Genomic DNA, 54,157 nt, shown 5'->3' with positions numbered 1-54,157 from the left:
GAGGGTGCGCGCCTCATGCTGCGCCAGACCAGCCGCCATGACCGGCCCGCGCCCTATGACTTTGTGGATCTCATCTTTGGCGATCCGCCTTTCACGGTGGCGACCGAAACCGCGCTGTTTCGCGAGTTTGGCGTCGACCTGCTGATCTGCCGCAACCTTGGCGGCGCGGCCAGCCGCCCCAAGGTCGACGCCGCACTCGCCCTTGGCTTGCCGGTGATCCTCATCGAAAAGCCGCGCCTGCCAAAGGGGGTGCGCTGCCTGACCGACCTTGACGCGATGATGGACTGGGCGGCGCAGCTGTGAGCCTTGCGCTCCCGATCACCTGCAACGCCGATGTGGCCGAGGGAGCCGCTTGGCTGTCTGAAGCCGAGCCGCGTTTTGCCATGGCGCTTGCACGCACCGGTCCGCTGCCCCTGCGCCTGCGCCCGCCGGGTTTCGCGGGCCTTCTCGACATCATCGTGGGGCAGCAGGTGAGCGTGGCCTCTGCCCGGGCGATCTATGCGCGGCTGGTGGAGGCGGGGTTGGACCGCCCGGAAAACGTCCTGCACGCGGGCGACGACGGTCTGCGCGCCGCGGGTCTGAGCCGTCCCAAAGCACGCTATGTGCTGGCCTTGGCAGAGCGGAAGTTTGACTTTGACGCGCTGCACTGCCTGTCCGATGACGCAGCCATTGCCGCGTTGGTCGCCATGCCGGGTATCGGGCCGTGGACCGCGCAGGTCTATGTGATGTTCTGCATGGGCCGTCGCGACATCTTTCCAAGTGGCGATCTTGCGTTGCAAGAAGCCGCGCGGGGGCTGTTTGATCTGCCCGCGCGCCCGACGCCGAAGGACCTTACCGCCATGGCCGCCGCTTGGTCACCTTGGCGGTCGGTTGCGGCGCGGCTGCTCTTTGCCTACTACCGGGTGTTGAAACAAAAGGAAGGATTGTCATGACACGGGTTTTGAACGCCGAGCGCCGCGAGCCGGTCTCTGGCACCACACGGTCGGTTGTGGTGTTCCTGCATGGCTATGGGGCCAATGGCGCTGACCTGCTGGGCCTCGCCGATCCTCTGAGCGAGCATTTGCCCGACACGCTGTTCATCGCTCCCGATGCGCCCGAAGCCTGCGCGGGTGCACCGATGGGCTTCCAATGGTTCCCGATTCCGTGGATCGACGGGTCGTCCGAAGAGGAATCCATGCGCGGCATGATGAGCGCGGTCGAAGACCTCGACGCCTTCCTCGACGCGCTGATGGTCGACGAAGACGTGCTGCCGGAACAGGTCGTGCTGTTCGGCTTTTCCCAAGGTACGATGATGTCGCTGCATGTGGCCCCGCGCCGCGAGGATGCGGTGGCGGGCATCGTGGCCTTTTCGGGCCGCCTGCTGAACCCCGAAGCGCTGGCCGAAGAGGCGCGCGTCAAGCCGCCGGTGCTGCTGGTGCACGGAGATGCCGACGATGTGGTGGCACCGCAATCCCTGCCGCAGGCCGCCGAAGCCCTGCAAGAGGCCGGGTGGCAGGACGTCTACGCCCATGTGATGAAGGGCACCGGCCATGGCATCGCGCCGGATGGGCTGAGCGTGGCGCTGGCCTTTATGCGCGACAAACTGGGGCTTTAACCCTTCATCTCATCCCAGAGCCACGGCTCTGCGAATTCGACCGAATTGCCTGCCGGGTCGCGCACATAAAGTGAGCGCGCCCCGTTGGGCCAGTCAAAGCTGGTATCGATCTCGACCCCGGCGGCCTGCAGCCGCGTCTCCATCGCGGCGATCTCATCGCGTTTCATCGCAAAGCAGACATGCCCCGGCCCCCGCGCCCCATGGGGCGGCACCGGCATCTTCGGATTACCGGGCGGCTGGCTTGTTGCCGTGGGGTTGAAGACCAGCAAGACCGAGGGGCCAAGCGCAAAGAACATATGCCGCCCCGGCACCTCTTGAAACAGTTTTAGACCTAGAATGTCGCGGTAAAACTCCCGCGCCGCATCCAGATCATCGACGTAAACGGCGGCTTCGAGCAAGGACTGCGGGGCGGGCGCGTCGGGCAGGGGGCTTTTCATCATGCCACAAGGTTAACAAACTCTGCCCATCTGTCACGCCTCTGTCGTAATCTTTGGGCAAAACCGGCGACATCTAGTGGTTCACCTTTGTCTTGCCAGAGAGAAACCGCGAGATATAGTGACTAAAACGGGCAGAGGACGCGACCAGATGGACGGCGATTTCAGGACCGAATTTACCCGCCACCCGGCGGCGCTCAAACACCACCCCGCGCTGGTGCTCAACGCGGATTATCGGCCATTGTCTTATTATCCGCTGTCGCTGTGGCCGTGGCAAGAAGCGGTAAAGGCCAAATGGCTCGACCGGGTCGAGATCGTCGCCGAATATGACGAGGTGGTGCGCAGCCCCTCTACGGTGATCAGGATCCCTTCCGTTGTCGTTCTCAAAGACTATGTCAAACCTCAAAAGCGCGTGGCCTTCACGCGCTTTAATTTATTTCTGAGGGATGAATTCCGCTGCCAATACTGCGGCGCAAAGGGGGATCTGACCTTTGACCATGTGGTGCCCCGCGCTGCGGGTGGGGTGACAAGCTGGCAAAACGTGGTGGCGGCCTGTAGCCCCTGCAATCTGCGCAAAGGCTCGCGGCCCTTGCACCGCACGGGGCTGGCTTTGCGCAAACCGCCGCGCCAACCCGCCGCCGAAGAGTTGCGCAACATGGGGCGCAAATTCCCGCCCGGCCATCTGCATGAAAGCTGGATGGATTTTCTCTATTGGGATGCCGAGCTTCAGGCCTGACGCTTAGATATCCAGTTCGACCCAGATCGGCACATGGTCCGACGGTTTGTCACGCCCGCGCACATCGCGGTCAATCTGGCAATCGCGCAGCCGGTCCGCCACGGTCGGCGACAAGAGAAAATGGTCAATGCGGATGCCGTTGTTGCGGTTCCAGGCACCGGCCTGATAATCCCAGAACGAATAATGCCCCGGCCCTTGGGCCCGCGCCCGAAAAGCATCCGTTAGCCCAAGGTTCACCAGCTGCCGCCACGCCGCGCGGGATTCGGGGCGAAATAGGGCGTCTTCGCGCCAACTGTCGGGTTTGGCCGCATCTTCGGCCTGCGGGATAATGTTGTAATCGCCCGCCATGAGGAAGGGCGTTTCTTCGGCCAGTAGCGTCTCGGCACGGGCTTGTAGCCGGGCCATCCAAGCGAGTTTATAGTCATACTTTGGCCCCGGCACCGGGTTGCCATTGGGCAGGTAAAGCCCGCAAACCCGTAGCGCCATATCGTCACCCACGACCGTGGCCTCGATCCAGCGAGCCTGATCGTCTTCGTCATCGCCGGGCAGGCCGCGGGTCACATCCTCCAGCGGGAGTTTCGACAGGATCGCCACACCGTTGAAAGATTTCTGCCCGTGGGTCTCGACGTTATAACCGCGCTCTTCGAGCATCTCGCGGGGGAAGGCCTCGTCGACCGACTTGATCTCTTGCAGCACAACCACGTCCGGCTGCGCCTCGTCGAGCCACTCGGGCAAGGCCGCGGCGCGGGCTTTGATACCGTTGATGTTAAAACTCGCGATTTTCATATCCGGCCCTCTTTCGACGTGGGTCTGCTATCGCGCAAATGCGGTGGCGGAGCAAGGGGGAGGGCTGCGCGCTTAGGGTGATTCTTGGGCGGCAAGTTCTAGTATAGATAGAGCCGCGGAATTCTCCCGCGCTGCATTGTTCTGCAACAGCCCTGTGGAAGGTTTTTAGTTCGCACCATGCGAAGGACGGAAAGTCGAACAATTGGTCGAAACTGTGGCGCGACGCTAATGTGGATAACTTAACCAGTACAATAACTTAGGCGAAAAATCCTTGGCGAAACAATTTTAAAGTGCATCAGTAATTTGACTACACCTTTAAATTGCAAAGCCCTTTGAAAGGACACCACGATGACCGCTATTTCCGCACGTAACTTCGCCCCCGTAACAGCGCCTGAAACACAGGACAAGCCGATGATGCTCGGCGCGGGGGTTGGCCTTTTCACCACCGGTCTTAACCGCGGAGGCGGTGACATGCTGATGGGCGAGGGGACCGAGATGTTCACCACCGGTCTGCACCACGACAGCGGCAGCATCGCGCAGGGGGCGGGGGTCGGTCTTTTCACAACCGGCCTCGCGCCGACCGAGGCGCAGGTGCTGCGCTTTGATGCCTGAAACTGGTTCAAGCGGGCGGCCCCGTCGCCCGCTGTTTCCCATCTGGAGGCGCTATGATGACCAATGTTGTTCTGCTGAGACCTGCCGAGTGCCGCGACCCGGGCGTCCAGTCCGCCCGCTTGATCCGCAGCTTTGCGAAGGAGCGTCGCGCTCAGGGGGATGTTTTTTGGCTCAAGGAAAACGCCGAACTGCTGGGGGTGCTGGCAAGCACGGGCGCCGCGCTGGACGCCGAGGCGCTAGAGCCGCTCGCCGCATTCCACGCAGGGTGCCGCGGTCTGCTGCGCAATTTCCCACAATACTACCGTTTTATCCTGTCGATCTGCCTCGACCTCGAAGCAATCGGCCTGCCAAAGCAACACGGCGCGGCGCTCTGCGGCAGGGTTGCGCGGGCGGATCTGGAAGGCGCAGAACTGTCAGACCTGCAACGCGCCGAGGCCCGCCGTCTGCTGCGCCGTCGGGGTGTCGGGCCGCAGGTCGGTGACGGGGCGCTTGGCCAGCGGCTGCGCGACTTCGTCTCGCGCAGTGTCACCTTTGCCATGCCCAATCGAAAGGCGGCTTATGAGCTGACACATATCATTTTCTACTTGTCGGATTATGGCCGCCAGATTCCCGAACTGCCAGACGGGACACTAAAGAGCCTGCATTTCACCGGGCTGCTGGCCTTTCTGGATCAAGACATGGATCTGCTGGCCGAGGTCTGCGCCGCGCTGCGTTTCAGCGGCAATTACCCAAGCCCACTGTGGGAAGATGCCATCGCGGCCTACCACCGCGCCCTGCGCGTTCAAGCCGAGCCCGATGCGCCCATGCATGACGATTATCACGAATTTCTTGTCACCGGCTGGGCCATGAAAATCGCAGACCGTTCGTCACTGGCCCAAACCATGCCGCAAGGCGCGCTGCGCTTTCACGCCTCCCGCAGCGGGCAAGGTGCGCTGCGCCCGCTGGCAGCTTGCCTGAATGATATGGGGGCGCAGCGGCGCGCGGATTGGGGGTATATGCGCCCGCATGTTCTGTCTTATCTCGGACCTGACAGCCATGCGATCTTGCTCGCAGCCGAACGCTCTGGCCCGCATTTCGAACAGTTTTTCGAGGGGTTCGCACGGGTGCGCGCCTGAACGCGCCCGGATGTGCTCACATCGAAAAGGACGTGCCGCAGCCGCAGGCCGCCGTGGCATTGGGGTTCTCAATCGTGAACCGCGCGCCGATCAGTTCTTCGGTGAAGTCGATCACCGCATCGGCCAGAAACGGCAGGGACACGCTATCGACCACCACCTTCTGACCGCTGCCTTCCAGAACGAGGTCATCCTCGGCAGGTTCGTCCAGCGCAATGTCATATTGAAACCCTGAGCAGCCGCCGCCTTCGACAGCGACGCGCAGGGCTTTGCCTTCGTCGGCGGCGCCGATCTCGGCAAGGCGTTCAAAGGCGCGGGGGGTGACTTTAGGGGGCAGGTTCATCTGCGGGCTCCGATGCATCGGTTTTCTTTCGCGTTCCCCTAACATATAGAAACCACAAGGACAGGTCACAAGGACCGCGAGAGAGGACCAGCCGCAATGCGCGCAGAATTCGCCTCGGATCCGGACACCGCCAAGGGACGGTTGGTGCCGGAGGAGGAAAGCACGTTTCGCTCCTGCTATCAGCGGGACCGGGACCGGATCATTCACGCCTCCGCCTTTCGGCGGCTCAAACATAAGACGCAGGTCTTTGTGGAGCATGAGGGCGACTATTTCCGGACCCGTTTGACCCATTCCATCGAAGTGGCGCAGGTTGCGCGCACCATCGCAGGGGCGTTGCGCCTGAATGGCGAGCTGACCGAGGCCGTGGCGCTGGCGCATGATCTGGGCCACACGCCCTTTGGCCACACCGGCGAGGATGCGCTGCACAAGCTGATGGCGCCCTACGGTGGGTTTGACCACAACGCGCAGGCGATCAAGATCGTCACAACGCTGGAGCGGCACTATGCCGAATTCGACGGGCTGAACCTGACGTGGGACACGCTCGAAGGGATTGCCAAGCACAATGGGCCGGTCATGGGCGCCGTACCCCATGCGCTGGCTGACTATAACGCGCGCCATGATCTGGAACTGCACACCCATGCGAGTGCAGAGGCGCAGGTGGCAGCACTTTCCGATGACATTGCCTACAACAACCACGACCTGCACGACGGTCTGCGGGCAGGGCTGTTCACCGAAGCCGAGATTGCCGAGCTGCCCATGGTCGGCGCGGCCTATGCGGAAGTGGACCGGCTTTACCCCGACACCGACAGCTATCGCCGCCGTCATGAGGCGCTGCGCCGGGTCTTTGGCGTGATGGTGGGCGATGTGATCGAAACATCGTCCAAGCTGCTGAAAGAGACGGGGGCGACATCGCCCGATGACATCCGCCATCTGGGCCGTGCGGTGATCCGTTTTTCGGATCCTGTCTGGCAGGACCTGCGCGAGATCCGAAAGTTCCTCTTTACCCGCATGTACCGCGCCCCCTCGGTGATGGAGAATCGCGAGAAGGTAACGAAGGTGGTCGAAGACCTCTTTCCGCTGTTTTTATCCCAACCCAATCTGTTGCCGCGCCACTGGGCGGCGGCAATTGAGGCGGCAGAGGATGAAACCACGCTGGCGCGGATGGTCTCGGATTACATTGCGGGCATGACTGACCGATTTGCGTTGCAAGAACACGCCCGTCTCTTTGGCAGTGATTTGCGCAGCTTCCGCTAATCTTTGCGGCATGGTAGCCTGCCTTTTGTGATCCATAGGTGACGTGACATGATACAAACCCCCGTTCTGCCGGAAAGCCTTGCCGGTGACGCGACCTTTGCGATCCTTTCGGCGGGTCAAGCGCCGGGCCCAACGGTCGCCAAGCGCGCGGCGAAGTTGGGGGCGGAAGTCGTGGCGATGGACCGTGATCCCGCCGTGCTGGCACGGCTGATGAGCCAGTCGACCGCAAGGGTCGAAGGGCTGGCGCTTGCCGGGGATCTGGTCAGCCGGTTCGAACCGCTCCACCGCAACTGGGGCGGCACGCCGCTGCATTTGGTGTTGAACCTGATGCCGCTGGACCCCGACGATTGCGCCAAGGGCATGGACGCGCAGATCCGGGGGCTGTCTGCCATGGTGCGGGCCTTGGGCCGGGGCTTGGTGGCTGGGCAGGGGTCTGTCGTGACCGTCCTGCCGCGCCCCAGCCAGCCGCTGGCGCTTGCTGGTCATGGCATGATCGGCGCATTTGAGGCCGCCAATGCCGCGCTCGATAAGGTGTTTGGCGCACGCGGGCTGCATTTTCACCTGATTACGGTACCCGAGGGGCAAGCCGACTTCGCGGCAGACAGCGCGCTGTTCCTGGGGTCCGAGGCTGGCCGACGGCTCCGAAGTGGGCGTTTGGACCTCGGCTGATACCGCCGCTTCAAACGCCATTCCCTGACTTGGGCCCTCGCGGCCTGCCGCTTGATTGACTGCACCCCCGCACATGATAAACGGGCGGGGAACAAGGATACCCGACATGAACCTATTTGCCGAAATTCGCCATCTTATCATTGCGACGCTGGAACAGATGGTCGCGCAGGAGGCCCTGCCTGCGACCCTGAACTTTGACCCGATCACCGCCGAGCCGCCACGCGACGCCGCGCATGGCGATATGGCGACCAACGCCGCGATGGTGCTGGCCAAGCCCGCGGGCATGAAGCCACGCGATATCGCCGAAGCATTGGCCGCCCAATTGCAAAACGATCCGCGCATCACCTCTGCCGAAGTGGCCGGCCCGGGCTTTATCAACCTGCGCCTTGCGCCTTCGGTCTGGCAGAACGTGGCACGGCAAGTCTTGAACCAAGGCACCGACTTTGGCCGCGCGATCCTTGGCGCGGGTCAGCGGGTGAACGTCGAATATGTCTCGGCCAACCCCACCGGGCCGCTGCATGTGGGCCACACCCGTGGCGCGGTCTTTGGCGATGCGCTGGCCAGCTTGCTGGATTTCGCAGGCTACGATGTGACGCGCGAATATTACATTAACGACGGCGGCGCGCAGGTCGATGTGCTGGCGCGCTCGGTCTACCTGCGCTACCTTGAAGCCAATGGCAAAGAGGTGGCCTTTCCCGATGGCACATACCCCGGCGACTACCTGATCCCGCTGGGCGAGGCGCTGGCCAAGATGTATGGCGACAAGCTGGTCGACCAACCTGAGAGCGAATGGCTTGATCATATCCGCGACTTTGCGACCGATGCGATGATGAACTTGATCCGTGAGGATTTGGCGGCCCTCGGCGTTGAGATGGATGTCTTCTACAGCGAGAAATCTCTCTACGGCACTGGCCAGATCGAAGCGGCGATTGCTTCTCTCGAAGCCAAAGGGCTGATCTACGAAGGCGTGCTGGAGCCGCCAAAAGGCAAGAAGCCCGAAGATTGGGAACCGCGCGAACAGACGCTGTTCAAATCCACCGAACACGGCGATGACGTGGACCGCCCGGTCAAGAAATCCGACGGGTCCTGGACCTATTTCGCCCCCGACATCGCCTATCACTACGACAAGGTCAGCCGCGATTTCGACATGCTGATCGACGTTTTTGGCGCGGATCATGGCGGCTACGTTAAGCGGATGAAGGCGGCCGTGTCGGCATTGAGCGATGGTCATGTGCCGCTCGACATCAAGCTGACGCAATTGGTGAAACTCTTTAAAAACGGCGAGCCGTTCAAGATGTCCAAACGGGCAGGGACCTTTGTGACCCTGCGCGATGTGGTCGATCAGGTCGGCCCCGATGTGACGCGCTTTGTCATGCTGACGCGCAAGAACGACGCGATGCTCGACTTTGATTTCGACAAGGTATTGGAGCAAAGCCGCGAGAACCCGGTCTTCTATGTGCAATACGCCCACGCACGGGTGGCTTCGATCCTGCGCAAGGCGCAAGAGGCCGGGGTCGAGGTTGCCGATGCCACGCTGATGGATGCGGATCTGACCAAGCTTGACCATGATGCCGAGCTGGGCCTGCTGCGCAAACTGGCCGAATGGCCGCGTCTGGTCGAAACCGCCGCGCGCAGCAACGAGCCGCACCGGGTGGCCTTCTACCTCTATGAACTCGCGTCCGATTTCCACAGCCTCTACCACTTGGGCCGTTCCGAAGACGGGCTGCGTGCGTTGCAAGAAGGGGACGCTGCCACATCGCAGGCAAAAATCGCCCTGTCGCGTGCCGTTGCGATTGTAATTGCGGCGGGTCTTGGTATTCTTGGGGTCACACCGGCGCAGGAGATGCGATAACCGCACCAGCGCGCCGAAAACAGGCAACCCCATGACCAGACCCGCGTGGCGATGTATCACGCCGGGCAAAGAGGCAGAGATGGCAGATTTCACGTCTTCCCCGACGACGGCGGGCTATGCGCCCGATTCCGCGCATGGCTACGCAGTGGGCAGCGGGCCCAAGACCCTGACAACGCTCACCAATATCGCAGGTGCTGTGGTTTCCTTGGCGCTTGTCGCGGGGATTGGTGTTTGGGGCTACAAGCTGCTGGTGCGTGATGTGACCGGCATTCCGGTGGTCCGCGCCATCGAAGGCGAGATCCGCGTGCGTCCCGATGAGCCGGGCGGCGAATTGGCCCGCCATCAGGGCTTATCGGTCAATGTCGTTGCCGCCGAAGGCAGCGCCGGTCGGCCCGCAGATCAACTGCGCCTCGCGCCGCGTCAGATGGAATTGCAAGACGAAGACCAGCCCGTTCAAGTGGCAATGGTTGCCGCAAAGACACAGGGCAATGCAACCCCCGCCGTCGCCCATGAGAATGACGGCGACCTGATCGATGCCTCCGCCGCGATCCGCTCTGGCAATGTTCAAGACCTCGTGGCGCAGCTGACCAATGGTGTCGCACCGCTCTCCGGGGCGGGCGCCTCTGGTGATCCGGTCGATGCCGCCGTGGCGATGGCGCTTGCCGATACCTCCGTGCAGCCGAAAGTCGTCAAGGCCGTATTGAACGCGCCCGGCGTGCGCAACTCCCTGCGTCCGCGCCGCCGCCCGGCAGGCGGTGCCGTGGTGACACCCGCCGCAGTCCAGAGCAATCCGGTCGCAGCCGCCGCCCAAGAGGTTGATCCCGCGGCCCTTCCCGCTGGCACCCGGATGGCCCAGCTTGGTGCCTTTGACAGCCCCGAGGTTGCCCGCGAACAATGGGACCGTTTGCAGGGCCGTTTCGGTGCCTATCTCGAAGGTAAGAATCGCGTTGTGCAAAAGGCCACCAGCGGCGGGCGGGTGTTCTATCGCCTGCGTGCCATGGGCTTTGACGACATCGCCGATGCGCGGCGCTTCTGTTCGGCACTTGTGGCCGAAAATGCGGATTGCATCCCGGTGGTGATGCGCTGATGCGTCCCTTCGGGGCCACGATCCTCGACGCGACGGGCCTCCAGCTCAGCGTCGAGGAAAAAGCGTTCTTTCGTGACGTGCGGCCCTTCGGCTTCATCCTTTTCGCCCGCAACATCGACAGCCCGGATCAGGTCCGCGCGCTATGTGATGAGATGCGCGAGGCGGCAGGCCATGAGGCAGTAATCACCATCGACCAAGAGGGCGGCCGCGTACAGCGGATGCGCGCCCCGCAGTGGCGCGATTGGATGCCGCCGATGGAACTGGCCGCGCGCGCCGGGGAACGGGCGACGAAGGCCTTTTACTTGATGTACCGGATTATCGCCCATGAGCTGCACAGCGTCGGGATCGACAGCAACTGTGCGCCACTGATCGATGTGGCGGGGCCCAAGACCCATCCGTTTTTGCGCAACCGGTGCTATGGCGAAACGCCGGGGCAGGTGGCCGAGATTGGCCGCGCCGTTGCCGATGCGCTGCTGGCCGGGGGCGTGCTGCCGGTGATGAAACATATGCCGGGCCATGGCCGCGCGACGCTCGACAGCCATCACAATCTGCCCCGCGTGGATGCCCGCCGCATTGATCTGGAGGCCGTGGATTTCGCGCCGTTCCGCAGCCTGCGCGACCTGCCGATGGGCATGACGGCACATCTTGTCTATGACGCGCTGGACGACACGCCCGCGACCCTGTCGTCAGAGGTGATGCGGATCATCCGCGATGATATCGGCTTTGATAACCTTGTGATGACCGACGATATTTCGATGAAAGCCCTGCAGATGACCCCGGCGGGAAGCACCCGTGCGGCCATTGCCGCGGGCTGTGATGTCGCGCTTTTTTGCAATGGACCGCTGGAAGAACGCCGCGCCGTGGCCGAGGCCGCAGGCGAGATGACTACAGCTACCCAGACCCGCGCGCTGCGTGCGTTGGATGCGCGGCAAACCCCCGACGACGTTGACATCGACGCCCTCAGCGCCCAGCTTGAGACGCTTCTGGGCGGGGCATTGCATGGCTGACACGACATTCGAGGAAGACAGGGGCGGGGCCGGTGGCTCCGTGGCCGACCGGCTGGCCGCCGAGGCGTTCATCATTGATGTCGAAGGCTATGAAGGGCCGCTTGATCTGCTGCTGTCGCTGAGCCGGACGCAAAAGGTCGATCTGCGCAAGGTTTCGGTTCTGCAACTGGCGCGGCAGTATCTGGCCTTTGTCGAGCGTGCCAAAGAACTGCGGTTGGAACTGGCGGCGGATTACCTCGTCATGGCCGCATGGCTGGCTTTCCTGAAATCACGCCTTTTGCTGCCGCCGGACCCCACCGAAGAAGGCCCCTCGGGCGAAGAAATGGCCGCCCATCTGGCTTTCCAACTGGAACGCCTGCAGGCGATGCGGGACGCTGCCGCACGCCTGATGGCGCGGGATCAACTGGGCCGGGATTTCTTTGCCCGCGGCCAGACTCAAGAGATCACCACTGTCAAAAAGGTCACCTATACCGCGACGCTGCTGGACCTGATGCAGGGCTATGCGCGCACCCGCACGCGGGAGGATTTCCGCCCCTTTGTGATGGACCGCGACAAGGTCTTTACCATGGAAGAGGCGCTGGAACGGATGCGCGGGCTGATCGGCTATGCGGGCGATTGGGGTGATCTGAACAGCTACCTGCCCGAGGGCTGGGAAAGCGATCCTGAGCGCCGCCGCTCAGCGACCGCTGCGACCTTTGCGGCCTCCCTGCAATTGGTCAAAGAGGGGCATATGGAGATCCGGCAAAAAGAGATTTTCGCCCCCATCCAACTGCGCAAGAAGGATTGATGCGTGTCGGAAGAGATTGAAACGAAAGAAAAGAAACTGTTCGACGCGCCCTCGCTGGCCGAACAGGAGCGTATGATCGAAGCCGTGCTTTTCGCCAGTTCCGAACCAATCACGCTGCGAGAATTGGAACAGCGGCTGCCGCGCGGCTCTGACGTGGGCGAGGCGATGGCCTTTCTGCGCCACCGCTATCAGGGGCGCGGCGTGCAGGTGATGAAAGTCGGCGACGCCTATGCTTTTCGCACCGCGCCTGACCTTGGCTTTTTGATGCATCGGGAAACGGTCGAGACCCGCAAACTCAGCCGCGCCGCGATCGAAACCTTGGCGATCATCGCCTATCACCAACCCGTCACCCGCGCCGAGATCGAAGAGATTCGCGGCGTGGCCGTGTCACGCGGCACGGTGGATCAACTGCTTGAGATGGAGTGGATCCGCTTTGGCCGCCGTAAGATGACGCCGGGCCGTCCGGTGACCTTTGTGGTCACGCAGGAGTTTCTGGATCACTTCGGTCTGGAAAGCGCGCGGGACCTGCCGGGGCTCAAAGAACTGCGCTCTGCCGGGTTGTTGGAAAACCGCCCGCCCGCCGGTCTGCTGCCCACCGTAGGCGATGGCGAGGACGAGCCAGAAACCACCGAAGGCCAGAGCGAGCTGTTCGAAGATTGATTGGGGCCAGGGCTGACTTACGCCCCGCTGCCACTACATCAGGGAGGCTGATCCAAGGGAGAGGGCTGATGAAACCGATCGTCAATATGGTTCTGCGCCACGTCATGCGCCGCTTGGTGTCGCGGGGTACTGGCGCGGGAAAACGGCCTGCCGACAAGGGCCGCTCGCGCGGGGGCACCGCTTTCAATGCGCGCAATGCGCAGCGAGGGGTCCGCTTGCTGCGCCGGTTTCTTCGCTCGCGGTAGGCGGTCAGACGGAGCGGAAATGCTTCGACAGTTTCAGACCCTGACCTTGGTAATTCGACGCGATGTCAGCGCCGTAAAGCTGGCTGGGGATCTGCGCCATATGCTCATAGACCAAGCGCCCCACGACCTGCCCATGCTCCAGCACAAAGGGCGCCTCGTGACAGCGCACCTCAAGCACCCCGCGTGAGCCTGCGCCACCTGCTTCGGCATGGCCAAAGCCCGGATCGAAGAAGCCCGCGTAATGTACGCGGAACTCTCCGACCATTGCCAAATAAGGTGCCATTTCAGCGGCATAGGCGGGCGGGATCGTCACCGCTTCGCGGCTGACAAGGATATAAAACGCGCCGGGATCAAGGATGATCTGGCCATTGGTGCTGTGCACCTCTTCCCAATAGGCGGCGGGGTCGTAGTGGCCAATCTTGTCGAGGTCGATCACCCCGGTATGCGGCTTCGCGCGGTAGCCGACAAGGCTGGTGCCGGGCAGCCGCAGGTCGACGGAAAAGCCCAACCCTTCGTCAATCACGGCAGTGCCGTCCACCAGTGGCGTGGTGTCATGCAGCGCGCGCAGGGCGTCATCATCGAGCGTCGCATCCCCGCTGCCAAAGCGGATTTGATTCAACCGCATACCGGGGCGCACGAGCACCGAGAAGGAACGGGGGCAGATCTCGGCATAGAGCGGGCCGGTATAGCCCGGCGCGATCCGGTCGAATTCGGTGCCGCCGTCGGTGATGGTGCGGGTCAGAAGATCAAGCCGCCCGGTGGAGCTTTTGGCATTCGCCACGGCAGAGACACCTTCGGGCAGGGCCAGCCGCTCCATCAGGGGGACCACATAGACGCAGCCTTTTTCAAGCACGGCCCCATCGCTGAGGTCGACGCGGTGCATCTCGAATTCTTCCAAACGATCCGCGACCTTGGCCCCGTGCCCCGCAAGGAAAGACGCGCGCACGCGATAGGCGACATTGCCGAGCCGCAGGTCAAGGCTGGCGGGCTGGATTTGCGCCGAGGTCACCGCCGGATCGGCGCCAATGGCACCGCTGTCGATCATCGCTGCAATCTGCTGGTTGGGGAGCACCCCGTTCATCGCATTGGGCATCAAACGGGGCCTTTCAAATGACAAACGCCCGCGCGTTACCGGCGCGGGCGTTTTGTTGTAGTCGGTTGGTCGGGCTAGCAGGACTCGAACCTGCGACCTTCCGTCCCCCAGACGGACGCGCTACCAGGCTGCGCCATAGCCCGACTACGTGGGCTTCATACCCGATCTCGCAGGGGGCGCAAGAGGGAATTGCCAAACTTTTCATCGCGATTAGTAATTTGTTTCGGTGCCGGGTTCCGCGGCCATACGCGCGCGCAATTCGGCCAGATCCAGCAGCAGACCGGCAACCCGAGGTTGCACGTCACGCGGCAGACGGTGGACACGGGCGCCAACGCTCAGCAGCCCCGGGCTGGCGGGGAAATCGGCTTCGGGGGTGAAATCAGGCAGATCGATGATCGCGGGTTTGGGCGTGTGGTCGACCTCGTCTTCTTGGGGTGCGGCTTCTGCGGGCTCAGGCGCGGGGTCGGGCGCCGCTTCGGTTGCCTGTTCAGGCCCGGGAGCCAGTGGGCGTTTGAGAAAATCGGGGAGGCTGGCGTTTGATGCCGGTTCAGGCTCGGACGGTTCTGGCTTAGATGGGACGGACATAGCCGGGGCGGGCTCAACCGCTGCATCAGCGGCAGGTTCATCCAATTGCGGCGCATCCGGCGTCGCGCTGTCAGACGGGGCCAGCGGATCAGGTGTGGCCCGTGGGTGGTCATCGGCGGGCGGCACGGGCGAGCGGCGCGGCACCGCCACAGGCGCGGCCTCCGGTGCTTTCGGTGCCTCTTCGACAGGCGTCGCCTCCGCTGCGCTTGCGGGTTCTTTGACGGGCAGGGCGTTCTCGTCCAGATCGGCGGCAGGCTCTGCCTCTTCGGCGTCCTCGTCCGAGACATCGGCCTCGGGCACGGCGTCAGACTTTGCGCCGCCAAAGTTCAGAACCACCCCGGTTTCCGGGCGGATGATGTCAGGTTTGGGGGCGGGCCGAGGCTCCGCAAAATCCAACTCATCAAGCGGGGCGGAAAGGGAGGACACATGGGTCATCCCTTCCTCGCGGAGGATCTTCTGGACGCCTTTGATGGTCAGCCCGTCATCGTGCAGCAGTTTCTTGATCCCACCCAGCAACAGCATATCGGCCGGACGGTAATAGCGCCGCCCTCCAGCCCGTTTGATGGGTTTCACTTGGGTGAACTTACTCTCCCAGAACCGCAGAACATGGGCCTGAATACCGAGCCAGTCAGCGACTTCGGAGATGGTGCGAAAAGCGTCCGGCGATTTGACCATGGGTCAGGACTTGTTGCCTTCGGCAACGCGGTCTTTCATCAAATGCGAGGGGCGGAAGGTCAGCACCCGGCGCGGGTTGATCGGAACCTCTTCGCCGGTTTTCGGATTTCGGCCCACACGCGCGGTCTTGTCGCGTACCGAGAAGGTGCCGAAAGAGGAAATCTTGACCTGTTCCCCGTCGACCAGAGCGTCGGACATATGCTCAAGCACTGCTTCGACCAGTTGAGCACTCTCATTACGAGAAAGACCGACTTCACGAAATACAGCTTCGCTTAAATCCATGCGCGTCAATGTCTTGTTCGGCATTATATCCCCCATGCTTTCCAATAGCATATGCTGCTCAGAAATTTAGAGTCAACATCAATGCCCGGATCAAGCACGATTCGGCAGAGATTTTCCGCGTTAGCTCAGGGACTTACCAGCGCAGCACAACAGAGCCCCACGCCAGACCGCCGCCAATGGCTTCGGTGACGATTAGATCGCCCTGTTTGATCTGGCCGCGCTCACGGCCCACAGACAGCGCCAGCGGGATCGAGGCCGCCGAGGTGTTGCCATGGTCCTGTACGGTGACGACCACGCGCTCCATCGGCAGGTTCAATTTCTTTGCGGTGCCTTGTATGATGCGGATGTTGGCCTGATGGGGCACGATCCAATCGACATCTTCGGCGCTGACGCCGGCGCGGTCCATCGCGGTATTGGCGGTGGCGGCAAGTTTCTCGACCGCGTGGCGAAACACCTGATTGCCCTGCATCCGCAGATAGCCAGTGGTGCCGGTCGACACGCCGCCATCAACGTAGAGCAGATCACGGTAGCGCCCGTCAGAATTCAGATCCGTCGCGAGGATGCCCCGGTCGGACGGGCTGTCGCTGCCGTCTTGCGCCTCAAGCAGCAACGCGCCTGCGCCATCGCCAAACAGCACACAGGTCGAGCGGTCGGTCCAATCCATGATCCGGCTAAAGGTCTCGGCCCCGATCACCAGCACATTGCGCGCCTGACCGGATACGATCAACGCATTGGCGTTTGCCAGCGCATAGACGAAGCCCGCGCAGACCGCCTGCACGTCGAAGGCAAAACCACTGGTCATGCCCAATTCGGCCTGCACCATGGTCGCGGCGGAGGGGAAGGTAAGATCAGGCGTGGAGGTGGCCACGACGATCGCATCCACGTCAGAGACATCGCGCCCGGCGTCTTCAAGCGCCTTGCGCGCCGCGGCGCTGGCCATGGTGGAGGTGGTTTCTCCTTCGGCGGCAAAGTGGCGGCGTTCGATGCCCGAGCGCGAGCGGATCCATTCGTCATTGGTGTCGAGGGTCGCTTCAAATTCGGCATTTTCCACGACACGGGCGGGCAGGTAGTGGCCACAACCAGTGACAACGGCGCGCAGGCTCATTTGACGGACTCCTCGGCTGGCAGCGTCGCGGCAACGCGAGCGGCCAGCTTGTCATTGAATTTATTCTGCGACAACTGCGCGGCGAGTTTGATCGCAGCAGAGATGCCGGTCGCATCGGCAGAGCCGTGCGATTTCACCACCGTGCCGTTCAGACCCAGAAAGACGCCACCGTTCACACGGCGTGGGTCGATCTTTTTGCTGAGGCGGCGCAGGGATGTATAGGCCAGCAGCGAGGCCAGCCGCGACAGGGGCGAATATTTGAACGCCTCGCGCAGGCGGTTGCCGATCATGCTGGCGGTGCCTTCGCCGGTCTTGATCGCGACATTGCCGGTGAAGCCGTCTGTCACGATGACATCGGCGCGGTTGCCCGAGATATCGCCGCCCTCGACGAAACCGACGAATTCAAACCCGGTGGCATCGCCTTGGGCCCGAATCAGATCGTAGGCTTCCTTGAGTTCAGTACGGCCCTTATGCTCTTCGGTGCCGACGTTCAGCAGACCGACGCGGGGGCGGTCCAGATCCATGCCGTTGCGGGCATAGGAGGTGCCCATCAGCGCAAAACGCAACAGATCATCGGCGTCGGCACGTACATCGGCGCCTACGTCAAGCATCACGTTAAAGCCCTGAGGATTGGAAGACGGGTAGAGCACGGCAATCGCAGGGCGGTTCACGCCCGGCAATTTACGCAGCCGTATCATCGACATCGCCATCAGCGCGCCGGTATTGCCGCAAGAGACAGCCACGGCCGCCTCTCCGCTGCGCACGGATTCGATGGCCGACCACATGGAGCTGTCTTTGCCGGTACGCACAACTTGGCTCGGCTTGTCGTCCATCGTGACGACATCCGTAGCGTGACGTATTTCGCAACGGCCCGACAACTCGCCACGTTTGGCGATCAAAGGCTCCAACTGATCGCGCGGACCATGCAGGATAAAACCGATATCGGGATTTGCTGTCGCAGAAAGCGCACACCCGGCAACAACTGCTGCCGGGCCTTCGTCACCCCCCATCGCGTCGACCGAGATCAGGGTGTGTCCGGCTTTCGCGTTTGGGTGATCGGGCTGGGCCGTCATCAGTGCGAATGCCTCACTGCCTTAGAGAAAACCTTGGAAACAACCGTAGCTTATGCTGCGTCGTCTTCCAGGTCTACTTCTTCGGTCAGGGCGACAACTTCGGTGTCGTCATAGTGACCGCAAGCAGCGCAGATGTGGTGGGGGCGCTTCAGCTCACCGCAGTTCGAACATTCGTTCGGGTTCGCTGCGGACAGCGAATCGTGGGCGCGGCGGTTGTTGCGGCGGGATTTAGATACTTTATTCTGTTGGACAGCCATGTCTGGTGCCTTTGCCTTCGGGGTTGCTGACGTGCATGTGGCAGGCCGCAACCGTGTTTCAATTCGGACCCCGTTTCGGGCGTGACGACGCTTTAGGGCCGCAGCCGCGCAATGTCCAACCTTAATTCGGGTGAGGGCGGCAAAATAACGCGAATTCGCCGCGATGCAAGCGCGAATACCCGCGGTTTTCCGCCTGTTTCTTTAGGTTTCGTCTTTCTTTAGCGCATCGCGCAGGGCCCCCAAGCCCGCGAAGGGCCGCGCGTCTTCGTCGGTCATCGGCTTTTGCCCGGGTTCGGCATGGACCATCTGGCCCAGTTCGACATCGCCCTTGCGGGGGTATTCCGGCACTTCCAGCGCCAGCGCCTCAATCATCACCTGCGCAGGGTCGATCCATTGACCCAGCGGTTCGGTGGTGTCGTCCTCGGGCATTTCGACCTCCTCCTCATCGGGGAGTTCGAAATCATGGACGAAGCGGCGGGTGATATTCGCGTCGATGCGCGTGGTGACGGGTTCCAGCGTGACCACGCAGGGCTGCACCACGGTCGCGCCCAATTTCCCGTCAAGCTGCCAGTCCTGCTTGCCGAGGGGTTTGATGCTCCCTGAAAAGCTGAGTTTGCGCAGCGCGGAGAGGTTCAACTCCTCGGCGATCTGCGCCAGCGCCTCTGCCTCAGGGCGCAGCGCAAAGCCGTTTGGCTCCGTCTGGGACAGGTCAGCGACCCGTAGAGCGGTGGGCGTAGGTGATTTGCGCGACATGAGATCCGACTTTCGTTTCTTGTACACTTGGGGTGCCTTGGTGTATGCGAAATAAAAGCCATAATCCGTCAGGGCAAGAGGGCAGAGCAAATGCGCAAATCGAAACAGACCGGCAAGACGAGTCTCCGGCTCGCAGGTATGGGCCTTGCACTGCTTCTCACAGCCTGCAGCCCGCAGTATGAAAACCACGGCTATGTGCCGCCGCAGGACCAGCTTGAGCAGGTCGTCGTTGGCAGCGATACCAAAGAAAGCGTCGCCCAGAAGATCGGTGTGCCCACCGTTTCAGGTGTTTTGAGCGATGATAGTTACTATTACGTTAAAATGCGCAAACGGGCTCTGGGCTTTCTGGCCGCCAAAGAGATCGAGCGTGAAGTGGTGACCGTCAGCTTCAATGAGGCGGGTGTGGTGTCGAATGTCGAGCGCTTTGGGCTGGAACGCGGGCAAGTTGTGCCGCTATCGCGTCGCGTGACGACATCGCCGGTGGCCGACAACACGTTCCTGCGTCAGCTTCTGGGCAACATCGGCCGCTTTAGCCCCTCGGCATTCGGCAGCTAAGTTTCCCCCGGCATGTCCCGCCGGACGGTCGGCGGGGCAGCGGACAAGCGAAGGCGACCTCGCAGATGACCCATGCGCCCCCGGGCCGATATCTGACGCGCGAAGCCATCACGCCTGCTGACATCACCCGTGCGCAGACGCTTCGGGCGCAGTGTTTTCAGACCGGAACCACCCCAGACAGAGACCCCTTCGACGCGGCTGCACGGCATTTTCTGGTCGAGGACCGCGCCAGCGGTACGCTGATCTGCTGCTTTCGCCTGACGCGGTATCAGGGCACGAGCCTTGGCCAAAGCTATGCCGCGCAATTCTATGACCTGAGCCGCCTGCACGGTATGGAGGGCGCCATGCTGGAACTTGGGCGCTTTTGCATTCATCCAGATTGGCACGACCCCGATATTCAGCGCCTCGCTTGGGGGCAGTTGGCGCGAGAGGTCGACCGCAGCGGTGCGGCGCTTCTGTTCGGCTGTTCCTCCTTTGCGGGCACCGATCCTGCCGCCTACCGCGATGCCTTTGCCCTGTTGAAACAGCAGCACCTTGCCCCGGCACACTGGCGGCCTGCCGCCAAAGCCGCGGATATCCACGCCTACGCCCGCGACAGCCATACCGCAGATCCCCGGCGCGCGCGCCAGCAGATCCCGCCGCTGCTGCGCAGCTATCTGGCGATGGGGGGATGGGTCAGCGATCACGCCGTGATCGACCGACAGATGAACACGCTGCACGTCTTTACCGGGCTAGAGATCGCCGCGATCCCACCCAACCGCGCGCGGCTCTTGCGCGCATTGGCCTGACCCGGGCGCGCCTTTGGACATTGACCTTGCCTGCGCCGAGAGATAGCTGGCGGGCATGGCACGCGCACCCCTTTTACAACTCACCGACATTTCGCTGACCTTTGGCGGCGATCCTGTTTTCGAAGACCTCTCACTGGTGATTCAGACCGGCGACAGGCTGGCTTTGGTCGGCCGCAACGGCTCGGGCAAATCGACCCTGATGAAGGTCATGGCCGGGCTGGTCGAGCCTGACAGCGGTGCGGTGATTGCCGGGCCCGGCGTGTCGGTCGGCTATATGGAGCAGGAACCCGATCTTACGGGGTTCGAGACGCTTGGCGATTTCGCCGCACACGGTCTTGATCCGGGCGAGATGTACAAGGTCGAACGCGCGGGCGAGGGGCTGAAGTTCGACCCCGCACGCCCCGTCGCCACCGCTTCGGGCGGCGAACGCCGCCGTGCGGCACTGGCGCGGCTGATGGCCGAAGAGCCCGAGCTGATGCTGCTGGACGAACCGACCAACCACCTCGACATCGAAGCCATCGCTTGGCTCGAATCCGAGCTGAAGGGCACCCGCACGGCCTTTGTCATCATCAGCCACGACCGCGCTTTTCTGCGCGAATTGACCCGCGCGACCCTTTGGGTGGACCGCGGGGCCGTGCGCCGACAGGACATCGGTTTTGAAGGCTTTGAGGCTTGGCGCGATCAGGTCTGGGAAGAAGAGGACATGCAGCGTCACAAGCTGAACCGCAAGATCAAGGCCGAGGCCCGTTGGGCGGTCGAAGGCATCTCTGCGCGGCGCAAACGCAATCAGGGCCGGGTGCGGGCGCTTCAGGATCTGCGCGCCGAACGGTCGGCCCAGATCAAACGGCAAGGCACGGCGGCCATGGCCTTGGAGGCCGGGCCGAAGTCTGGCCGCAAGGTGATCGAAGCTGCGGGGATCGCCAAGAAATTCGGTGACAAACAGATCCTGCGGGATTTCTCGATCACTGTGCAACGCGGCGACCGGATCGCGCTGGTGGGGCCGAACGGCGTGGGCAAGACCACGCTGCTGAACATGCTGATCGGGAAAGAACAGCCCGATTCCGGCGAGATCAAGCTCGGCACCAATCTGGAACTGGCGCTTTTCGATCAGGCCCGTGCGCAGCTTGACGGGGACATGACCCTTTGGGACAGCCTCACGGGGGATCCTGACATGCGCGTGTCAGGCAAGGCCGATCAGGTGCTGGTGCGCGGACAGCCCAAACATGTGGTCGGCTACCTAAAAGAATTCCTCTTTGACGAGGGGCAGGCCCGCGCGCCTGTGCGCTCGCTCTCAGGCGGGGAAAAGGCGCGGCTGCTGCTGGCCAAGATCATGGCACGGTCCTCGAACCTTTTGGTGCTCGACGAGCCGACAAACGATCTGGATGTCGAAACGCTTGACCTGATGCAAGAACTCTTGGGCAACTATGACGGCACCGTGCTGCTGGTCAGCCACGACCGTGACTTCCTTGACCGCGTGGCCGCCACCACCATCGCCATGGAAGGCGACGGGCGTGCCACGGTCTATGCCGGCGGCTGGAGCGATTATCTGGCGCAGCGCGGGCAGGATGATTTTTCCGACAGCGTTGTAAAGTCCAAGCCCGGCAAGGCCGAGCCGAAAGCAGAGAAGAAACAATCCGCCTCAGGTCTCAGCTTTACCGAAAAGCACCGACTCGAAGCGCTGCCGGGTGAGATTGAGCGTCTTGAGGCGGAGATCGGCAAACTCGAAGAACTGCTTAGCGACGCGGAGTTGTTCACCCGTGAGCCGGTGAAGTTCCAAAAGGCCACCGATGCGCTGGTGCAGCGGCACGAAAAACTGTCCGACGCCGAGGAAGAGTGGATGACGCTGGAGGAAAAGGCGCAGGGTTAACCCCCCGCGTCTTTCAGGGCGATCTGCGGCCGGTATCCATTGCGGAAGGCGGCGACGCTGCTGGGCGGAGTGAGCAGGGTGACACGGCCCCGAGGGCGTGGTTGCGCCGGGCCGTAGCCTGAGGGCTGATAGCGGTGGAAGGCATCGCCGAACAGCACCCCACTCTGGCCTTCATGATCTAAGACAAAAGACCCGTCAGGCAGGTCGTGCATCGCCACATCCGCATGGCGACGCTGTTGGAAAACGCGCGGCACGGCGCGTTCGCTGTGCAACTGACGGTCAAGGGCCGCAGCAGGCCCCGACACATCGCAGCACGCCCGAAAACGTCGGTAATCCGCGGCGCGGCATTCAGCGCAGGGCCGGTGACCTGCGGCAAAGGCCACAGCCTCATCCAGAAAGAAAAGCTCGGTATAGTGCCGCGGGGCCATCAACTGCCGCCGACGGCCCTTAAAGCTGAGCACACAGCACACCCAATTCTGATGCGCCCAACGGCGTTTGGGGTGCAGACCGTTTTCATCGTGCAGGATACCGCGATTGCCCATGAACCCACCCCGCGCGGGGTGGGCGATGATCTCTCCATCAGGCTGGACGCGGTTCTGCAGCGGCATCAGCGCATCCGCAGCGCCCCATCAAGGCGGATAACCTCGCCGTTGAGATAGCCCATTTCAACGATGAACCCGGCCAACCGCCCGTATTCCGAAGGATCGCCAAGGCGCGGCGGGTTGGGAACATCCTTGGCCAGATCCGCTTGCACTTCTTCCGGCAGACCTGCCAGCATCGGCGTTTTGAAGATGCCGGGCGCGATGGTCATCACGCGGATGCCGTCTTTGGCCAGATCCCGCGCCATGGGCAGGGTCATGCCTACAATCCCGCCTTTGGACGCGGCATAGGCGGCTTGGCCCTTTTGCCCGTCAAATGCGGCGATTGAGGCGGTGTTGATGATCACCCCGCGCGCGCCATCGTCTTCGGGAGTGTTCTTGGCCATGGCTACCGCCGCAAGCCGTGCCACGTTGAAACTGCCGACAAGGTTGATGTCGACCGTGCGTTGAAAGGCGTCCAAGGGGTGCGGCCCGTCGCGGCCTGTGGTCTTGATGCCAAGGGCAATACCTGCGCAGTTCACCGCCGCCGTGATCCAGCCCATCTTTTCCTGAGCATGGCCCACCGCTTTTTGGACCGAAGCCTCATCCGTCACATCGGTCATGACGAAATGCCCGCCGATTTCCTTGGCCACAGATTCGCCCCGTGCGGCGTCACGATCCAGCAGGGTGACCTGTGCCCCCTGCGACGCAAAATAGCGCGCCGTGGCTTCGCCAAGCCCCGATGCGCCCCCGGTGACGATGGCGGCTGTACTGTCTAATTTCATGGTGGATCCCCCCGATATGAACGCTTGTTCAGTTCAACACGAAGTTTCGTCCCATGCAAGCGATGCCGTTGCGGCGGGGGGCGAGGAAGGCCGTTGCCTTCCCCCCTTGGCAATCAGCCGACCTGCACCAGCGCGTGGCGTTTCTTGCCCGCACTCAGCTTGATCGGAGAGGACAACGCGCCCGCATCCAGCATCATGCCCGCATCGGTCAGCGGCTGGTCATCGATCCGCGCGCCGTTCTCGGCAATCAGGCGCTTGGCCTCTTTGCCGGACCCGGCGAGACCCGATTTCACCAGCAGTTGCACGATAGAGACGCCATCGCCCACATCCGCCGCCGAGAGGGTCAGGGTGGGCAGATCGTCGCCCACACCGCCTTTTTCAAAGACTTCACGCGCCGTGGCTTCGGCGTTGCGCGCCGCTTCTTCGCCGTGCAGCAGGCCGGTGACCTCATTGGCCAAACGCACCTTTGCCTCGTTGATCTCGGACCCGGCGAGCGCGCCCAAACGGTCGCATTCATCGACCGGCAGCTCGGTGTAGAGTTTAAGGAAACGGCCCACATCGGCATCGGTGCAATTGCGCCAGAACTGCCAGAACTCATAAGGCGAAAGCATATCGCCGTTCAGCCAGACCGCGCCGCCCGCAGATTTGCCCATCTTCTTGCCGTCGCTGGTGGTCAAGAGGGGCGAGGTCAGGCCGTAAACTTCGCCGTCGATCACGCGGCGCGTCAGGTCGATCCCGTTGACGATGTTGCCCCATTGGTCGCTGCCGCCCATCTGCAGGATACAACCGTAGCGACGGTGAAGCTCCATAAAGTCATAGGCTTGGAGAATCATGTAGTTGAACTCAAGGAACGACAGCGATTGCTCCCGGTCCAACCGCGATTTCACGCTTTCAAAGCTGAGCATCCGGTTGATTGAGAAGTGCCGCCCGATGTCGCGCAGGAAATCGAGGTAGTTCAACTCATCCAGCCACTCGGCGTTGTTGAGCATCAGCGCGTCGCTCGGCCCATCGCCATAATCAAGGTAGCGGGCAAAGACCTGACGAATGCCTTCGATGTTGTCGTCGATCGCCTCGGGCGTGAGCAGGGGGCGCTCATCCGACCGGAAGGATGGATCGCCCACCTTTGTCGTGCCGCCGCCCATCAGGGTGATCGGCTTGCCGCCGCATTTCTGCAACCAACGCAGCATCATGATATTGACCAGATGCCCCACGTGCAGCGATTTGGCCGTGGCGTCATAGCCCACATAGGCGGGGGCTGCGCCTTGTCGCAGGGCGTCGTCCAACCCCTGATAATCGGTGCAATCGGCCAGAAAGCCGCGCTGCATCATCGTGTGGATGAACTCCGATTTGGGATGGTATGTCATGGTGACTTGCCTCAAAACTGTATTGCGGGGCAATCTATATGCGTACGAGCGGCAAAGGAAAAGGCCATGAATAGGGCCATGCACAGGCAACATGTCGGAACCGGTGTGGTGACGGCTCTGGGAATGATGTCGGGCACCTCTCTGGATGGGGTGGACGCCGCGATTTTGCGCACCGATGGGCAGGACATCACCAGCTTTGGGCGCAGCGCCTATCGCAGCTATTCGACTGAGGAACGTCGGGTGATCGCCGCCGGATTCGGGAGATGGCACGGGGCCGAGGTTGAGGCGGCAGCCCAAGCTGTCGAGTCCGCGCATCTGGCGCTGTTGGATGATGTGTTGAAAGATGAACCCGGGGTCGAGCTTGTCGGCTTCCACGGCCAAACCCTTGCCCATGCGCCGCGGATGCAGGGCACGCTGCAGGTGGGCGACGGGGCGCTATTGGCGCGCACCATCAACTTGCCCGTCGTCTGGGATTTCCGCAGCGCCGATATCGAACTGGGCGGAGAGGGCGCGCCTTTGGCACCGTTCTTTCACCATGCCTGCGCGCGATTTGCAGGGCGGGAGGGCCCGGTGGCCTTTTTGAACCTCGGCGGCGTGGGCAACCTGACTTGGGTCGATCCGCGCGTTGCACGCCCAGAGGAAGAAGGCGCGCTGCTGGCTTTCGATACCGGCCCGGCAAATGCGCCGATCAACGATTTGATGCAGGCCCGCCTTGGCCAAGATTTTGACGAAGGTGGCAAGCTGGCCGCGCGCGGCAGGGTGGAGCATGGCGCGTTGGAGCTCTTCCTTGCCGAGCCATACTTTGCACGCATGCCGCCCAAATCGCTCGACCGGAATGATTTCGCGGAAATGGTCGCCTTGGTCGGTGAACTGTCAGACGCCGATGCCTGTGCCACCCTGACCGCCATGTGCGCCGCTGGCGTGGCCGAGGCGATGCAGCACTGCCCGGCCCCGCCCGAGCGGGTCTATGTCACGGGGGGCGGGCGCCATAATCCGGTGCTGATGCGGATGCTGGACGTCAGCCTTGATTGCCCTGTCGCTCCGGTGGAAGAGATCGGGTTGGATGGCGATATGCTGGAGGCACAGGCTTTTGCCTATCTCGCCGTGCGCGTGGCGCGTGGCCTGCCGACCTCATGCCCCGGCACCACTGGCGTGCGCGCCGCAGTGGGTGGCGGCACCGTCAGTCGAATTTGAAGTCCGAGCGTTAAAAATTCAATCATGACGGGAATTTGCCGGAGGGCGCCCAATCGGGCAGCAGGGTGCAGCTCTTACGCGGCCAAGGCGGCAACTTCGGCATCCCTTTAACAAAATTTCAAAAAATACATATTTTTCGCAATTATTTGAAACAAACATCCTTCTGTAAGCGTGAATATAGCATGGGGCCCAATGGCTGGCGGAGGAGCTGAAGCTTACCGGCCCCGATCTAAAGAAGGAGATTCGAAATGACTATCTTTCAAACCAGAAACTTTAAAAACTCCATGGCGATCACGGCCGCGGCGATTTTGCTCACGCCCGCGGCCCAGGCGGAAATTGGTCTGGGGGTCGGCGTGAGCGCCGGCGGCCACGGCGGCGCGGATGTCGGCATGGGGGCCTCAGTTGGCCGAAGCGATGGCGTCGGAGCCGGAGTCGGCGCTTCAGTCGGCGGGGATAGCGGTGTGAACGCGGGCGTCGGCGCGTCGGTCGGCGGCGGTGATGGCGTGAACGCAGACGTCGGCGCCTCAGTCGGCGGCAGTCATGGTGTCGGGGCCGGGGCGGGCGTCTCGGTCGGTGGCAATGGCGGCTCAGGCAGCGGCGGTGCGGGCACGGGCGGGCAGGACCCTGTCCCAGGGACCACCGCAGGCCGGGCGACGGGCGTGGCCGACAGCAGTGCAATCTCTGCCAAAACGATCAACATTGCGACGCTCATCGGCGCACCGGTCTGGAGCAAAGACCGCATCTTGGTCGGTATGATCGAAGAAGTCGCCCCCGGACCCAACGGTAAGGTCGATGCCGTTCTACGCCTCAGCGCGGCGCTGAAAACTGACAAAAATATCATCCGGATGCGGATTGCGCCGCGTCTGTCCGACCGCGGCGTATTGCGGCTGGGGTATTCGAAACAGAAGTTCCTGCAGTTATTCGCCAGCTGATCGGCAGTGGGATGAAGGCCGCGGAATGAAGAATGAGGGGCGGGGGGAACTTCCGCCCCTCATTATGCGCTACCGGGGCAGAGCGGCGGCAGTCGTCAGCGGCAGCTCATAAAAGCAGATCGCCTTACGGGCGAAATCAGGCATTGGCTGATAAGGGCCCCGCTCAATAAACCCAAGCGAGCCATAAAGCGCACGGGCAGGGGCAAAGGCGATGGAGGTGTCGAGATAGACCTTCTCAAACCCATCCTCCCGCGCCTGATCGATCAGCCTTTGGCAGATCGCGCGGCCCGCGCCGGTGCCACGGGCGGCATCCGTCACGAAGACGCGCTTGATCTCGCTCTCGGTATCGCTCAGCGCATGGGACATGCCGCAGCCCAGAGGGATGCCGTCCCGCTCGGCCAACAGAATGATGCCGCGCGGGCGGGCGTGTTCATCGGCCAGACGGGCCATCAGAGCGCTGTATTTGTCTTGCGGATAGAAGGTCTCGACAATCAGCCGCTCGGTCGGGGCGAAGTTGTACAGAAAGTCACGGTAGGCCCAGCAAAGTTCAACCACCGCCGCGAGATCCGCAGCGGTGGTGACAGGGTGAATGTTTATGCCAGACATCAGCCGCGCAGGATCGAGCGGCCCGCGTATTGTGCGGTCTCGCCCAGCATTTCCTCGATACGGATCAACTGGTTGTACTTCGCCAGCCTGTCAGAACGCGCCAGCGAGCCGGTCTTGATCTGGCCGCAGTTGGTCGCCACGGCAAGGTCTGCGATGGTGGCATCCTCAGTCTCGCCCGAGCGGTGCGACATGACGTTGGTGTACCCCGCGCGATGCGCGATATCGACAGCCTTGAGCGTCTTGGTCAGGGTGCCGATCTGGTTGACCTTCACCAGCATGGAGTTGGCGCAGCCGCGTTTGATGCCGTCGGACAGACGCGCGGGATTGGTCACGAAGAGATCGTCGCCCACCAATTGCACCTTGCCGCCCAAGACATCTGTCAGCGCCTTCCAGCCCTCCCAATCGTCTTCGGCCATGCCGTCTTCGATGGAGATGATCGGATAGTCGTTCACGAGGGCTGCCAGATAGTCGGCGTTCTCTTCGCTCGACAGGGTCTTGCCCTCACCGGAGAGGACATATTTGCCGTCTTTGTAGTATTCCGTCGCCGCACAATCGAGGGCGAGGTACATGTCTTCGCCGGGCTTGTAGCCTGCTTTTTCGATCGACTTCAAAATGAAATCAAGCGCATCGCGCGACGAGCTGATGTTCGGGGCAAAACCACCTTCGTCGCCAATCCCGGTCGACAGACCCGCGGCGGAAAGTTCTTTTTTCAGCGTGTGAAAGACTTCGGCGCCCATGCGCACGGCTTCGCGGATGTTCTCCGCGGCGACCGGCATGATCATGAATTCCTGAATGTCGATCGGGTTGTCGGCATGTTCGCCACCATTGATGATGTTCATCATCGGCACGGGCAGAACGCGGGCAGTGGTGCCGCCGATATAGCGGTAGAGCGGCTGCGCGCAGTAGTCTGCGGCGGCCTTGGCGGCGGCCATCGACACACCCAGAATCGCATTTGCACCAAGGCGGGATTTGTTCTCGGTTCCGTCGAGTTCGATCATCATCTCGTCGATCTCAACCTGCTCGGTCGCGTCGATCCCCACCAGCGCTTCGGCGATCTCGCCGTTCACGGCGGCGCAGGCTTCCAACACACCTTTGCCCATGTAGCGGGACTTGTCGCCGTCGCGACGCTCGTTCGCCTCATAGGCGCCAGTGGAGGCACCGGAGGGGACAGCGGCGCGGCCCATGGTGCCGTCTTCGAGGATAACGTCGACTTCGACCGTCGGGTTGCCCCGGCTGTCGAGGATTTCGCGGGCGTGGATGTCGATGATCGTGCTCATGGGCTTTGTCCTCATGTTCGGGTTTGCAGCGGTTTACCCCGGCAGGCCCGGCTTGGAAAGACCGCGGCGGGGCCGGGGGGTGATTTTGCGTTCGCGCAGCAGGGTATAGACCCCCGAGGCGATGATGATCGCGGCCCCCACGAGCGTCAGCGTGTCGGGGAATTCGTCAAAGACCACGATCCCCGCGACCAACGCGAATAGCATCCGCATGTAACGAAAGGGCGTGACGAAGCTGACTTCGCCCACGCGCATGGCGGCCACGATGGCGTAATAGGCCATCACACCGATCACCATCGCGGCGGCAAGATAGACCACCTCGGCCCCGCCGGGCATGGCGGCGGGGGTGCCAGCAGCCAGCATCAGGATCAGCCCTGCCGGAACCAGCACGATAAAGGCAAGAAAGCTAAGCTGCATGGAACTGATGCTTTTGGGGACTTTACGGGTCGCCAGATCGCGCAGCGCAAGGCCGATGACACCTGCCACGGCAAAGAGCGACAGCGCGTTGAACCCCTCCAACCCCGGGCGGACGATCAGCAGCACGCCGAGGAAACCCACGACAATCGCGCTCCAACGGCGCCAGCCGACGGGTTCCCCCAGAAACAGCGCCGCACCAAGGGTCACGGCCAGCGGGGTCGCCTGCAAAATAGCAGAGGCCGAGGAAAGCGGCGTCAGCACGATGGCAGTCACGAAACACAGGGTGCCCAGCACCTCCCCCACGGCGCGCAGCAGGATCGGCCCGGTGAGCATATCCGCAGAGAACAACCGCCGCCCCTGAATGCGCAGGATCACGGCAAAAATCGCCCCGCCGCCCGCGCCCAACAGCGCGATGATCTGCCCCACGGGGAGGGCATCGCTCGTCAGTTTGACGAACATATCCTCAATGGCGAAACCGGCCATGGCCAGCACCATCAGCATCGCGCCGCGCAGATTGTCCATGTTATCGCCCTTTCACACCGGATATTGCCAATCGCCCATGAACCTTTTGCGATGAAAGGGCAAGAGCCCAAAATGCGCGTCATGCGTGTGGCTCTGGCGCCCGCTGCGGCAGGGTGCTAGCCATCATGCATGAGATGGCCCAGCCTTTCCCTTGCCCCGCGTGACACCCTGCTGACCCTTGCCACAGGGGGTCTTGGCGCGCTGCTGTTTTGGTGGCTCAACGCCCCTGTCTATATGCTGCTGGGGCCGGTGATCGCGGTGAGTGGTCTGGGGCTGGCCGGTCTGCGCACGGCGGTCGACCCGCGGCTGCGGGATGCCTGTTTCGTGGTGCTGGGCATCGCTGTCGGCGCGGGATTTAACCAAGATGCTGTCAACGCCATGGTGCGCTGGCCGCTGGCCTTTGTATTTATGACGGGGGTGATCTGGGGGATTATGGCTGTCTGCCGCTGGATGCTGGCGCGGTATTTCGGTTTCGACGCGCGTTCCGCGCTTCTGGCCTCGGCTCCGGGGCATCTGAGTTTCGTCATGGCGATTGCCAGCGACGGAGGCTCTGACGTGCCGCGGATTTCGATCACCCAGTCGGTCCGGCTTTTGGCATTGACCATTGTCGTGCCTTTTGCCGCTTTGCTGATGGGCGTCGATATGACCGGCAATATCGCTCCGGTGGGCGCGGGGATGGAGGTGCTCTCAATCTTCGTGATGATCTTTGCGGCCGTGGTTGTAGGGCTGATCTTTGCCCGGCTTTCGGTGCCCGCACCGCTTTTGATGGGGGCGATGGTGGTCTCTGCCATCGCGCATCTGACCAAGTTGGAGACCGGGGTGCTGCCGGGTTGGCTGACCCTTATCGCCTATCTGGTGCTGGGCTGCCTGATCGGCACGCGATTTTCTGGCATTACGCCCGCACGGTTTGCCAGCGGCCTTGGTGCGGGACTGGCGATTACCGGCGTGGCCGTCGGGCTGGCGGGGCTGGGTGCTGTGCCTGTGGCTTGGGCGCTTGGCATGCCGCTGGGCCATGTGTTGGTAGCCTTTGCGCCCGGTGGGCTTGAGACGATGATCGCGCTTGGCGCGGTGCTGGCCGTGGTGCCGGGGTTTGTCGCTGCCTGCCACATCATGCGGCTGGTGGTGCTGAGCGTGCTGTTGCCCGCCATGCTGTCGCGCGTCTCCCGCCGGGAAAAGCGTCCCGCCGAGTGATACGCAGGCGTTAAGGTTTCAGCCGCACCATCAGCCGATTGCCTGTCTTTCGGGTTTCCAATGCCTTCAGATCAGCCGCCAAGGCGCTCAGTTTGCCATGGCCGTATGTCCGGCTGTCAAAATCCGGATGCGCAGCCTGTATCGTCTGGCCGATCTGGCCGAGATTGTACCAATCGTCCTCAGTGTCGATCTTATCCATCGCGGCTTTGAACAGGGGCAGGGCGTCGGCCACTTTGGCGCTGGCGCGGGACGTTGTATCCGGCTCCGCGCCGTCGAGGTTTTCGATCAAGATGAAGCGGTTGTAGACGTTGCGCAGCGAATCGTGGGTCTTCTTTTCCCCGATGCCGATCACCGTCACCCCATCTTCGCGCAGACGGTTCACCAGCGCGGTGAAGTCACTGTCAGACGAGACGATCACAATAATATCGAAGCGGCGGCTGTGCAGAATGTCCATCGCCTGAATGACCAGACCGATGTCGCTGGCGTTTTTGCCCTTGGTGTTCGCGGTTTCCTGATGGGCCACCAAGCCCAACTCGCGGATCGGCGCCTTCCATCCCTTGAGATGGTCATTCGACCAATCGCCATAGACGCGGCGCAGGGCGGGCTCTCCGATGGTTGTGACCTCCCGCATGATGGCCGCGGCATGTTTGGCCGGGACATTGTCGGCGTCGATCAACACGGCCAGAAGCGGGCGGTCACGGTCGGTCATGGGTCATCCTTCTTGATTGGCACACCGTAAAGTTCCATCCGGTGACCTTGCAGTTTGTAACCCAATTTACGCGCGATACGTTCCTGAAGCTCTTCGATTTCTGCGTCGACGAACTCAATCACCTCGCCGGAATTCACGTCGATCAGATGGTCGTGATGTTCGCGCTGCGCATCTTCATAGCGCGCCCGGCCATCGCCGAATTCTAACTTGTCGAGGATGCCCGCCTCTTCGAACAGTTTCACCGTGCGGTAAACCGTGGCGATTGAAATACCGCTGTCGATCTCAGTGGCGCGGGCCAGCAATTCCTCGGCATCGGGGTGGTCGTCACTGTCGTGAATTACCTGCGCGATGACCCGGCGTTGACCTGTCATGCGCAGGCCCATGGCCTCGCACCGTTTGATGATCGGGTTGCGCATCGTTTCGCCCTTCGTCCGTCGGACCACGTTCCTAACATTCTAGCGCGGTCGGACGCCACCGCAATTGAACCCCGCCGGTTGACTTTTGCCCGCGCACCGCCCATGTGGGGGTCAAGCGAAGCCTTCTGCCGCGTGAGCAGTATCAGCGCCAAGTCCCATAAGGGGCCTCTGGGACGCTGACGACAAGGCCCGCCGATGTTCCCAAAATCACGCGTGGGGCCAAGCGCGACAGACGGGTGTGAGGCATGTGGCCTGCGCCCGCGATCTGGCTTGCGCGACCCCGTGGCGCCTGAATTGGGCGCGGCGACTAAGGATGGTGCGCGCTCTTGCGTGCCGGAAAGTGAACGAATGAGCGATTTTGACATGATGGGCCTGCCAAAGAACTTGGTGGCCCGGTTGAATGAAATGGGTCTGAAAGATCCGACCCCGATCCAACGACAAGCAATCCCCCAAGCCATGAATGGCCGCGACGTGATGGGCCTTGCCCAGACCGGCACCGGCAAGACGGCGGCCTTTGGTGTGCCGCTTATCGCGCAGATGATGGAGCTTGAAGGCCGCCCCGCGCCGCGCTCCGTGCGCGGGCTTGTCTTGGCCCCGACACGCGAGCTGGCCCAACAGATCGCCGTGAACCTGCGCGGCTATGCCGAAGGCACGCCGATCAAAGTGGCGATGGTTGTCGGCGGTCAGTCGATCAACACGCAGATCAAGCGTCTCGAACGCGGTGTCGATCTGTTGATCGCCACACCGGGCCGTCTGCTGGACCTTCTGGATCGCCGCGCGGTCAAGCTCGACACGACGACCTTCCTCGTGCTGGATGAGGCCGACCAGATGCTCGACATGGGGTTCATCCATGACCTGCGAAAAATCTCGAACCTGATCCCGAAAGAGCGTCAGACGATGCTGTTCTCGGCGACCATGCCCAAGCTGATGAACGAGATCGCCAACAGCTATCTCAACAGCCCGATCCGCATCGAAGTCTCGCCTCCGGGCAAGGCGGCGGATAAGGTGACGCAAGAGGTGCATTTCATCGCCAAGGCCGAAAAGACCGAACTGCTGAAAGAGTTACTGGCCAAGCATAGGGGCGAGCGCGCATTGGTCTTTGGCCGTACAAAGCATGGCTCGGAAAAGCTGATGAAGACGTTGGTCAAAGCCGGTTTCGACGCCGCCTCGATCCACGGCAACAAAAGCCAAGGTCAGCGTGACCGCGCGATTGCGGGTTTCAAAAATGGCGACATCACTGTGCTGGTGGCCACCGATGTGGCGGCCCGTGGTCTGGATATCCCGGATGTGAAGCACGTCTATAACTTCGAGCTGCCGAACGTGCCTGACAACTATGTGCACCGGATCGGTCGGACCGCGCGGGCGGGCAAGGACGGCGCTGCCGTGGCCTTCTGCGCACCGGATGAAATGGGCGAGTTGAAAGCGATCCAAAAGACCATGGGCATCTCGATCCCTGTGGCTTCGGGCCGTCCTTGGGAAGTGATTGATGAGCCGTCCAAACCCAAAGGCCGTGGCCGTGGGCGCGGTGGCCGTCCGGGTGGCGGCGGTGGTCGTCCCGGTGGTGGCGGCGGGGGCGAAGGCGCTGGCAAGCCAAGCGGTGGTCGTCGCCGTCGGCGCGGTGGCGGCAGCGGGAAGCCGGGCGGCCAGCAGGCAGCCTAAGCCGACATTTAGAATGTTGAACGACCCAATGGCGTGCTGTGACAACCACAGCGCGCCATTGACTTATCCGACCCGCGTGGCTGCGGTCTTAGCGGTGCTTTTAGGCTGGCTGATCCTGTCGCAAGACATCGGGCTCACCGTTTGGTTCGCCCTGCTGCTGGTGGCGACAGGGATCCACCTGATCAACCGCAAACCCCGAGTGCGCTAGGCTTCAGGTCCCGCAGAAGGTCGCCGGGACGATCTCATCTTCGGTCGGCGGGCGCTGAAGCTCGGGATCGGTCTCTTCAAAGGGCGTTGCCAGCGCTGTCATCAACCGCTCGAACGGGGCCATGTCGCCCGCAACGGCGGCTTCGATCATCTGCTCAATCCGGTGGTTGCGCGGGATCACGGCGGGGTTCGCCGCCTGCATGACCGCCTGCGGGTCCGGCTCATCCTTGATCCGGCTGCGCCAGTTTTCGGCCCATGTGTCAAAGACATCGCGGTTGGTAAAGTGATCACGCGCTTGATCGGTCCCAAGGGCGCGGAACGTGTTGGTGAAATCCGAGCCGTCCGTTTGCATCAGGCTCAGCAGTTCGTTGATCAGATCCACATCCTCGGGTCGAGGATTGGAAATGCCGAGTTTGGCCGCAAAACGCCGCAGCCATGCGGCTTCGACCAACTCGGGCATGTCATGCACGATTTCGGTGGCGTCTTCGACGGCGGTCTCTTTGTCGTCCATCTGCTGTAAAAGCGAGGTCGCCAGTTGCGCCATGTTCCACACAACGATCTGCGGTTGGTTGCCATAGGCATATCGGCCTTGCCGGTCGATCGAACTGAACACACGGCCCTGATGAAAGGCATCCATAAAGGCGCAGGGGCCATAGTCGATCGTCTCGCCCGAGATGCTGCAATTGTCGGTGTTCATAACACCGTGGATAAAGCCGAAGGACATCCATTGCGCTACCAGTTCCGCCTGCGCGGCACAGACCGTGCGCAGAAGGTCAAGCGGACCCTCGGCATCGGGATAATGCCGCGCAATGGCATAGTCGGTGAGGGTTTTGAGCGCCTCCGTCTCTCCGCGATGGGCAAAGACTTGAAAGGTGCCGACGCGCAGATGGCTTGCGGCGACGCGGGTGACGATGGCGCCGGGCAGGGGGCCGCTTTCGCGCAGGATCGGCTCGCCTGTGGCGACAGCAGCCAGAGCGCGGGTGGTCGGCACGCCGAGCGCATGCATCGCCTCGCTGATCAGATATTCGCGCAGCACCGGCCCAACCCAAGCGCGGCCATCGCCCATACGGGAATAGGGCGTCGGGCCGGAGCCTTTGAGCTGAATGTCACGGCGCTTGCCGACGCTGTCGACGACCTCGCCCAGCAGGATCGCACGGCCATCGCCAAGCTGTGGGTTGAAATTGCCGAACTGATGCCCGGCGTAAAGCTGCGCCAAGGGGGCCGCCCCTGCGGGCACCGCATTGCCGCCGAAAACCTGCGCGCGGGTCTTTGCATCGCCGCCTTCGATTCCGAGCGACGCCGCCAGATCGTCGTTCCATGCCAAGAGCTTGGGCTCTTTTACCGGCGTCGGGTCGAGCCGGGTAAAGAACCCGTCGGGCAGGGTGGCATAGCTGTTATCAAAGGGAATACGCATCACAGTTTCCGAGACATAAGGATGTAATCCTCGCGGGGGCGGAAGCCCGCACGGGTATAGACTTTGAGCGCCGCTTTATTGGTGCGGTCCACCTCAAGATGGATGGCGCGCAACCCGCCTGCGGCAAGCGCCCGTGGCAGAGCGATCAGCGCTTCCGAGGCAATGCCGCGCCCCCGCACGCCGGGACGGACGTAGATTTCATCAATGATGGCGTCCAGCCCGCCGAATTCAACCGACCAGCCGAAACAGATCACCACATAGCCAATCGGCGCGCGGGGCGGGCCGATCAGATAGGCGGCCCCATGGGGGATCCCCTCCAGCAGCGGCGCCAATCCGTTGCGGCGCTGCTCGTCGGTCATCTCAATGCCCGCTTCAGCGTGAAAGGCCGTCACCAGCCCGACTAATTTATCAAGATGCTCAGGCGCGCCGAGGGTGAGATGTGCGCTCATAGACGGGCCAGCCTTTCGGTGAGCAGCGCAAAGAACCCATCGGCATCAAGGTCGCCCACGAAAAGCGCGTTGGGCGCGCGGTCTGTCACGCCCCACCAATCGGCTACGGTCATGCCGATGGTCAGTTCAGACACAGTCTCGATCTCGACGTTGATATGGCGACCTTTGAACAGATCGGGGTTGATTAGATAGGCGGTGACGCAAGGGTCATGCAACGGCGCGCCTTCGGAGCCGTATTTCTCTTTGTCGAACCGCTCGAAGAAATCGGTCATTTCGGCCACGGCGACACCCACCGGCGTGCCAATCGCGCGGAAGGCATCGTTGCGCGGTTTGGTGACCAGTGCCTTGTGAGTCACGTCAAGCGGCATCACGACGATGGGAATGCCGGATTTAAACACGATATCAGCAGCATGCGGGTCGACGTAAATGTTGAACTCTGCCGTGGGGGTGATGTTACCCCCTTCGAAATAGCCGCCGCCCATCAGCACGATCTCTTGCACCTTTTCGGCGATATCGGGTGCTTTTTGTAGGGCGGTCGCGATATTGGTGAGCGGGCCCAAGGGGCAGAGGGTCACGCTGCCTGCGGGATGGGCGCGGACCTGTTCGATGATGAAATCGACACCATGCCCCTCGGCCAGCGGCATGGTGGGGTCGGGCAGGTCGGGGCCATCAAGGCCGGTCTTGCCGTGCACATGTTCTGCCGTCACCAAGTCACGGCCCAGCGGGCGGTCGCAACCGGCAAAGACCTTTACATCCCGGTGCCCCGCCAATTCGCAGACGATGCGCGCGTTTTTCGAGGTCAGCTCCAGTGGCACATTGCCCGCGACACAGGTGATGCCCAGCACGTCGATCTCTTCGGGGCTGGCCAGCGCAAGGAGGATCGCGACGGCGTCATCCTGTCCGGGGTCGGTGTCGATGATGATTTTGCGCGGGGTCATGGGCTTACTTTCGTCAAATTGCTTGGGGCAGAGCCTTGCCGGAGGCTCATGTCTTTGTCCAGCCGCAGGCCCGGCGATTAGCCGCGTTCCGCCAGTTTCACGGCATCCCAAAGCGCATCCATCTCGGCCAGATCACTGTCTTGCGGGGTTTTGCCCATGGCCACGAGCCGGGCCTCAATGCCCTCGAAACGCCGGGTGAATTTGGCATTGGCAGCGCGCAGAGCGGCTTCGGGGTCGAGCCCAAGGTGGCGGCCCAGATTGGCCATGACAAAGAGAAGATCGCCGTATTCCTCCTCGACCTCCGCTTGGCTCAGCGTGTCCTTCGCCTCGACCAGTTCCGCGGCCTCTTCGGTGATCTTATCCAGCACCTGCGTCGTCTCGGGCCAATCAAACCCCACCCGCGCTGCACGTTTTTGCAGCTTCATCGCGCGTAAAAGCGCGGGAAGGCCAATCGCCACCCCATCCAACGTGCCCCCCTGCGCCTTGCCAGCGCGCTCGGCGGCTTTGATCTTCTCCCAATCGGCGGTTTGCTGTTCGGCGCTCTTGTCGCGGGATTCGTCGCCAAAGACATGCGGGTGGCGCGCCACCATCTTATCGCTGATGTTGCGCACCACAGATTGAAAGGTGAAATGCCCCGCTTCTTCGCCCATGGCCGTGTGATAGACCGATTGCAGCAGCAGATCGCCCAGTTCGCCCTCAAGTTCCGCCCAATCGCGGCGGGCAATGGCATCGGCAACTTCATAAGCCTCTTCAATGGTATAGGGGGCGATGCTATCGAAATCCTGTTCGATATCCCAGGGGCAGCCGGTGTCGGGATCACGCAGGCGGCGCATGATTTCAAGCAGCCGTTCAATGCCCGCATCGGAATCGTGAATGAGATCGGCTTTTGTGTTGTCCGGCATTGCAGGCCCCGTATGTCTGGTGTCAGATGCACCCTGACCAAACCAACCCCAAGGAGTCCAGCCCATGCCCGTGGTAAACCGGATCAATGCCTTTGCGGAGGATATGACAGCGTGGCGGCGCCATTTGCATAGCATCCCTGAGTTGGATCTGGAATGTCATGAGACGGCGGCCTTTGTCGCCGAACGGCTGCGGGAATTTGGCGTCGATGAACTGCACGAAGGCATCGCGACAACCGGTCTGGTTGCGATCATCAACGGGCAGGGCGCAGGGCCGACGATCGGCCTGCGCGCCGATATGGATGCCCTACCCATACATGAAGCGACGGGCAAGGACTACGCCAGCACCCGCATGGGCAAAATGCACGCCTGCGGGCATGATGGGCATACCACGATGTTGCTGGGCGCCGCGCGTTATTTGGCCGAAACACGCAATTTTTCGGGCCGGGTGGCGCTAATCTTTCAACCTGCTGAAGAGGCCAGCGGCGGCGCTGGTATTATGGTCGAAGAAGGCATCATGGAGCGGTTCGACATCGCGCAGGTCTACGGCATCCACAACATGCCCGGGTTGGACGAAGGTGCGTTTTTCACCACCCCGGGGCCGTTCATGGCAGCGGTGGACGAGTTTCACATTCACATCAAGGGCAAAGGCGGCCATGGCGCGATGCCCCATGACACCCGCGACCCTGTGATGGCGGCCTGCGGCATCGCCACAGCGATCCAGACCATCGTTAGCCGCAATCATGTCGCGGCACAGGATCTGGTGGTTTCTGTCACGCAAATCCACACCGGAAGCGCCGATAACATCATTCCAGAGACCGCCTATATCAACGGAACCGTGCGCACCTTTGACCGCGAGGTGCAGGAGATGGTGATGCGCCGCATGCAGCAGATCGTGGACGGGCAGGCGGCAAGCTATGACGTTTCAGCCGAGCTGGTCTATGAGGTCGGCTATCCCGCCACGGTCAACGATCCCGCCAAGACCGAAACCGCCATCGCGGCGGCAAGCGAAGTGGTGGGCGCGGACCGCGTGCATGGCGACTATGGCCGCGAAATGGGCGCGGAAGATTTCAGCTTTATGCTTGAAAAACGCCCCGGTGCCTATCTGTTCCTCGGGACCGGTAAGGGCGCGGGGCTGCATCATCCGGAATACGACTTCAACGACGAGATCGCGCCGCTCGGCGCATCCTTTTTCGCCCGTATCGTTGAGCGGGCACAGCCAGCAGGAGGCAAGTAATGGCACTGGAAGACGCGGCCAAACAGATGGATATGGCCTTTACCCGCGAGGACCTCAAAGGGCCGAGCTATGAGTTGACCTTTGGCGGGGCGACCTCTTTCCTGCGACGTAAATACACCAAGGATCTGACCGGCGTGGACATCGCCGTAACCGGCGTGCCCTTTGACCAAGCGGTGACCAATCGCCCCGGCACCCGCCTTGGCCCCCGCGCCATCCGCGAGGCGAGCGCGCTGCAAGCGCCCGACGCGCCCTATGGCTGGGACTTTGACGTGCTGAGCGAATTCGCCATCGCTGATTATGGCGATCTGGCTTTCGACTATGGCCATGTCAGCCAGTTTCCGGCGGCACTCACTGCGCATATCAAGACCATTCTGGATGCCGGTGCGGCCTCGGTCGTGCTGGGCGGGGATCACTATATCTCCTTCCCGATCCTCAAGGCCTATGCCGAAAAATACGGGCCGATCAGCCTGTTACAGTTCGACGCTCACACCGATACATGGGCCGACGATGACATGGACCGGATCGATCACGGCACCATGTTCTACAAGGCCGTGAAGTCCGGTATCGTCGATCCCGCGACCAGCGTGCAGGTCGGCATCCGCACCACCAACGAAGACACGATGGGCGTCAACATCATCGACGCACGTGAGGTGCATGAGAAGGGGCCGCAGGCGACCGTGGCCAAGATCAAAGAGATCCTTGGCGATCGAGCTTGCTATCTGACCTTTGATATCGACGCGCTTGATCCGGCCTTTGCCCCCGGCACCGGCACGCCGGTCTGGGGTGGGCTGACCTCGGCGCAGACCTCGATCATGCTGCGCGATCTGGCCGGGATCAACATCATGGGCGGCGACGTGGTTGAGGTCTCTCCGCCCTTCGACACCACAGGCGCGACAGCGATCGCGGGCGCGCATGTCGCGACCGAGATTTTGTCGTTGCTGGGCCACCGCATGAGAACCGCGTGAGCGAAGGCCACAACTTCATCGGGCAGCCCTCAGGCTTGGGGGCCGCCCACCTCACCGCGACCACCTGCGTCGCCCCAAATCGCCGACCTTTGAAAGGTGCTTAAAATGCTGTTCTGGATCATCGTGATCGCCCTCGTCGCCTTGGTGGCCTATGTCCGATTTGCGCCAACCGATATCGCGCGTTGGCATGCGCAGGCCGAAGGGCAAAAGATGGGCAAGACCCAAGGCACCAACAGCTATATCTGGCGCGCACCGGTCGACGGCGACGGGCAAGAGACCTTGGCGCAGCTTGACCGTGCCATCATGCAGACCCCGCGTACCGAGGTTGTCGCCGGATCACTGGCCGAGGGGCAGGTCACCTATATCACCCGCACCAAATTGATGGGCTATCCAGATTTCACCACCATCGGCGTCTACGGCGCTGATCCGCGCTACATGGAAGTCTATGGCCGCTCGCGCTTTGGCCGGTCAGATCTGGGTGTCAACGCCAAACGGGTCAACGGCTGGCTCGCTCAGATTGAGGCGCGATGACAGGCAGCCTTGCTGCACCTCGCGCCACATCGGCACGTTGAGCGACATCTGACATTGTGCCATGAACATGCGCCCACCGACCTGTAGGCAGATAGTTTCACCCAGTTCCACACGGGCGCCGGTGCTGTTGGTGCAATAGCAATCAATCGTCTTGCCGCCCGGCGCTTTGACATCCGCAAGGGCAGGGTGCAGGGCCGTCAGGGCCACAAGGCAGGTGAGCGGCATGATGCGTTTCATAGCCCATGATAGCATAAGCCGCCTCTTGACCAAAGCTTTTGCATAAGCGACAGGAACCCCATGATCCCGATGCACCGCCTCGCGCAAATCTCGCAACGCTTCCAGTTTCTGGAGGCCAGCATGTCTGCTGGCTCCGATGGGGCCGATTTTGCAGCCCTCGCCAAAGAATACAGTGATTTGAAGCCCGTGGTGGATCAAATCGACCTTTACCAGCAGCTTCAGCGCGACCTTGAAGAAGCCCAAGAGATGCTGAAAGACCCCGAGATGGCCGAGCTTGCGCGCGAGGAATTGCCGCGTCTACGCGCCCGACTGCCCGAGGTTGAAGGCGCGCTTCAATTGGCGCTGCTGCCGCGCGACGCGGCCGATGCAAAACCCGCGATGCTAGAGATCCGCCCCGGCACCGGCGGCGACGAAGCGGCCCTATTCGCCGCCGACTTGCTGCGCATGTATCAGCGCTATGCAGAGGCGCGCGGTTGGGGGTTTGACCTGATCGAAAGCCAGATGACCGAATTGGGCGGCGTCAAAGAAGTCGTCGCTCATATCACTGGCCAAAACGTTTTCGCCCGCCTGAAATTTGAAAGCGGCGTGCACCGCGTGCAGCGCGTGCCCTCAACCGAAAGCGGCGGGCGTATCCATACCTCGGCAGCCACCGTGGCGGTGCTTCCCGAAGCCGAGGACGTGGATATCGAGATCAACGGAAATGACCTGCGGATCGATACAATGCGCTCCTCGGGTGCGGGCGGCCAGCACGTTAATACCACCGATTCCGCCGTGCGCATCACCCATATCCCAACCGGGATCGTGGTGACCTCATCCGAGAAATCCCAGCACCGCAACCGCGACAAGGCAATGCAGGTGCTCAAAGCGCGGCTCTATGACATGGAGCGCAGCCGGATCGACAGCGCACGGTCCGCCGACCGCGCGGCGCAAGTGGGCACGGGAGACCGGTCCGAGCGAATCCGAACCTATAATTTCCCCCAAGGGCGGATGACCGATCACCGGATCAACCTAACGCTGTACCGGCTTGAGGCCGTGATGCAGGGCGATCTGGATGAGATCGTCGATGCGCTGACCGCCGACGCCCAAGCGCGGCAACTGTCGGAGATGGAGGGGTGAGCCCCCAGACCGCGGCCCAAGCCATGGCCGCCGCGGCCGGGCGGCTCCGGGCGGCGGGCGTGCCCGACCCGGCGCGGGATGCGCGGCTTTTGTTGGCTCATGCCGCCGCCGTGGATGCCGCCCGCGTGACCCTGATCGCGCCCGAGGAAATCGCCCCCGAGGTCGCCGAACGCTTTGAGCAGCTCATCGCCCTGCGGGCCGTGAGGGTGCCGGTCTCACAACTCATTGGACGGCGGGCATTCTATGGCCGCGACTTTGCGATCAGCCGCGATGTGCTTGACCCGCGGCCAGAGACGGAAACCCTGATTGATCTGGCCCTCGGCAATGATTTCTCCCGCATTCTGGACCTTGGTACCGGGTCGGGCTGTATCCTCGTCACCCTGCTGGCCGAAAGGGCGCGCGCGACGGGGCTGGGCGTTGACCTTTCCGAAGCCGCCTGCCTTCAGGCCAGCGCCAATGCGGTTCAGCATGGGGTGGCCGAGCGGGCCGACATCCGTCAATCCGATTGGTTCAGCGCCGTTGACGGGCGCTTTGATCTGATTTTGTCGAACCCACCTTATCTGGCTGCCGATGAAATGGCAGCGGTCTCTCCAGAATTGCGTCAGCACGAGCCTGAGATGGCGCTGACCGATGGGCAGGACGGGCTGAGCATCTACCGCATCATCGCCGCCGAGGCGCAGGGCTATCTCACGCCCGAAGGCCGGGTCATGGTCGAAATCGGCTGGCAACAGGGTGAAGCGGTGCAGGAAATCTTTGCCGCCGCAGGCTGGGGACGGGTGACGCTGGCGCATGATCTGGATGGGCGGCCAAGGGTCGTTTCAGCCGATAAACCGGCGTGAAATCGCGAAAAAACGGCTCTTTGGCGGGTTCAGCGGCAGTTTCTTCTTGCCCAAGCCTGTCTGGCATGGTTAGTCAGGGGTGTTGCAGCGGTGGATGCCATAGGCGGTCCCGCGCGGCACTATGCCCAACATATCGCTTAGGCCGGGTTCAAAACGTGCTTTGCACCCCCCGGTGAACGACACACAGCACACAAGGCTGACATCATTCCATGAATTCTCCCAGATCACGCTCCCGGTCGAAGAATAACCGCAAACGCTCGTCGCAAGGTGGCGGCGGCAATGTCGTCAACCGTGTTTTTGACAGCTCCGGCCCCGAGGGTAAGGTGCGCGGCACGCCGCAGCAGGTTATCGAGAAATACAACCAACTGGCCCGCGATGCACAGTTGAGCAATGACCGTGTTGCCGCCGAGAACTTTCAACAGCACGCCGAGCATTATCTGCGTCTGCTGAGCGAAGCGCAGCGCGAGGTGGATCAGCGCCGCGAAGAGCAAGAGCGCCAGAACCGTGAGCGCCAAGCCGAGCGGGATCGCGAGCGTGCAGAGCGTCAGGAGCGCGAGGCGCAGCAGGGCGGAAATCAACCTCAGGGCAATCAGTCTCAGGGAAACCAACCGCAAGGCGATCAGCCAAAAGCGGAGAAACAGCCCGAGCAAGAGCCCGCTCAGCAGCAAGCCGAGGCCGAGACGAACAGCGAAGAGAGCACGCTGGTCGACACGCCCGAGAGCAAGCCCAAGCCGAAACGCGCTCCGCGTCGCAAGCCCAAGCCGAAAGCGGCAGAGGCACAGCCGCAGGACAATGGCAGCGATGGCGACGGTAACGACACTGCCAAAGCCGCAGAATAACAAAAGCCCCGCAAATTGCGGGGCTTTTTCGTGTGGGCCATTGGTAGGGCGCGCGGGGTGGGCTTATCCTTCCATCCCCGCCTGCACATATCTGACACGCCCGTTACGCCGCAGCACTTCTTCACGCGGCTCCCAGTCGTAGCGCGGGTCGCTCATCACCGGCGACCAGAACAACTCGCCGCCCTGCCGCCATGGATCAAGGACAAGCCCTGCCTCCATCTGGGCACCCGCCGCCGAGATGATGGCCGTCGAATGATCCAGCAACAATCGCGAGTCGCCATTGGCGATGGCGCGGTGCATGTCGAGCGTGGCGAAATCTTCGGCCAACAGCCGTTTCTCCAGATCCTCTGCCCAATGCCAACACAGGCCCCGTGGCTTGCTGCCGTTGTTGACCTTCACGTTATGGATCAGCGGCGGGTCGGTGATTTGATAGGCAATCGCCAGCTCATGGGTATGAAGGTAGGCGATCCGCGCTGCACGGGCGGCCTCTGCCGGGTCCACACTGGGCGAGAGTTCTGTAATGGCACGGGTCAGCGCCGAAATATCGGCCTCAGTCCCCAGTGGTGGTGGCCCGTTGCGGGGCAAGGCACAGGCGGAAAGCGTCAGCAGCAGCGTGCAGACGAGCAATAGACGGTAGAACATTTTCACCCCTTGGCGATTTCACGGGCAAGGGCGCAGAAGCCCTCTAGCGGCACCTGCTCGGCCCGGTCGGTGGGTTTCAGCCCGGCGGCGTGAAGGCGATCTTCGATATCCGGCGCGGCGCCCTTGAGGGCCGAGCGCAGCATCTTGCGACGTTGATTGAACGCCATCGCGACCACGCGGCTGAGCACGGCGGGATCAGCCGGATAGCGCGGCTCGGGCAGGGCGGTCAGATGCACCACACTCGACGAGACCTTTGGCGGCGGTGTGAAAGCCCCCGGCGGCAATTGCATGACGATACGCGCATCGCTGCGCCATTGCGCCAGCACGGCCAGCCGCCCATAGGCTTTGGAGCCGGGCGTCGCGACGATCCGCTCGGCCACTTCGCGTTGGAACATCAGCGTCAGGCTTTGCCAAAACGGCGGCCACTCAGGCGGGGTGAGCCAGCGCACCAGCAACTCGGTCCCGACGTTATAGGGCAGGTTGGCGGCCACGCGGATCGGCGGGGTCAGATGGCTCAGCGGGTCGATCTCCAGCGCGTCGCCTTCGATCACCGTCAGGCGACCGGGGTAATGTTCCGCCACCTCGGCCAGCGCGGGCAGGCAGCGGCGGTCCTTCTCGATCGCCAGCACGTGCCGCGCGCCCTCGGCCAGCAGCCCACGGGTGAGGCCACCGGGGCCGGGGCCGATTTCCAGCACGTCGCAATCGGCCATATCCCCCGCTTGCCGCGCGATTTTGGCCGTGAGGTTCAGGTCCAGCAGGAAGTTCTGGCCGAGCGATTTCCGCGCGGCCAGTTCGTGGGTGTTGATCACCTCGCGCAGCGGCGGAAGGTTGTCGATTGCACTCATGTTTTCTGGCCCATCTGCCATGCCAGTTTGATCGCTTCGATCATGCTGGTCGGGTTGGCGCGCCCTTGGCCCGCGATGTCAAAGGCGGTGCCGTGATCGGGGGAGGTGCGCACGAAAGGCAACCCCAGCGTCACATTCACCCCCCGGTCAAAGTCCAACGTCTTGATCGGGATCAGCGCTTGGTCGTGATACATCGCCACCGCCGCGTCATAGCCTGCGCGGGCGCGGGCGTGGAACATCGTATCGGCGGGCAGCGGCCCGGCCAGGGCATAGCCTTCGCCTTGCATTTCGATAATCAGCGGCGCGATCCAGTCGATCTCTTGCTGCCCCATGCTGCCGCCTTCGCCAGCGTGGGGGTTCAGCCCGGCCACAGCAATGCGCGGACGTTCAACACCGAAACGGCTCTGCAATTCCTGCGCCGTGATCTCAATCGTGCGGCGCAGGCCCGCGGCTGTCAGCGCCTGCGGCACCTGATCCAACGCGATGTGGATCGTGGCGGGCACGACGCGCAACTGGTCAGAGGCCAGCATCATCACCACGTCGTCGACACCAGCAAGTGCTGCGAGATATTCGGTATGGCCGGGGTAGGCGAAATTCGCGCCGTCCTGCAGCGCCTTCTTGTGGATCGGCGCGGTGCAGATGGCACAAGCGGCCCCCGTTTGCACCAGATCGACTGCGCGGGCGATCACGTCAATCACCCCCTGCGCATGGCCGGGCTGCGGCACCCCGGCGAGCGCGGCACTGTCAAAAGCGTGAGGCAACACAGGCAGCGCATCGGCATTTGGCCAGCCCACATCATCCGCACTGTCGATCACACGGTGGGGCACATCCTTGGGCAGGTGGCGCGGGTCGCCGATCCAGAACATCGGGATGTCAGACGAAAGCGCCGCCCAAGCACGGGCGGCGATCTCTGGGCCGATACCTGCGGGTTCACCGCAGGTGATGGCCACCGGCCGGGAGGGGCCGCTCATTGGCGGGTGATACGGGCTTCGGCGCGGGCCTGTTCCAACAGTTGCGTGGCGTAGCCCTCAAGCTTGCGCTGCCGGATTGAGCTTACCACCGTGTCGCGGTTCACATCGGCATTGGCCGCCGTGGTGCGGTTGCACAGCATCAGGAACACCAAGGTCTCCCCATTGGCACGGGTCAGCGTGGTCGAGACTTCGCCGGGGTCGAGTTTGGCCAGTTCGATGGCCACGTCCTGCGGAATCTCTGCCGGTGCCTTTGAACCGCGGTCGAGCACATTGGCAGGCTGGCCCTTGGCAACACCGTAAAGGTCATCACATTGATCTACCTGACCGCGCAGCTGCGCTGCGCGCGACAGGGCGGCCTCGGACCGGCCACCGGGGATGTAATAGGCGGCGTAGTCAATCTCGGAATATTCAACGCTGGGCTTGCCAGTCTCTTCGATGCCGCGCAGCTGGAACAGGGCCACGGCATTGGGGATCGGCAGCGGGGCCGTCACCTCACCGGGGGCAAGCGCCAGCAGGATCGGGCGCAGGCTGGCGGGCAGATTTTCAAGCGGGGTCCAAGGCATCTTGCCGCCGCGCCCGCGTGAGGCGGTGGCGGAATATTGGCTCGCATAGGAGGAAAACTCAGCCTCAGTCCGGCTCTGCGCGATCCGCGCGGCCAGCGCATTCACCTGATCGGCGTTCTGCGGCGGGGCGGGGATGATGATCTCGGACAAAAGCACGCGCAGGCCATTGTTGCCCCGGCTGCTGCCAAGGGCGCGGTCGACCTCTTCGTCGGTGATGTCGACGCGGCCATTATAGCGCGCGCGGATCAGGTCACGCCACGCGGCGCTGATCACGATGAAGTCACGAAAGGTCTCTTCCGAGATCTGCGCCTGACCCAGAACCTTGAGAAATTCTTCGGTCGTCAGATCCGCGCGGCTGGCAAATTCGGACATGCCGGATTGAATGCCCTCTGGCGTGACTTCGAGCCCGGCTTGGTCAAGCACTTGCCCGCGCAGCCGGTCGTCGATCAGACTGTCGATCACGCTGTTGGTATCCGTTCCCGGTGCGCCGATCAGCTGCATGAAACGCTGCCGCTGCTGGACTTCGTAACCGGTGATGACCTCATCGTTGACACGGGCCACGGGCGCAAAAAGGTTCTGCGCCGCTGCGGATTGGCCGACGACCAACGCAAGGGCGAGCGCTGCAGTGCCACGGATCCCGGCACGGACTGTCTGTTTCGTTACTTCCCACATGAGCGTACGTATCTTTCTGTTCCGGTGTTTGCGGCAAAGCCCCTGAGGCCGATGTTAAAACCGATATCCGTTGAGGGCTCAACACTTGTTGAGGATGAATAGCTGCGGTTAACGGAAAGGTCGACCTGCACGCATTCATTGTTGTAGCTCAGGCCAAGACCTGCCGTCGCGGCGCGTTCATCAGCGAGGTCGAACCGCCATTCGGCCGAAGCTTGCCATTGGCTGTTGATCGAATAGCTGCCGTCAAAGGTGATCTCTGACACATCTTCGTCGCGGTCCTCTGCGGCGTCTTCGTGCAGCCAGACATAGCTGCCCGCGATCTGCCCGCGTTTGAAATCCCAGATGCCGCGCAGCTCAGCCTTGGCGACTTCGAAATCATCATCGATCAACCCGCGCCCAATGAGCGCCAAACCGTCGTCGCTGCGCAATTGCCCGGCCAGCAGGAAATCGGAATGGGTGCCCTGCAACCCCGAGCTAAAGGTGAAGGCATCATCGGCCTTGGCCCGGATTACCTGCCCAAAAGAAAAGCTGGTATCCAAACCGGTCGGATCAATCCGCGCCCAGTTCACACCGAAAGCCGCGACCGCACCGCGTTCACGCCGGTCGGGGCGCGGAAAGCGGCTGAGCGACAGGAAGTTGCCCTCGTCATATTCGACCAGCGTGCTTTCCTCATTCGGGATATTGAGCCGGTCACCCCCGGTCCAGCCGAACTGCACAATCGGTTCGAACTGTTGCACCACACCGCGCGCCTCGCGGCGCTGCATGGGGTAGCGAAATGCAACAGAGGCATGCGGGACGAGGTCATAGTGCCGCTCACTGTAAAAAGCATCCTGCGCGATGTTGAACAGACCAAAGCTCGCCCCGGCCCGAAGATCGGTGACCAGACCGTTGCCAAAGGTAAAGCGCCGCAGCCATTCAGCCTCGCCATTGAGCCGCGACACGTCGCGCCCGTCTGCTTCGCCATCGCCGTCGCCATCGGTGCTGAGATCAGAGGCCCGGCGGTGGCTATGGGCCTCAAGCGTCAGACGAACTTCGCCGCCAAGTGACGTGGGGAAATAGCGCCGCTGGTGTTCGCCGTCCAAGACGAGATTGGGCAACAGATCATTGTCTTCGCCATCGCGCAGCGACTGGTAGTTCAGCAGGCTTGCGCGCACATATTGATCCCGCCGCGCGCGGCTGACGGTCAACTCGCTGGTCAGGCGGTCCTTGTCGGAATAGCCGTAGTCACTGAGGTAGGACCGGTCGCTGGTGACCTCGATCCCGAAGTAAAGTTTGTAATCCCGCCGCAGATCGAAGGTGCCGGTGCCAAACAGGTAGCCACGGGTTTCACCCGGCTCCAATTCGTCATCGGTGATCGCGCCGTCAAAGTCGATCCGGCCAGCGACGAAAGCCTGTCGGTAGCGGAATTCAAGCGTGCGGGTTTCGGCGGAAAGATAGGGCGTCAGCGTCAGATCGCGGTGATCGCCAATCTTGATGAAATAGGGCAGTTTCAGCCCCACGCCCAATTGCGAGGTTGAGCGCACCGAGGGGGCGAGAAAGCCGGTTGCGCGGTCCAATGTCGGGTCGGGCAGGCGCAGGCGCGGCAGATAGGCGACGGGCACGTTTTTGATGCGAAACTGCGCCTCGTCAAAGTAAAGCTGCTGCGCCAGTTGGTCATGCACCACCCGTTTGGCGCGGATTTGCCAAAGTGGCGTTTCGCCATCTTCGCAAACTTTACAGGATGTTACGGCGGCTTTGTAAAGCTGACTATAGCGCCCTTCGACCCGGTTAATCTGCACAGCGGCAAGCTGCAATTGCTGCTCAAGGATCATCCGCGCGCCGCGCAGCAGCCCCGATTGCAACCCTGCATCAAGGGAGGCCGCATCGGCGAGGATCGTGGTATTCTCGCCCTCCGACAGCACAATCGGCCCTTCGATGCTGAGCGCGCCGGTGGCCTGATCATAGCGGATCGCCGTGGCGCGCAGCCGCGTCTCACCTTGGAAGGCCTCGACATTTCCCTGCGCAACCAAGACCTTGTCACGGGTAATGAACACCTGATCGGCCACCAGAACGGCGGGGCGGTCGCTGGCCGGGGCGGTCTGGGCACTGACCGTCAGCGGCGCGAAAGTCAGGGGCGCAAAAGTAAGGGCAAGTCCAACAAGGGCCGCGCGCATGTCAGCCATCCTCCGCGTGCAAAAGCAGGCCTAACGCCAGAAAAATCGCGGCCACGGGCGGTGCCCAAGCGGCGAGTATCACGGGGATCTGGCCGTTTTCGCCAAGGATCTGTGCGAAACTGCGAATGAAATACAAACCGAACCCCAGCAAAATCGAGGCCAGCACAGCAACGCCGGTCCCCCCAAAGCGGGTATGGCGCATGGTGAATGCGCTCGCAACCAGAACCATGGCGACCAGAAAGAAGGGCCGCGCCAGTTCGGCCTGCAACCAGACCTCATGCTGGCGCGTGCTGAAGCCCGCCTGTTCCAACTGGCGGATAAACTCTGGCAGCTCGTAGATGGACACGGCAGCCACCCGGCCAATGCTCTCGCGGATGCGCTCAACGGTCAGGGATGAGGGGATGGTCAGGGTCTCATGCTCTTCAGAGGCGCCTTCGGCGTTCACCCCGGCCTCCAGCGGCCAAATCTTGGCCCCGGTCAATTCCCAGTCGCCACCGCTCAGCTGCGCGCTTTCGGCTTCGATCCGGCGGATCGGACCTTTCTCGGCGTCATAGCTGATGATCGTCACATTATAGAGAACGGAGGCATCGCTGTTGGTGCGCCACGCGCGAATGACCGATTGGCCTTCTTCCGTGCCCTGACGCAGCCAAAGCCCCTCGTCGCTCACCGACAGGGCCGAGCGACCGTTGGAGCGGTATTTCTGAGTCAGTTGCTCGGCCCGTTCACTGGTCGCGGCGACGATGGGGTTGAGAAAGGCCACCGCCAACGTGCCGATGATCAGCGCCACCACCACCGGTGCCACCAGCGCGCGCAGGGCAGAGCGGCCTGCGGCACGGGTCACCACCAACTCCGAGGACCGCGCAAGACCGATGAAAAGCGCCACCGTGGCAAGGATCATGATCAGCGGCAGGATCATATTGATGGTCTGCGGCATGTGCAGCAGCGTCATCCCCAAGACCTGATCCCAGCCCACATCATCATCGGCAAAGCGCCGGGCCTGATCCACACCATCGACCAGCATCACCAAGGCGGCCAGCACCCCGGTGATGACGAGAAAGCTCATGAAAAAGCGGCGGGCGAAGTAGAGATGGAGGATCATGCGGCCGCCCCTTTGCCACGTAGCCGCCGCCTTATCCAGCGCGGATGTGCCGCCTGCCATAGCATTGCCAGCGTCAGCACGGCCCCGATAAGCGAGGGCAGGTAGGCCAGCGGCCAGAGGGCCGCGGTCTCACGGATTTGCACCACCATCGTGCCCCGCAGCCCGTCAATGGCGATGAGCAGGCCAAAGGCGATCACCGCCTCGCGCCAGACGCCAAAACGGGAAAAGCCGCCAAGGATCAAAGTGGCAAAACCGATCATCGCTGCGACGAGGCAAAACAGCGGTTGCGCAAAACGGCCATGCAGTTCTTCGGCGACGACGCCCGCTGTGGTGTCAGTTTGCGCCGCAACCCCGGCCCAATTCCAAAGCAGATCGGGGGTCACCATGGCGCTGACCGACGGGTCGATCGCATCGCCACTGCTGACCAGAGGGGAGATATCAAAGGAAAAGTCGCGGAATTTGGCCGTGGCCAAACGGTTGCGTTCGGTGTCCAGCCGCTGCGCCATACCGCTGAGCATGATCAGCGTCGTGCTATCGCCATTGCGCGCCAGATAGGCTTCGGCGGCGGTATAGATCACCCCCTCATCGGCCTTGCGCCGATCCGACAGGAAAACATCACGCAGCACTCCATCGTTGTCGATGGCCCGGGTGTAGAAGGTCACATCGTCGGAAGGGTGTAGAAAAGTCCCCTCTGTCAGCAGTCGCGCGGTGAGATTGCGCGAGATCTCGGCCTCGCGCTGTTTCAACTGACCCTGCGCCATGGGCACCAGAAAATGGCTGAGCACCGTCATCATCACCGCCACACACAGCCCGAAGACAAAGACAGGCCAAGCCAACCGCCATGGGCCCGAGCCTGCGGCCTGCAGCACGGTCAACTCAGATTCGCCCGACATGCGGTTGGTCACATAGACCGAAGCGGCAAAGGTCGCGATGGGCAGGACGGTGACGATGAGCTTGGGCAGGCCAAGGGCCGTGAACTCCAAAAACACCAGTGCAGATTGGCCATCGCCGATCAAACGGTCGAATAGGACCACCGCGCGGTTGATCCAGAACAGCGCCACCAGCACCAGAGCGAAAAAGCCGAACATAACCAGAAGTTGCGACAGCATGTAGCGGTCAATTCTTGCCACTCTGATCCCCCGAGATGCTCTGACGGCCTTTGTGCAGATCCTAAAGCAATTCGCGGGGCGGGAAAACTGCTATCTGGCCATGCGCGGCGCGTCGCGATAGGTCTGGGGCAAAATCAACCATGAGGCACGCCATGACCGATCTGACCCCCATCACTTTCGCCGAGACCGACATCGACCGTATCGCGGGGCATTCCGGTCGGGTCGCGGTGTTTCTTGAACCTGAGGGGCGGCTCGATGCCGGCGCGCGGCGGGTCAATCGGCTGACCAAAGGCGCCTTGCAGCGGCTGATGGAAGGTGAGCGTTTCGCAGCGCTGAAACCCGGTGACATGCTCAGCATGGGCTATCCCGCTGGCATGGCAGCAGAGGCGGTGGATGTGATCCACATGCCGCGCCGAGCCGATGTGATGACCGCGCGCAAAGCCGGGGCCGCGCTGGCCAAGCGCCGGGGCGACAGTGATATGCTGATACTCGCTGCCGCGACCCGCCGGGTGGCGGATGTGGCCTTTGGTTTGGCAATGCGGGACTATGGGTTCGAAGATCACAAATCCGCGCCCAAGCCGCGTAAAGGCAGTGTTGAGGTGATGTGCTCCAAACCCGAGGAGGCCCGCGAGGCCGCAGCGCCGTTGATGGCGGTGGCCGAGGGCGCTTTCATGACGCGCGATCTGACCAACGCGCCTGCCAACATCCTGACCACAACCAATTTCGCCGAACGTCTGGCGGAAATGGAGAGCTTGGGCCTTAAAGTTGAAGTGCTGGATGAGGAAGAGCTTGCAAGCCTTGGTATGCGCACGCTTTTGTCTGTGGGGCAGGGGTCTGACAGCCCTTCCAAAGTCGTCGTGATGCGGTGGGATGGCGGCACAGATGATGCGGCCCCGCTGGCGCTGGTTGGTAAGGGCGTTGTCTTTGACACCGGCGGCATCAGCCTCAAACCCGGCGCGGGCATGGAAGACATGACCATGGACATGGGCGGCGCAGGCGTTGTTTCGGGCGTGATGCGCACGCTGGCGCTGCGCAAGGCCAAGGCGAATGTTGTCGGACTGGTGGGCATTGTCGAGAATATGCCTTCGGGCAATGCGACCCGTCCGGGCGATGTGATCACAACCATGAAAGGCGACACGGTGGAGGTCATCAACACCGACGCCGAGGGGCGTTTGGTGCTTTGCGATGTGATGTGGTACGCGCAAGACCGCTTCAAACCTGCCGCGATGATCGACCTGGCGACGCTGACGGGCGCGGTCATTATCGGACTGGGTCATGAAAACGCTGGCGTCTTTTCGAACGACGACGGGCTGTGCAACGATTTCCTGAAGGCCGCCGAGAGTGAAGGCGAGGGCGCATGGCGTCTGCCGCTGGGGCAAGGCTATGACGATCAGTTGAAAAGCCGGATCGCCGATATGAAAAACATCGGCGGGCGTCCGGCGGGGTCGATCACGGCGGCACAATTCCTTAAGCGCTTCGTCAAGGATGAGACACCTTGGATTCACCTCGACATCGCTGGGGTCGCCTCGCTGAAGTCCGAGAGCACATTGGCCCCCGCGGGCGCGACGGGCTGGGGCGTGGCGGCGCTGAACCGACTGGTCGCCGACCGTTTCGAGAAGGGCTGAGCCGGATATGGGGGCGGCTTACTTCTACCACCTGACCCAGCGACCTCTGGTCGAGACGCTGACGATGCTGCTGGAAAAGTCGCTCGCCAACGGGTGGCGCGTGGCCCTGCGCGGGACCGATCATGCGGGGCTGCAAGCGCTTGACCGGGCGCTTTGGACCTATTCGGACGACAGTTTTCTGCCCCATGGCATGGCGGGCGGGCCGCAGGATGCAGAGCAACCGGTGTTGCTGACCTTGGAGGATGGCACGCCCAATCGCGCGGACTGTTTGATGGCGGTGCATGGTGCCGATGTCACCGCCGAAGAGATCGCGTCGCTGCAACGGGTCTGCGTATTGTTCGACGGGCATGACCCCGTGGCGCTGGATCAAGCACGCGGCCTGTGGAAGCGGCTGAAATCCGAAGGCGCGTCGGCGCAATATTGGTCTGAGGAAAGTGGTCGCTGGGAAAAGAAGGCCGAGACCTAAAGGCCAGCGGAGCAGGGGCAGGGCCGCAAGGCCGCCGCCCCTGACTGCTGGTCAGGCCGCTTTGTCGAGGGCGGGTTTCGCGGCAGCCGTGGCTTTGCTTGCGGTGGCCTCTGGCGCATCCGGTTCGACCTTGCTGACGTAGGATTTGGCAGCTTCGACCGCGCTGTTGTTCACCGGTGCGATCGTATCCAGCAAGGCGCGGGTGCGCTGGCTGTCGACGCTGCGCTGTGCGGCCGCACGGGCAAAGGCTTCGTTATCCGCTGTCGTGGCCTTTGGGGCCGTCTCGGTCGGCTTTGCCTGTGCTACGGTTTGCACCGCTTCGGTCTTGGCCGGGGCTTGCACGGACTGAGGTTTGGACGCCTCTTGGGCTGCCGCGCTGTTTTGCGTGGTCTGCCCTTCGCTGGCGGGTTTTGCTTCTGCCTGCGGGGCTTCGTTCTTGGTTTTCTCAGGCTTTTCAGCCTTTTCCGCCTTGGCGGGTTTGTT

General features: G+C 62.3%; 61 protein-coding genes and 1 tRNA gene (2 of these 62 cut by a window edge). 30 read left to right on the top strand and 32 right to left on the bottom strand.

What is annotated here, in order from left to right; translation table 11 throughout:
* The 3 genes in view from R1T45_RS14360 to R1T45_RS14350 are tightly spaced (each overlapping or abutting the next) and all read left to right on the top strand, a layout consistent with a single transcriptional unit that may run on beyond the window.
* Positions 1-303 carry the final stretch of a precorrin-6A/cobalt-precorrin-6A reductase gene (locus R1T45_RS14360; RefSeq protein WP_317389400.1) on the top strand. 444 nt of this gene lie to the left of the window's left edge, so 303 of the gene's 747 nt are visible here — the last part of the coding sequence; the start codon falls outside the window, past its left edge; it ends in the stop codon at positions 301-303.
* The gene (locus R1T45_RS14355) at positions 300-932 is read left to right on the top strand and encodes a DNA-3-methyladenine glycosylase family protein (protein WP_120350988.1); all 633 of its coding nucleotides are present in this window, start codon (positions 300-302) and stop codon (positions 930-932) included. The genes R1T45_RS14360 and R1T45_RS14355 overlap by 4 nt, the downstream gene beginning before the upstream one ends.
* Complete coding sequence (locus tag R1T45_RS14350; RefSeq protein WP_067939390.1) at positions 929-1,594, top strand: alpha/beta hydrolase; 666 nt, start codon at positions 929-931, stop codon at positions 1,592-1,594. Before R1T45_RS14355 ends, R1T45_RS14350 begins: the two co-directional genes overlap by 4 nt.
* Here the strand turns inward: R1T45_RS14350 and R1T45_RS14345 are convergent.
* Positions 1,591-2,034, bottom strand: a complete 444-nt coding sequence (locus R1T45_RS14345) for a VOC family protein (protein ID WP_132443469.1) — start codon at positions 2,032-2,034, stop codon at positions 1,591-1,593. The genes R1T45_RS14350 and R1T45_RS14345 overlap by 4 nt on opposite strands.
* A 145-nt stretch (positions 2,035-2,179) precedes the next feature.
* Between R1T45_RS14345 and R1T45_RS14340 the strand changes: the two genes are divergently transcribed.
* Complete coding sequence (locus R1T45_RS14340) at positions 2,180-2,764, top strand: HNH endonuclease (protein WP_067621954.1); 585 nt, start codon at positions 2,180-2,182, stop codon at positions 2,762-2,764.
* A 3-nt stretch (positions 2,765-2,767) separates the two neighbouring features.
* On the opposite strand, the gene xth is transcribed toward R1T45_RS14340, so the two are convergent.
* Positions 2,768-3,550 carry an exodeoxyribonuclease III gene (xth, locus tag R1T45_RS14335; RefSeq protein ID WP_317389399.1) on the bottom strand — a complete coding sequence of 261 codons (783 nt, stop codon included), beginning with the start codon at positions 3,548-3,550 and terminating at the stop codon, positions 2,768-2,770.
* Positions 3,551-3,898: 348 nt separating this feature from the next.
* On the opposite strand from xth, the gene R1T45_RS14330 reads away from it, so the two are divergent.
* Positions 3,899-4,162, top strand: coding sequence for a DUF6749 family protein (locus R1T45_RS14330; protein ID WP_132443468.1), 264 nt, complete (start codon positions 3,899-3,901; stop codon positions 4,160-4,162).
* 53 nt (positions 4,163-4,215) lie between these two features.
* Positions 4,216-5,277, top strand: coding sequence for a DUF6902 family protein (locus tag R1T45_RS14325; RefSeq protein WP_317389398.1), 1,062 nt, complete (start codon positions 4,216-4,218; stop codon positions 5,275-5,277).
* Between the two features lie 16 nt (positions 5,278-5,293).
* Here the strand turns inward: R1T45_RS14325 and R1T45_RS14320 are convergent, their stop codons facing one another.
* A complete protein-coding gene (locus R1T45_RS14320) occupies positions 5,294-5,617 on the bottom strand; it encodes a HesB/IscA family protein (RefSeq protein ID WP_067627534.1) in 324 nt (107 codons plus the stop codon).
* 96 nt (positions 5,618-5,713) lie between these two features.
* On the opposite strand from R1T45_RS14320, the gene R1T45_RS14315 reads away from it, so the two are divergent.
* The 8 genes from R1T45_RS14315 (at position 5,714) to R1T45_RS14280 (ending at position 13,178) form a co-directional block, all read left to right on the top strand.
* The gene (locus R1T45_RS14315; RefSeq protein WP_317389397.1) at positions 5,714-6,871 is read left to right on the top strand and encodes a deoxyguanosinetriphosphate triphosphohydrolase; all 1,158 of its coding nucleotides are present in this window, start codon (positions 5,714-5,716) and stop codon (positions 6,869-6,871) included.
* Positions 6,872-6,919: 48 nt separating this feature from the next.
* Positions 6,920-7,540, top strand: a complete 621-nt coding sequence (locus R1T45_RS14310) for a hypothetical protein (protein ID WP_317389396.1) — start codon at positions 6,920-6,922, stop codon at positions 7,538-7,540.
* A gap of 106 nt (positions 7,541-7,646) precedes the next feature.
* Positions 7,647-9,392 (top strand): arginine--tRNA ligase, encoded by a 1,746-nt coding sequence (argS, locus tag R1T45_RS14305; RefSeq protein ID WP_317389395.1) that lies wholly within the window; start codon positions 7,647-7,649, stop codon positions 9,390-9,392.
* 31 nt (positions 9,393-9,423) lie between these two features.
* Positions 9,424-10,479 carry an SPOR domain-containing protein gene (locus R1T45_RS14300; RefSeq protein WP_317389394.1) on the top strand — a complete coding sequence of 352 codons (1,056 nt, stop codon included), beginning with the start codon at positions 9,424-9,426 and terminating at the stop codon, positions 10,477-10,479.
* Complete coding sequence (gene nagZ, locus R1T45_RS14295; RefSeq protein ID WP_120350995.1) at positions 10,479-11,486, top strand: beta-N-acetylhexosaminidase; 1,008 nt, start codon at positions 10,479-10,481, stop codon at positions 11,484-11,486. The genes R1T45_RS14300 and nagZ overlap by 1 nt, the downstream gene beginning before the upstream one ends.
* Positions 11,479-12,273: a segregation and condensation protein A gene (locus tag R1T45_RS14290; RefSeq protein ID WP_067915910.1), complete on the top strand. Its 795-nt coding sequence runs from the start codon at positions 11,479-11,481 to the stop codon at positions 12,271-12,273. Before nagZ ends, R1T45_RS14290 begins: the two co-directional genes overlap by 8 nt.
* Positions 12,274-12,276: 3 nt before the next feature.
* Complete coding sequence (gene scpB / locus R1T45_RS14285) at positions 12,277-12,933, top strand: SMC-Scp complex subunit ScpB (RefSeq protein ID WP_067628995.1); 657 nt, start codon at positions 12,277-12,279, stop codon at positions 12,931-12,933.
* Between the two features lie 68 nt (positions 12,934-13,001).
* On the top strand, positions 13,002-13,178 hold the full coding sequence (locus R1T45_RS14280) for a hypothetical protein (protein ID WP_317389393.1): 177 nt from the start codon (positions 13,002-13,004) through the stop codon (positions 13,176-13,178).
* A 4-nt stretch (positions 13,179-13,182) separates the two neighbouring features.
* Here the strand turns inward: R1T45_RS14280 and R1T45_RS14275 are convergent, their stop codons facing one another.
* From R1T45_RS14275 to R1T45_RS14240, 8 genes are all read right to left on the bottom strand, one after another.
* Positions 13,183-14,259 carry a 2'-deoxycytidine 5'-triphosphate deaminase gene (locus tag R1T45_RS14275; protein ID WP_317391099.1) on the bottom strand — a complete coding sequence of 359 codons (1,077 nt, stop codon included), beginning with the start codon at positions 14,257-14,259 and terminating at the stop codon, positions 13,183-13,185.
* 78 nt (positions 14,260-14,337) lie between these two features.
* Positions 14,338-14,414, bottom strand: a tRNA-Pro gene (locus R1T45_RS14270).
* Positions 14,415-14,481: 67 nt separating this feature from the next.
* Positions 14,482-15,531, bottom strand: a complete 1,050-nt coding sequence (locus R1T45_RS14265; protein WP_317389392.1) for a MerR family transcriptional regulator — start codon at positions 15,529-15,531, stop codon at positions 14,482-14,484.
* A 3-nt stretch (positions 15,532-15,534) separates the two neighbouring features.
* Positions 15,535-15,837: an integration host factor subunit alpha gene (ihfA, locus tag R1T45_RS14260; RefSeq protein ID WP_067265868.1), complete on the bottom strand. Its 303-nt coding sequence runs from the start codon at positions 15,835-15,837 to the stop codon at positions 15,535-15,537.
* A gap of 109 nt (positions 15,838-15,946) precedes the next feature.
* Positions 15,947-16,918 (bottom strand): beta-ketoacyl-ACP synthase III, encoded by a 972-nt coding sequence (locus tag R1T45_RS14255; RefSeq protein WP_067628999.1) that lies wholly within the window; start codon positions 16,916-16,918, stop codon positions 15,947-15,949.
* Positions 16,915-17,991, bottom strand: coding sequence for a phosphate acyltransferase PlsX (plsX, locus tag R1T45_RS14250; protein ID WP_317389391.1), 1,077 nt, complete (start codon positions 17,989-17,991; stop codon positions 16,915-16,917). Before plsX ends, R1T45_RS14255 begins: the two co-directional genes overlap by 4 nt.
* 50 nt (positions 17,992-18,041) lie before the next feature.
* Positions 18,042-18,248 (bottom strand): 50S ribosomal protein L32, encoded by a 207-nt coding sequence (rpmF, locus tag R1T45_RS14245; RefSeq protein WP_067629003.1) that lies wholly within the window; start codon positions 18,246-18,248, stop codon positions 18,042-18,044.
* A gap of 201 nt (positions 18,249-18,449) precedes the next feature.
* Complete coding sequence (locus R1T45_RS14240; RefSeq protein ID WP_120350999.1) at positions 18,450-19,001, bottom strand: YceD family protein; 552 nt, start codon at positions 18,999-19,001, stop codon at positions 18,450-18,452.
* A gap of 90 nt (positions 19,002-19,091) precedes the next feature.
* On the opposite strand from R1T45_RS14240, the gene R1T45_RS14235 reads away from it, so the two are divergent.
* From R1T45_RS14235 to R1T45_RS14225, 3 genes are all read left to right on the top strand, one after another.
* Positions 19,092-19,556: an outer membrane protein assembly factor BamE gene (locus R1T45_RS14235; RefSeq protein ID WP_120351000.1), complete on the top strand. Its 465-nt coding sequence runs from the start codon at positions 19,092-19,094 to the stop codon at positions 19,554-19,556.
* 65 nt (positions 19,557-19,621) lie between these two features.
* Positions 19,622-20,344: a GNAT family N-acetyltransferase gene (locus R1T45_RS14230; RefSeq protein WP_317389390.1), complete on the top strand. Its 723-nt coding sequence runs from the start codon at positions 19,622-19,624 to the stop codon at positions 20,342-20,344.
* Positions 20,345-20,399: 55 nt separating this feature from the next.
* Positions 20,400-22,211, top strand: coding sequence for an ABC-F family ATP-binding cassette domain-containing protein (locus tag R1T45_RS14225; protein WP_317389389.1), 1,812 nt, complete (start codon positions 20,400-20,402; stop codon positions 22,209-22,211).
* Here R1T45_RS14225 and R1T45_RS14220 read toward each other — a convergent pair.
* The 3 genes from R1T45_RS14220 to tyrS all read right to left on the bottom strand — a co-directional run bounded on the left by R1T45_RS14220 (position 22,208) and on the right by tyrS (position 24,938).
* Positions 22,208-22,819 carry a hypothetical protein gene (locus R1T45_RS14220; RefSeq protein WP_317389388.1) on the bottom strand — a complete coding sequence of 204 codons (612 nt, stop codon included), beginning with the start codon at positions 22,817-22,819 and terminating at the stop codon, positions 22,208-22,210. The two genes, R1T45_RS14225 and R1T45_RS14220, sit on opposite strands and share 4 nt — an antisense overlap.
* A complete protein-coding gene (locus R1T45_RS14215; protein ID WP_067939285.1) occupies positions 22,819-23,574 on the bottom strand; it encodes a 3-hydroxyacyl-CoA dehydrogenase in 756 nt (251 codons plus the stop codon). Before R1T45_RS14215 ends, R1T45_RS14220 begins: the two co-directional genes overlap by 1 nt.
* Before the next feature lie 113 nt (positions 23,575-23,687).
* Positions 23,688-24,938 (bottom strand): tyrosine--tRNA ligase, encoded by a 1,251-nt coding sequence (gene tyrS / locus R1T45_RS14210; RefSeq protein ID WP_317389387.1) that lies wholly within the window; start codon positions 24,936-24,938, stop codon positions 23,688-23,690.
* A gap of 66 nt (positions 24,939-25,004) precedes the next feature.
* Between tyrS and R1T45_RS14205 the strand changes: the two genes are divergently transcribed.
* Both R1T45_RS14205 and R1T45_RS14200 read left to right on the top strand, forming a co-directional pair.
* On the top strand, positions 25,005-26,132 hold the full coding sequence (locus R1T45_RS14205; RefSeq protein ID WP_317389386.1) for an anhydro-N-acetylmuramic acid kinase: 1,128 nt from the start codon (positions 25,005-25,007) through the stop codon (positions 26,130-26,132).
* A gap of 248 nt (positions 26,133-26,380) precedes the next feature.
* Positions 26,381-27,064, top strand: coding sequence for a hypothetical protein (locus R1T45_RS14200; protein ID WP_317389385.1), 684 nt, complete (start codon positions 26,381-26,383; stop codon positions 27,062-27,064).
* A 69-nt stretch (positions 27,065-27,133) separates the two neighbouring features.
* Here R1T45_RS14200 and R1T45_RS14195 read toward each other — a convergent pair whose 3' ends face one another.
* From R1T45_RS14195 to R1T45_RS14185, 3 genes are read right to left on the bottom strand one after another with little or no spacing between them, the layout of a single operon-like run.
* Positions 27,134-27,670, bottom strand: a complete 537-nt coding sequence (locus R1T45_RS14195; RefSeq protein WP_317389384.1) for a GNAT family N-acetyltransferase — start codon at positions 27,668-27,670, stop codon at positions 27,134-27,136.
* Entirely contained in the window at positions 27,670-28,947 is a 1,278-nt protein-coding gene (gene eno / locus R1T45_RS14190) for a phosphopyruvate hydratase (protein ID WP_317389383.1), read from the bottom strand. The genes R1T45_RS14195 and eno overlap by 1 nt, the downstream gene beginning before the upstream one ends.
* Positions 28,948-28,980: 33 nt before the next feature.
* Positions 28,981-29,883 (bottom strand): DMT family transporter, encoded by a 903-nt coding sequence (locus tag R1T45_RS14185; protein WP_317389382.1) that lies wholly within the window; start codon positions 29,881-29,883, stop codon positions 28,981-28,983.
* 129 nt (positions 29,884-30,012) lie between these two features.
* Here R1T45_RS14185 and R1T45_RS14180 point away from each other — a divergent pair, with 129 nt between their 5' ends.
* The gene (locus tag R1T45_RS14180) at positions 30,013-31,074 is read left to right on the top strand and encodes an AbrB family transcriptional regulator (RefSeq protein WP_317389381.1); all 1,062 of its coding nucleotides are present in this window, start codon (positions 30,013-30,015) and stop codon (positions 31,072-31,074) included.
* 10 nt (positions 31,075-31,084) lie between these two features.
* On the opposite strand, the gene R1T45_RS14175 is transcribed toward R1T45_RS14180, so the two are convergent.
* Together R1T45_RS14175 and R1T45_RS14170 are read right to left on the bottom strand one after the other, a co-directional pair.
* Positions 31,085-31,783, bottom strand: a complete 699-nt coding sequence (locus tag R1T45_RS14175; RefSeq protein ID WP_120351010.1) for an NYN domain-containing protein — start codon at positions 31,781-31,783, stop codon at positions 31,085-31,087.
* Positions 31,780-32,199: a Fur family transcriptional regulator gene (locus tag R1T45_RS14170; RefSeq protein ID WP_067629018.1), complete on the bottom strand. Its 420-nt coding sequence runs from the start codon at positions 32,197-32,199 to the stop codon at positions 31,780-31,782. The genes R1T45_RS14175 and R1T45_RS14170 overlap by 4 nt, the downstream gene beginning before the upstream one ends.
* Before the next feature lie 348 nt (positions 32,200-32,547).
* Between R1T45_RS14170 and R1T45_RS14165 the strand changes: the two genes are divergently transcribed.
* Both R1T45_RS14165 and R1T45_RS14160 read left to right on the top strand, forming a co-directional pair.
* A complete protein-coding gene (locus R1T45_RS14165) occupies positions 32,548-33,858 on the top strand; it encodes a DEAD/DEAH box helicase (RefSeq protein ID WP_317389380.1) in 1,311 nt (436 codons plus the stop codon).
* Between the two features lie 13 nt (positions 33,859-33,871).
* Positions 33,872-34,066, top strand: coding sequence for a hypothetical protein (locus R1T45_RS14160; RefSeq protein ID WP_317389379.1), 195 nt, complete (start codon positions 33,872-33,874; stop codon positions 34,064-34,066).
* A 3-nt stretch (positions 34,067-34,069) separates the two neighbouring features.
* Here the strand turns inward: R1T45_RS14160 and R1T45_RS14155 are convergent, their stop codons facing one another.
* The 4 genes from R1T45_RS14155 to mazG all read right to left on the bottom strand — a co-directional run bounded on the left by R1T45_RS14155 (position 34,070) and on the right by mazG (position 37,768).
* Positions 34,070-35,479 (bottom strand): protein adenylyltransferase SelO, encoded by a 1,410-nt coding sequence (locus tag R1T45_RS14155; RefSeq protein WP_317389378.1) that lies wholly within the window; start codon positions 35,477-35,479, stop codon positions 34,070-34,072.
* The gene (locus R1T45_RS14150; RefSeq protein WP_317389377.1) at positions 35,479-35,928 is read right to left on the bottom strand and encodes a GNAT family N-acetyltransferase; all 450 of its coding nucleotides are present in this window, start codon (positions 35,926-35,928) and stop codon (positions 35,479-35,481) included. Before R1T45_RS14150 ends, R1T45_RS14155 begins: the two co-directional genes overlap by 1 nt.
* A complete protein-coding gene (locus tag R1T45_RS14145) occupies positions 35,925-36,866 on the bottom strand; it encodes a nucleoside hydrolase (protein WP_317389376.1) in 942 nt (313 codons plus the stop codon). Before R1T45_RS14145 ends, R1T45_RS14150 begins: the two co-directional genes overlap by 4 nt.
* A gap of 77 nt (positions 36,867-36,943) precedes the next feature.
* Complete coding sequence (gene mazG, locus R1T45_RS14140) at positions 36,944-37,768, bottom strand: nucleoside triphosphate pyrophosphohydrolase (protein ID WP_317389375.1); 825 nt, start codon at positions 37,766-37,768, stop codon at positions 36,944-36,946.
* Between the two features lie 64 nt (positions 37,769-37,832).
* On the opposite strand from mazG, the gene R1T45_RS14135 reads away from it, so the two are divergent.
* From R1T45_RS14135 to R1T45_RS14125, 3 genes are all read left to right on the top strand, one after another.
* Entirely contained in the window at positions 37,833-39,002 is a 1,170-nt protein-coding gene (locus tag R1T45_RS14135) for a M20 aminoacylase family protein (protein ID WP_317389374.1), read from the top strand.
* Positions 39,002-39,967: an agmatinase gene (gene speB, locus R1T45_RS14130; RefSeq protein ID WP_317389373.1), complete on the top strand. Its 966-nt coding sequence runs from the start codon at positions 39,002-39,004 to the stop codon at positions 39,965-39,967. Before R1T45_RS14135 ends, speB begins: the two co-directional genes overlap by 1 nt.
* Before the next feature lie 105 nt (positions 39,968-40,072).
* Entirely contained in the window at positions 40,073-40,498 is a 426-nt protein-coding gene (locus R1T45_RS14125; RefSeq protein WP_317389372.1) for a DUF1499 domain-containing protein, read from the top strand.
* Here R1T45_RS14125 and R1T45_RS14120 read toward each other — a convergent pair.
* Positions 40,436-40,735, bottom strand: coding sequence for a hypothetical protein (locus R1T45_RS14120; protein WP_132443722.1), 300 nt, complete (start codon positions 40,733-40,735; stop codon positions 40,436-40,438). The genes R1T45_RS14125 and R1T45_RS14120 overlap by 63 nt on opposite strands.
* Positions 40,736-40,795: 60 nt before the next feature.
* Between R1T45_RS14120 and prfA the strand changes: the two genes are divergently transcribed.
* From prfA to R1T45_RS14105, 3 genes are all read left to right on the top strand, one after another.
* Positions 40,796-41,851: a peptide chain release factor 1 gene (gene prfA / locus R1T45_RS14115; protein ID WP_317389371.1), complete on the top strand. Its 1,056-nt coding sequence runs from the start codon at positions 40,796-40,798 to the stop codon at positions 41,849-41,851.
* A complete protein-coding gene (gene prmC / locus R1T45_RS14110; RefSeq protein ID WP_067629029.1) occupies positions 41,848-42,690 on the top strand; it encodes a peptide chain release factor N(5)-glutamine methyltransferase in 843 nt (280 codons plus the stop codon). Before prfA ends, prmC begins: the two co-directional genes overlap by 4 nt.
* Before the next feature lie 209 nt (positions 42,691-42,899).
* Positions 42,900-43,529 (top strand): DUF4167 domain-containing protein, encoded by a 630-nt coding sequence (locus R1T45_RS14105; protein ID WP_132443441.1) that lies wholly within the window; start codon positions 42,900-42,902, stop codon positions 43,527-43,529.
* Between the two features lie 63 nt (positions 43,530-43,592).
* Here R1T45_RS14105 and R1T45_RS14100 read toward each other — a convergent pair whose 3' ends face one another.
* The 7 genes from R1T45_RS14100 to lptF are packed head-to-tail and all read right to left on the bottom strand — an operon-like array spanning position 43,593 to position 51,604.
* Entirely contained in the window at positions 43,593-44,171 is a 579-nt protein-coding gene (locus tag R1T45_RS14100; protein WP_317389370.1) for a hypothetical protein, read from the bottom strand.
* Between the two features lie 2 nt (positions 44,172-44,173).
* Entirely contained in the window at positions 44,174-45,016 is an 843-nt protein-coding gene (gene rsmA, locus R1T45_RS14095) for a 16S rRNA (adenine(1518)-N(6)/adenine(1519)-N(6))-dimethyltransferase RsmA (RefSeq protein ID WP_132443439.1), read from the bottom strand.
* Positions 45,013-45,987 carry a 4-hydroxythreonine-4-phosphate dehydrogenase PdxA gene (gene pdxA, locus R1T45_RS14090; RefSeq protein ID WP_120351023.1) on the bottom strand — a complete coding sequence of 325 codons (975 nt, stop codon included), beginning with the start codon at positions 45,985-45,987 and terminating at the stop codon, positions 45,013-45,015. The genes rsmA and pdxA overlap by 4 nt, the downstream gene beginning before the upstream one ends.
* Positions 45,984-47,222, bottom strand: a complete 1,239-nt coding sequence (locus R1T45_RS14085; protein WP_317389369.1) for a peptidylprolyl isomerase — start codon at positions 47,220-47,222, stop codon at positions 45,984-45,986. Before R1T45_RS14085 ends, pdxA begins: the two co-directional genes overlap by 4 nt.
* Positions 47,210-49,375 carry an LPS-assembly protein LptD gene (locus tag R1T45_RS14080; RefSeq protein ID WP_317389368.1) on the bottom strand — a complete coding sequence of 722 codons (2,166 nt, stop codon included), beginning with the start codon at positions 49,373-49,375 and terminating at the stop codon, positions 47,210-47,212. The genes R1T45_RS14085 and R1T45_RS14080 overlap by 13 nt, the downstream gene beginning before the upstream one ends.
* Position 49,376: 1 nt before the next feature.
* Positions 49,377-50,474, bottom strand: coding sequence for an LPS export ABC transporter permease LptG (gene lptG, locus R1T45_RS14075; RefSeq protein WP_120351026.1), 1,098 nt, complete (start codon positions 50,472-50,474; stop codon positions 49,377-49,379).
* On the bottom strand, positions 50,471-51,604 hold the full coding sequence (gene lptF, locus R1T45_RS14070) for an LPS export ABC transporter permease LptF (protein ID WP_259944167.1): 1,134 nt from the start codon (positions 51,602-51,604) through the stop codon (positions 50,471-50,473). The genes lptG and lptF overlap by 4 nt, the downstream gene beginning before the upstream one ends.
* A gap of 131 nt (positions 51,605-51,735) precedes the next feature.
* Here lptF and R1T45_RS14065 point away from each other — a divergent pair, with 131 nt between their 5' ends.
* On the top strand, positions 51,736-53,208 hold the full coding sequence (locus R1T45_RS14065) for a leucyl aminopeptidase (protein ID WP_317389367.1): 1,473 nt from the start codon (positions 51,736-51,738) through the stop codon (positions 53,206-53,208).
* 7 nt (positions 53,209-53,215) lie between these two features.
* On the top strand, positions 53,216-53,674 hold the full coding sequence (locus R1T45_RS14060) for a DNA polymerase III subunit chi (RefSeq protein ID WP_120351029.1): 459 nt from the start codon (positions 53,216-53,218) through the stop codon (positions 53,672-53,674).
* A gap of 51 nt (positions 53,675-53,725) precedes the next feature.
* Here R1T45_RS14060 and R1T45_RS14055 read toward each other — a convergent pair whose 3' ends face one another.
* Positions 53,726-54,157, bottom strand: the 3' portion of a protein-coding gene (locus R1T45_RS14055) for a hypothetical protein (protein WP_317389366.1). Its footprint extends 45 nt past the window's final position; the window shows 432 of its 477 coding nt (coding positions 46-477); its start codon lies beyond the right edge, outside the window; it ends in the stop codon at positions 53,726-53,728.

Source organism: Sulfitobacter sp. LC.270.F.C4, from assembly GCF_032922545.1.
In the GTDB taxonomy this organism is placed as follows: domain Bacteria; phylum Pseudomonadota; class Alphaproteobacteria; order Rhodobacterales; family Rhodobacteraceae; genus Sulfitobacter; species Sulfitobacter profundi.
The sequence above is the reverse complement of the archived record's forward strand: the minus strand, read 5'-3'. Positions and strand labels throughout refer to the sequence as shown.

Coding starts and splice junctions, on each gene's coding strand:
- R1T45_RS14200 (WP_317389385.1), top strand. CDS start 26,381: ATGACTATCTTTCAAACCAGAAACTTTAAAAACTCCATGGCGATCACG.
- R1T45_RS14225 (WP_317389389.1), top strand. CDS start 20,400: ATGGCACGCGCACCCCTTTTACAACTCACCGACATTTCGCTGACCTTT.
- R1T45_RS14185 (WP_317389382.1), bottom strand. CDS start 29,883: ATGGACAATCTGCGCGGCGCGATGCTGATGGTGCTGGCCATGGCCGGT.
- R1T45_RS14240 (WP_120350999.1), bottom strand. CDS start 19,001: ATGTCGCGCAAATCACCTACGCCCACCGCTCTACGGGTCGCTGACCTG.
- R1T45_RS14145 (WP_317389376.1), bottom strand. CDS start 36,866: ATGACCCCGCGCAAAATCATCATCGACACCGACCCCGGACAGGATGAC.
- R1T45_RS14105 (WP_132443441.1), top strand. CDS start 42,900: ATGAATTCTCCCAGATCACGCTCCCGGTCGAAGAATAACCGCAAACGC.
- R1T45_RS14165 (WP_317389380.1), top strand. CDS start 32,548: ATGAGCGATTTTGACATGATGGGCCTGCCAAAGAACTTGGTGGCCCGG.
- R1T45_RS14220 (WP_317389388.1), bottom strand. CDS start 22,819: ATGCCGCTGCAGAACCGCGTCCAGCCTGATGGAGAGATCATCGCCCAC.
- mazG (WP_317389375.1), bottom strand. CDS start 37,768: ATGCCGGACAACACAAAAGCCGATCTCATTCACGATTCCGATGCGGGC.
- R1T45_RS14310 (WP_317389396.1), top strand. CDS start 6,920: ATGATACAAACCCCCGTTCTGCCGGAAAGCCTTGCCGGTGACGCGACC.
- R1T45_RS14120 (WP_132443722.1), bottom strand. CDS start 40,735: ATGAAACGCATCATGCCGCTCACCTGCCTTGTGGCCCTGACGGCCCTG.
- R1T45_RS14150 (WP_317389377.1), bottom strand. CDS start 35,928: ATGAGCGCACATCTCACCCTCGGCGCGCCTGAGCATCTTGATAAATTA.
- R1T45_RS14350 (WP_067939390.1), top strand. CDS start 929: ATGACACGGGTTTTGAACGCCGAGCGCCGCGAGCCGGTCTCTGGCACC.
- nagZ (WP_120350995.1), top strand. CDS start 10,479: ATGCGTCCCTTCGGGGCCACGATCCTCGACGCGACGGGCCTCCAGCTC.
- lptG (WP_120351026.1), bottom strand. CDS start 50,474: ATGATCCTCCATCTCTACTTCGCCCGCCGCTTTTTCATGAGCTTTCTC.
- argS (WP_317389395.1), top strand. CDS start 7,647: ATGAACCTATTTGCCGAAATTCGCCATCTTATCATTGCGACGCTGGAA.
- eno (WP_317389383.1), bottom strand. CDS start 28,947: ATGAGCACGATCATCGACATCCACGCCCGCGAAATCCTCGACAGCCGG.
- R1T45_RS14085 (WP_317389369.1), bottom strand. CDS start 47,222: ATGTGGGAAGTAACGAAACAGACAGTCCGTGCCGGGATCCGTGGCACT.
- R1T45_RS14175 (WP_120351010.1), bottom strand. CDS start 31,783: ATGACCGACCGTGACCGCCCGCTTCTGGCCGTGTTGATCGACGCCGAC.
- R1T45_RS14215 (WP_067939285.1), bottom strand. CDS start 23,574: ATGAAATTAGACAGTACAGCCGCCATCGTCACCGGGGGCGCATCGGGG.
- R1T45_RS14155 (WP_317389378.1), bottom strand. CDS start 35,479: ATGCGTATTCCCTTTGATAACAGCTATGCCACCCTGCCCGACGGGTTC.
- rsmA (WP_132443439.1), bottom strand. CDS start 45,016: ATGAGTGCAATCGACAACCTTCCGCCGCTGCGCGAGGTGATCAACACC.
- R1T45_RS14255 (WP_067628999.1), bottom strand. CDS start 16,918: ATGAGCCTGCGCGCCGTTGTCACTGGTTGTGGCCACTACCTGCCCGCC.
- R1T45_RS14320 (WP_067627534.1), bottom strand. CDS start 5,617: ATGAACCTGCCCCCTAAAGTCACCCCCCGCGCCTTTGAACGCCTTGCC.
- R1T45_RS14330 (WP_132443468.1), top strand. CDS start 3,899: ATGACCGCTATTTCCGCACGTAACTTCGCCCCCGTAACAGCGCCTGAA.
- R1T45_RS14060 (WP_120351029.1), top strand. CDS start 53,216: ATGGGGGCGGCTTACTTCTACCACCTGACCCAGCGACCTCTGGTCGAG.
- R1T45_RS14080 (WP_317389368.1), bottom strand. CDS start 49,375: ATGCGCGCGGCCCTTGTTGGACTTGCCCTTACTTTTGCGCCCCTGACT.
- rpmF (WP_067629003.1), bottom strand. CDS start 18,248: ATGGCTGTCCAACAGAATAAAGTATCTAAATCCCGCCGCAACAACCGC.
- R1T45_RS14315 (WP_317389397.1), top strand. CDS start 5,714: ATGCGCGCAGAATTCGCCTCGGATCCGGACACCGCCAAGGGACGGTTG.
- R1T45_RS14170 (WP_067629018.1), bottom strand. CDS start 32,199: ATGCGCAACCCGATCATCAAACGGTGCGAGGCCATGGGCCTGCGCATG.
- prfA (WP_317389371.1), top strand. CDS start 40,796: ATGATCCCGATGCACCGCCTCGCGCAAATCTCGCAACGCTTCCAGTTT.
- R1T45_RS14290 (WP_067915910.1), top strand. CDS start 11,479: ATGGCTGACACGACATTCGAGGAAGACAGGGGCGGGGCCGGTGGCTCC.
- R1T45_RS14125 (WP_317389372.1), top strand. CDS start 40,073: ATGCTGTTCTGGATCATCGTGATCGCCCTCGTCGCCTTGGTGGCCTAT.
- R1T45_RS14195 (WP_317389384.1), bottom strand. CDS start 27,670: ATGTCTGGCATAAACATTCACCCTGTCACCACCGCTGCGGATCTCGCG.
- pdxA (WP_120351023.1), bottom strand. CDS start 45,987: ATGAGCGGCCCCTCCCGGCCGGTGGCCATCACCTGCGGTGAACCCGCA.
- R1T45_RS14265 (WP_317389392.1), bottom strand. CDS start 15,531: ATGGTCAAATCGCCGGACGCTTTTCGCACCATCTCCGAAGTCGCTGAC.
- R1T45_RS14340 (WP_067621954.1), top strand. CDS start 2,180: ATGGACGGCGATTTCAGGACCGAATTTACCCGCCACCCGGCGGCGCTC.
- R1T45_RS14235 (WP_120351000.1), top strand. CDS start 19,092: ATGCGCAAATCGAAACAGACCGGCAAGACGAGTCTCCGGCTCGCAGGT.
- R1T45_RS14135 (WP_317389374.1), top strand. CDS start 37,833: ATGCCCGTGGTAAACCGGATCAATGCCTTTGCGGAGGATATGACAGCG.
- R1T45_RS14065 (WP_317389367.1), top strand. CDS start 51,736: ATGACCGATCTGACCCCCATCACTTTCGCCGAGACCGACATCGACCGT.
- xth (WP_317389399.1), bottom strand. CDS start 3,550: ATGAAAATCGCGAGTTTTAACATCAACGGTATCAAAGCCCGCGCCGCG.
- R1T45_RS14275 (WP_317391099.1), bottom strand. CDS start 14,259: ATGAACGGGGTGCTCCCCAACCAGCAGATTGCAGCGATGATCGACAGC.
- R1T45_RS14160 (WP_317389379.1), top strand. CDS start 33,872: ATGTTGAACGACCCAATGGCGTGCTGTGACAACCACAGCGCGCCATTG.
- R1T45_RS14180 (WP_317389381.1), top strand. CDS start 30,013: ATGAGATGGCCCAGCCTTTCCCTTGCCCCGCGTGACACCCTGCTGACC.
- speB (WP_317389373.1), top strand. CDS start 39,002: ATGGCACTGGAAGACGCGGCCAAACAGATGGATATGGCCTTTACCCGC.
- tyrS (WP_317389387.1), bottom strand. CDS start 24,938: ATGACATACCATCCCAAATCGGAGTTCATCCACACGATGATGCAGCGC.
- R1T45_RS14325 (WP_317389398.1), top strand. CDS start 4,216: ATGATGACCAATGTTGTTCTGCTGAGACCTGCCGAGTGCCGCGACCCG.
- R1T45_RS14230 (WP_317389390.1), top strand. CDS start 19,622: ATGACCCATGCGCCCCCGGGCCGATATCTGACGCGCGAAGCCATCACG.
- ihfA (WP_067265868.1), bottom strand. CDS start 15,837: ATGCCGAACAAGACATTGACGCGCATGGATTTAAGCGAAGCTGTATTT.
- R1T45_RS14205 (WP_317389386.1), top strand. CDS start 25,005: ATGAATAGGGCCATGCACAGGCAACATGTCGGAACCGGTGTGGTGACG.
- R1T45_RS14300 (WP_317389394.1), top strand. CDS start 9,424: ATGACCAGACCCGCGTGGCGATGTATCACGCCGGGCAAAGAGGCAGAG.
- R1T45_RS14100 (WP_317389370.1), bottom strand. CDS start 44,171: ATGTTCTACCGTCTATTGCTCGTCTGCACGCTGCTGCTGACGCTTTCC.
- R1T45_RS14345 (WP_132443469.1), bottom strand. CDS start 2,034: ATGATGAAAAGCCCCCTGCCCGACGCGCCCGCCCCGCAGTCCTTGCTC.
- R1T45_RS14280 (WP_317389393.1), top strand. CDS start 13,002: ATGAAACCGATCGTCAATATGGTTCTGCGCCACGTCATGCGCCGCTTG.
- plsX (WP_317389391.1), bottom strand. CDS start 17,991: ATGACGGCCCAGCCCGATCACCCAAACGCGAAAGCCGGACACACCCTG.